This is a genomic window from Orbus hercynius, assembly GCF_003634275.1.
GTDB classification, from domain to species: domain Bacteria; phylum Pseudomonadota; class Gammaproteobacteria; order Enterobacterales; family Orbaceae; genus Orbus; species Orbus hercynius.
The window spans coordinates 173015-230685 of sequence record NZ_RBWY01000004.1; the positions used below are offsets into that span (position 1 = coordinate 173015).

A 57671-nucleotide genomic window follows, 5' to 3' on the forward strand; every position below is an offset into this window, starting at 1 on the left:
TCGTATTGACATCAAACGATACACTATTACCTGTACCTAACCAGTTTTCTTGTGAGATGCCAGCATTGAAGCTAAGGCCACTATCTGATCCAATACCAATACCAAATTTAATACTACCAGTATTTCGCTCTACAACTTTGTAAGTAATATCCACCTGGTCATCAACGCCAGAAACGCGTTCTGTTTCTGTTTCAACTGTATCAAAAAAACCTAATCGATTTAGTCGAGTTTTACCTAACTCGACTAAATTATTACTTAACCAAGCCCCTTCCATCTGACGTAGCTCACGACGAATTACACGTTCACTCGTTACCGTATTACCCACAATTTTGATGTTTCTGACATAATAACGTGGGCCAACATCGACATAGACGATCAATTTAACAGTATGATCCGTATCATTGAGTTCTGGATGTGTAATCACCCGTGGGAAGGCGTAGCCATAATCAGCTAACATTTTTTTAATTTGATCTTCAATCTGAGTAATCTTTTTACCATTGTAAAGCTCACCCAGTTTTAGTTGAGGAGCTGTAATAGCCTCGACTTTATCTTTGTGCCCTGCGTAGTTACCTTTAAGCTCAATCTCCGACAAATTATACTTATCACCTTCTTCAATATTAATTGTCACATAAATCCCTTTTTTATCGGGTGTTAAACTAACTTGTGTTGAATCAATATTAAATCGAGCATAACCTCGATCAAGATAAAAGCCTTGTAGCTCATCTAAATCGGCTGCTAATTTTTGTTTCTGATATTTTCGATCACCTAACATATTCCACCACGGCACTTCATCTCGCAGAGAAAAGCGTGAAATCAGCTCATCAGACGAGTAAGCTTTAGCGCCAACGATATTAATTTGCTCAATCAGCGCCGATACTCCTTCAGCAATATCAAGCTTGAGATCAACTCGGTTACGCGACAAGGGCGTTACAACCGCCTTCACTTTCGCGTTATATTTACCAATACTGTAATAGAAATCTTCAAGACCCTTCTCAATTGCGGATAAGGTGGTGCGATCTAAAGATTCACCAACACGTACGCCAGAACCATCAAGATTGGCTGTCAACATATCATCTTTAACTGACTTATTACCAGAAAAGGTGATACTTGCAATCGTTGGACGTTCTTCAACATTAATAATTAATGTATTCCCATCACGAGCAATAGAGATATTTTCAAAATTACCGCTGGTATATAATGACTTAATAATGTCACCCAAATCGGCTTCATTAACGTAATCGCCGACTTGTATAGGCATTTTCAATAATGCTGCACCAAGAGTTACCCGTTGTAATCCTTCAAACTTAATATCTTTAACCTCAAAACTATCCGCACTAAATACGGCAGGGCTATAAGTAAAAGTGCTAAAAAGCAAAGACGCTATGAGCAATTTATTAATTCTCATTGTTGAGACTCACATTCATTATATATTACTCCATTCAATCATCATGATAACCGTATAAAATCATTAAATAATGCGATACTCATTATCACTAACAATAACAAAAAACCTAAGCGGTAAAAAACACCTTGTATTGCACTCGATACTGGCGATCCTTTTATTTTTTCGATTAATAAAAAAACAAGATGCCCACCATCTAGCATTGGTAATGGCACCAGATTAATCACACCTAAACTAATGCTAATAAATGCTAAAAAAAACAAATAAGGCACAACACCATAACTTGCTGTTTGCCCTGCTCCCTGCGCAATTGACACCGGACCAGATAAATTTTTAAGTCCAATCACACCTGTAAGTAATTGGTAAAATGAACGCGCAACAAGTTTGATTGTTAATCCCGTTTGCTCAATCCCCTTAGAAAAGGCATTTACTATATCATACTGTTTTATAATTGTGTTATTACTCGGGTAAATTCCTGCTACCCCGATTTTCTCACCTTTACTGTTCACCTCAATATTAGGCAGCAAATCGAACGATACTCTTGCTCCGCCTCGATTAACAGCCAACATTATTGGTTGCCCTGCTTTGATTAACGTCGAAAAATTATTCCAATTATCATAAGGCTGACCATTATAGGCAATAATCGTATCACCAGCTTGTAAGCCAATTTTATCCGCAGCAGAATCAGGCACTACTTGACTAATAATGGGATAAATCGCTATAGGCGCTGGAACAAAGCCAAAGGCAGTGATAGATGACTCTTTTTCAATATCAAAGCGCCATCCTTTAATGCTAACCGATTGCTCATGTAATTTATGATCAGCTGTTTCATAGGAAATAGTGATGTTATCTTTTCCCATTTCACCCACCAATGCAACATTAACATCAGCCCAACTATCTACTTTGATACCTGCAATTGATTTTAGTTCCGCTTCTTGTACAATATTTATATTTGCAGCTGGCGTATTGGCCGTCACACTAGCGAATTTAACAGGATAAGAGACCACTCCAATTTGGAAAATGGCCCAATAAACAAAGAAAGCAAACAGAAAATTTGCAACAGGTCCTGCACACACAATCGCCACGCGTTTAAAGATAGTTTGATGATTAAATGCAAATCGCAGCTCATCAGCTTGTAATACTTTATTTGTTCCATCAAGCATCTTTACATAACCGCCCAATGGAATGATAGACAGTTTAAATTCAGTTCCCTTTTTTGTAGTATAAGAACACAGCTTTTTACCAAAACCAACTGAAAAACACTCAACTCTCACACCACATAATCTAGCAATAATAAAGTGACCAAACTCGTGCACAGTTACTAGTATACTAATTGTCACTAAAAATATTATTGTTGCCCAAATCACACTGGTTCCCTATAGTACATATAGAATAAGCGCAGCAAAAACAGGAATCGCAGCAGTTAAGCTATCGATACGATCTAAAATTCCGCCATGTCCCGGAATTAAGTGACCACTATCTTTAATATTCGCTTCACGCTTAAACATGCTTTCAGTTAAATCCCCTAACACCGATACTAAAATTGCACAGATTGAACTCAGCATTAAGGTATCAAATGAAATGAAAAAGTAACCACTCACATACACTAGCAAACTAATAAGCAGCGCAGCAATAACCCCTCCAATCAAGCCTTCAATAGTTTTTCCTGGAGAAACCCGTGGCGCTAATTTATGCTTACCCAGTGCACGACCAGCGAAATAAGCCCCGGAATCAGTAGCCCAAACCAGCACTAACACGTAAAGCAGCCAAAAAGCCCCTTGAAACGAGTTATCACTATAATTAACTTGTCTTAATGCAATCATACCAAGAACAAAAGGTAGTAACGTAACACAAGCAAATAAAGTTTTTACGACATTATGCCGCCAAAAACGTACTGAGTTTGGATAACTGACCACGAGCAATAACGCCAACAGCCACCATGCTAAAGATAATAATAGTACGACTTTAACAACCCCTATTTGCTGCGTTGAGACATAATAGATTGCAATGATAAATAGCGTAAAAATAAGCGTAAATACTGATTTATGCTGACGCGAATGAAGGTGTAAAAATTGTGACCATTCCCATGTGGCTAAGCCAGAAATAGCAATCATCACCGCAATAAATCCCGGTAATGGTAAAAAGAATAGACAGATAATAACCAAAGGGATTAACACTATCGCAGCTAAAAGACGTTGAATTAACATTACTTATCCTAATTATTAAGAATCAATAACCTGACCAAAACGACGTTCTCGTTTGTTAAACGCCAAAATAGCCTTATCTAATGAATCACGATCAAAATCAGGCCACAGTATATCAGTAAAATAGAGCTCAGAATAAGCAATTTGCCATAGCAGAAAATTACTGATCCGATGCTCACCGCCCGTTCTAATGACAAGATCAATTGCGGGTTGTTCATACAAGGAAATTTCATTATTGATAATGTCCTCATTAATTTCATCAATCGTCAGATCGTTACTTTCAACTTTTGCAATAATATTTTTAATCGCATGAGTGATATCCCATCGTCCACCATAATTAGCCGCAATATTAAGTATTAAGCCAGAATTACGACAAGTCATCGTTTGAATTTTATCAATCATGGCTTGTAATTGGATAGGGAAACGAGATGTATCACCAATAATATTCAGACGAATATTATGTTTATGTAAATCCTTCGCCTCTCGATTTAAAGCATAAACAAATAATGACATCAGTGAAGAGACTTCTTGTTCTGGTCTTTTCCAGTTTTCACTACTAAAAGCATACAGCGTTAGTGCCTTGACACCTATCATTCGTGCATGCTGTACCGTTTTTCTAACTGCCTTTAGTCCTGCGCGATGACCGACAGCGCGCAGTTGATTTCGATTTTTAGCCCATCGCCCATTTCCGTCCATAATAATTGCAATATGATGTGGAATGAGTGTTTGCTGTATCATTCTTTTTCCGTAACAAGTGAGTAGAGAATTGTTGTCATATTAGCATATTAAGCACAAGTAAAACATTTATTTTAGCGACCTTCCTAAACGAATATGATAAAAAACAACCACTATATAACCTATCGGGTACCGTACACAACAATCGTTTTACCATGTGCCGAAATTAAATGCTGCTCTTCTAACATTTTAAGAATACGGCCAACGGTTTCCCTTGAACACCCAACAATTTGCCCTATTTCCTGACGGGTTATCTTGATTTGCATACCATCTGGATGGGTCATCGCATCTGGCTGCTTAGCCAAGTTGAGTAGCGTCTGGGCAATTCTTCCTGCGACATCAAGGAAAGCTAGATTACTTACTTTTTCAGATGTAATTTGTAAACGACTTGCCATTTGAGCGGCTAACTTCATTAAGATATCGGGATTAACTTGAATTAATTGCTTAAATTTTTTATATGAGATTTCAGCTACTTCACAGCTCGTTCTTGCTTTAACCCAAGCGCTTCGTTCCATATTATCTTCGAATAAACCCAACTCTCCGATAAACTCCCCTTGGCTCAGATAAGAGAGAATCATCTCTTTACCTTCATCATCTTTAATTAAGACGGCCGCCGCACCTTTGACAATATAATAGAGTGTTTCGGCTTTTTCGCCTTGGTGAATCAAAGTGCTTTTAGCGGGGTATTTATGAATATGGCAATGGGACAAAAACCATTCTAACGTTGTATCGGATTGTTGTTTACTAATAATCATTAGGCCTTGCTCCCGTTATACAATATCAAGTCATGATATAACACTATATCAAACTTATCAGCTGAATAACATATCAAAAATAAATTTCTAGCGGCTTTGTATTACTTGAACTAAACATACTCATCAAGCATTTTCAGATCAACTGTTTCATGCAGTTCTGACCAGACAAGAACTATTTTTTTTTGTTGTAATTGTAAACGAACATCCGCTACTTTTTCAGCTAATGTTTTCTCTGTCGCACCATAGTCAGTGCCTTCACGCAAGACAAACATCTCTAAAATATTTGTTAACGTCTCAGGTTCAAGATTTTGCCAAGGGATAATCATAATATATATTCAGCTGTTGCGATAAGTAGTAGCTATTATAGGAATATAAATACAAATTGCACGCATAACGATTAAATGTTGCTTAAAAAATAAACGACTTGGTTCAATATTAATAATTCGCACCGTTTATAAACTTTTGTCGATTTGATTATTAATCGTTTATTCAATGTATTAATGATGCGTTATCAAAAAAAAACCACTCTTACGAGTGGTTTTTGATTATCGAATAACAACTTATGCATCATCCGCTGAATTGAGTAACTCGGCTAAATTAGCTGTTGCTTCCTCAGCAGTGATTATTGACTCAGTCGGTTCAATCGTATCAGTAATCGTTACACGTTTACGTTGACGCTCTTTATGATAAGCATAACCCGTACCCGCAGGAATTAATCGACCCACAATAACGTTCTCTTTCAAGCCGCGAAGCTCATCATTTTTACCTGCCACCGCTGCTTCTGTTAACACACGAGTGGTTTCTTGGAATGATGCCGCAGAAATAAACGATTCCGTTGTTAATGATGCTTTTGTAATTCCTAGCAAGTCATGCATATACGTTGCAATTTCTTTACCTTGCGCTTCAAGTTCACGATTAATAATCTTAATACGAGATACTTCTAACTGTTCACCCTCTAATAAACGCGAGTTACCATTATTCATAATGGTTGCCTTACGCAACATTTGACGGACAATAACTTCGATATGTTTATCGTTTATTTTTACGCCTTGCAAGCGATAAACTTCCTGAACTTCATTGACGATATAACGGGTTACCGCATTTACACCACGTAAACGTAAAATATCATGTGGAGACTCAGGCCCATCAGAAATCACATCACCACGTTCGACATGCTCACCTTCAAATACGTTAAGCTGACGCCATTTAGGAATCATCTCTTCGTAAGGCTCACTACCATCAGCAGGTGAAATAACTAAACGACGCTTACCTTTTGTTTCCTTACCAAACGACACAATACCATCAACTTCGGCAAGAATTGCGGGTTCTTTTGGTTTGCGAGCTTCAAATAGATCAGCAACACGCGGTAAACCACCGGTAATATCTTTGGTACCAACAGAAGCTTGTGGAATACGCGCTAACACATCACCAACATTAATCTCAGCGCCATCTTCTAATTGAACTAATGCTTTACCGGGTAAGAAATATTGTGCTGGCATTTCAGAACCCGTTACAAAAACATCTTTACCTTTAGCATTAACAATTTTAATTGCTGGTCGTAAATCTTTACCGACTGACGTTCTTTCAGCGACATCGAGCACAACAATCGAGGATAAGCCAGTAAGTTCATCGGTCTGACGGGTAATCGATTGGCCATCAACCATATCAACAAATTTAACAAAGCCTTTCACCTCAGAGACAACAGGCATTGTATGTGGATCCCAGTTAGCAACCGTTTCACCCGATTTAACCGCACTGCCGGTACCTTTGGTTAAGATCGCACCATAAGGAACTTTATAAGTCTCTTTCATGCGGCCTAATTCATCAACAACCGTTAATGCAGTATTACGTGAAGTAATAACTAATTTTTTATCTGGATTAATAACAAACTTCGCATTAGTGAGTTTAATGTTACCATTATTTTTAACTTGTACGCTTGATTCAGCCGCAGCTCGTGATGCCGCACCACCAATGTGGAATGTACGCATCGTTAACTGTGTACCTGGCTCACCGATTGATTGAGCTGCGATAACACCAATTGCCTCACCTTTGTTCACTAAGTGACCACGTGCTAAATCTCGACCATAACATTTCGCACACACACCAAAATCAGTATCACACGAAACCACAGAACGAACTTTTACGCTATCAATTGACTCTGCTTCTAATAAATCACAGAAGCTTTCATCCAATAAAGTATTACGAGGAATCAGAATATCTGCACTACCGGGTTTTAATACATCTTCGGCTGTCACACGACCGAGTACTCGCTCACGAAGCGGCTCTTTCACATCACCACCTTCAATAACCGGCGTCATTACAACACCTTCAAGCGTACCGCAATCGTCTTGAATAACAACCAAATCCTGCGCTACATCAACTAAACGTCGAGTCAAATAACCTGAGTTAGCTGTTTTCAATGCCGTATCGGCTAAACCTTTACGTGCACCATGGGTTGAAATAAAGTACTGAAGTACGTTCAAGCCTTCACGGAAGTTTGCCGTAATTGGTGTTTCAATAATTGAACCATCTGGTTTAGCCATCAAACCACGCATACCTGCAAGCTGACGGATCTGAGCGGCAGAACCACGAGCACCAGAGTCAGCCATCATATAGATACTATTAAAAGAGGCTTGTGTCTCTTCGACGCCATCTTTATTAAGTACTTTTTCGGTCGATAAATTATCCATCATCGCTTTGGCAACACGTTCATTAGCTGCCGCCCAAATATCGATAACTTTATTATATCGTTCACCTGCTGTTACCAAACCAGATTGAAATTGCTCTTGAATCTCAGCAACTTCACTTTCAGCTTCACTAATAATTTCGTATTTCTTAGCTGGAATAACCATATCGTCAATACCAACTGATACACCTGAACGCGCAGCATATGCGAAACCAGTATACATCACTTGGTCAGCCAATATTACCGTCTCTTTCATGCCCAATTGGCGATAACAAACATTCAAAATTTTAGAAATAGCTTTTTTACCTAATGGTTGATTGACCACAGAGTAAGGTAAGCCTTTAGGCATAATTAACCATAAAATAGCACGACCAACGGTTGTATCGACCAATGAGATCGATGACTCCCATTCATCGGCACTATTACGATGATATTCAGTAATACGGACTTTAACGCGCGCGTGAAGATCAGCTAAACCTAAACGATAAACTTTCTCCGCTTCCTTAGGTCCAGTTAACACCATGCCTTCACCTTTCGCGTTAACACAATCACGCGTCATATAGTAAAGACCTAAAACAACGTCTTGAGATGGAACAATAATCGGCTCACCACTTGCTGGTGATAAGATATTATTTGTTGACATCATCAATGCACGTGCTTCAATTTGCGCTTCAATAGTTAACGGAACATGAACCGCCATTTGGTCACCATCGAAGTCGGCATTAAATGCCGCACACACCAATGGGTGCAATTGAATTGCCTTACCTTCAATAAGAAGTGGTTCAAATGCCTGAATCCCTAATCTATGAAGTGTTGGTGCACGGTTTAGTAATACTGGATGTTCACGAATAACTTCGTCTAAAATATCCCAAACGATCGCATCTTCGCGCTCAACCATTTTCTTCGCTGCTTTAATGGTTGTTGCATAACCACGACGTTCTAATTTACCGTAAATAAATGGTTTAAATAATTCTAATGCCATTTTTTTCGGTAAACCACATTGATGAAGCCGTAAGTATGGACCTACTGTAATTACAGAGCGGCCTGAATAGTCAACTCGTTTACCAAGTAGGTTCTGACGGAAACGACCTTGTTTACCTTTAATCATATCAGCTAAAGATTTTAATGGGCGTTTATTCGAACCGGTAATGGCGCGGCCACGACGACCATTATCTAATAATGCATCAACAGATTCTTGTAACATTCGTTTTTCATTACGCACAATAATATCAGGTGCAGCCAAATCTAATAGGCGTTTTAAACGGTTGTTTCGGTTAATAACACGACGATATAAGTCATTTAGATCAGATGTCGCAAAACGACCTCCATCTAATGGCACTAATGGACGCAAATCAGGTGGAAGTACCGGTAATACATTGAGAATCATCCATTCTGGTTTATTTTCTGACAGAATAAATGCTTCTAAAATTTTAATACGCTTAGTTAATTTTTTACGTTTAGTTTCAGAATTCGTGGTCAGCAATTCATCACGTAGCGATTCACATTCACCATTTAAATCTAGATTACGTAATAATTCCTGAATCGCTTCCGCACCCATACGCGCGTCAAATTCGTCACCAAACTCTTCAAGCGCATCTAAGTACTGCTCTTCAGTTAAAACTTGACCACGATCTAAATTGGTCATTCCGCCATCAAGAACCATAAATGATTCAAAATAAAGTACGCGCTCGATATCACGCAATGGCATATCAAGTAATAAACCGATACGGGATGGTAATGATTTTAAAAACCAAATATGTGCAGTTGGCGATGCAAGCTCAATATGACCCATACGCTCACGACGTACTTTAGCCTGAGTGACTTCAACACCACATTTTTCACAGATCACACCTCGGTGTTTTAAACGTTTATATTTACCACATAAACATTCATAATCTTTTACTGGACCAAAAATTCTAGCGCAGAATAAACCATCACGTTCCGGTTTAAAGGTGCGGTAGTTGATGGTTTCTGGTTTTTTAACCTCACCAAATGACCATGAACGGATCATGTCTGGGGATGCTAACCCAATTTTAATAGCATCAAACTCTTCAGTTTTCGTTTGTGCTTTTAGAAACTTTAATAAGTCTTTCACGAATTGGCTCCTATGGAGTTAAACCAACTGGGTAATAGCCAAAATACTGACTATTACCCGTATAAATAGCAATCTTTTAATGAAACAAATTACTCTTCATCTAATTCAATATTGATACCAAGCGAGCGAATCTCTTTTAACAATACGTTAAATGATTCAGGGATCGCAGGTTCCATACTATGATCACCATCTACAATATTTTTATACATCTTCGTACGACCATTCACGTCATCCGATTTTACAGTCAACATTTCTTGTAACGTATATGCAGCACCATAAGCTTCAAGTGCCCACACTTCCATCTCACCAAAACGTTGCCCACCAAACTGAGCTTTACCGCCCAACGGTTGCTGAGTAACAAGGCTATATGAACCGGTTGAACGAGCATGCATCTTGTCATCAACAAGGTGATTTAGTTTCAACATATACATATAACCCACAGTTACTGGTCGTTCAAATTTCTCACCCGTACGGCCATCAAATAAGGTAATTTGTCCTGATGTTGGTAAATCACCTAATTGTAGTAATGATTTAATTTCCGCTTCTTTTGCACCATCAAATACTGGCGTTGCAAGCGGCATACCATTACGCAGATTTTGCGCCAGTGTCATCACTTCTTGATCGGTAAAATCAGCAACGTTAACTTCTTGTGCAGCACCAAGCCCAAGATCATACGCTTTTTGAATGAATTCACGTAATTTAGCAAGTTCTTGTTGCTCTTTTAACATAGTATCAATTTTAATACCAATACCTTTCGCTGCCATACCTAAATGCGTTTCTAAAATCTGACCAATATTCATACGCGATGGAACACCTAGTGGATTTAGCACTAAGTCAACAGGGCGGCCTTGTTCATCATATGGCATATCTTCAATTGGGTTAATTTTTGAAATTACCCCTTTATTACCATGACGACCAGCCATTTTATCACCTGGTTGAATTTGACGTTTAACCGCTAAATAAACTTTAACGATTTTTAAGACACCCGGTTGTAAGTCATCACCTTGAGTGATTTTCATACGTTTAGCTTCAAGTTTCTTATCAAAATCAACTTTGATTTCAGCGTACTGTGCTGCTAACTCTTCAATTTGACCTTGTTTATCTTCGTCAGTTAAACCAAGCGTTAACCATCTTTCACGAGATAAGGCATCTAATTTACTACCTTCAATACCACCGCTAATTAACACATCTTTAACTCGAGCAAATAAAGCAGCTTCTAAAATCTTAAACTCTTCAGTTAAATCTTTTTTCGCTTGTTTTAATTGCATGTCTTCAATTTCAAGTGCACGTTTGTCTTTAACAACACCATCACGAATGAAAACTTGAACATCAATAACGGTACCAGAAACACCATTTGGTACACGCAATGAAGTATCTTTAACATCAGAAGCTTTTTCACCAAAGATCGCACGAAGTAATTTTTCTTCAGGCGTTAGTTGCGTTTCACCTTTTGGTGTCACTTTACCAACTAAAATATCACCGCCTTTCACTTCTGCACCGATATAAACGATACCAGATTCATCAAGTTTAGATAATGCAGCTTCACCAACGTTTGGAATATCAGCCGTAATCTCTTCTGCACCCAATTTGGTGTCACGAGAGACACACGATAATTCTTGAATGTGAATCGAGGTAAAACGGTCATCTTGAACTACTTTTTCAGACACTAAAATGGAGTCTTCGAAGTTATAACCATTCCATGGCATAAATGCCACACGCATATTTTGACCAAGTGCTAATTCACCTAAGTCCGTTGACGGTCCGTCAGCCAATACATCACCAAGCTCAACTTTTTCACCTAAATCAACACAAGGAATTTGGTTGATACAAGTGTTTTGGTTAGAACGGGTATATTTAGTCAAGTTATAGATATCAATACCCGCTTCGCCAGAGTACATCTCATCTGGGTTAACATTGATAACGATACGTGACGCATCGACGTATTGAACCGTACCACCACGCTTAGCGACAACAGTTACACCTGAGTCAACCGCAACCGCACGTTCCATACCGGTACCAACAAATGGTTTTTCAGCCTTAAGGGTCGGCACTGCTTGACGTTGCATGTTTGCACCCATCAAAGCACGGTTCGCATCGTCGTGTTCAAGGAATGGAATTAACGACGCACCTACCGAAACGATCTGCTGCGTTGACACATCCATATAGTGAACTTGTTCTGGATTATATAAACCAGACTCACCATTTAAACGACAAGTTACTAAATCTTCAGCGAAACGGCCTGTTTCATCTAAGTTCGAGTTAGCCTGCGCGATAACAAATGTACTTTCATCAATCGCGGACAAATAATTAATTTCATCCGTCACAATACCATCAACAACTTTACGGTAAGGCGTTTCTAAGAAACCGTATTCATTGGTTCTTGCATAAACCGCTAAAGAGTTAATTAGACCGATATTTGGACCTTCCGGCGTTTCAATCGGACAAACACGTCCGTAATGCGTTGGATGCACGTCTCGCACTTCAAAGCCTGCACGCTCACGAGTTAACCCACCCGGCCCTAATGCAGAAATACGACGTTTATGCGTAATTTCAGATAATGGATTATTTTGATCCATAAATTGAGATAATTGACTTGAACCAAAGAACTCACGAATTGCTGCTGAAATCGGTTTCGCATTAATCATATCTTGTGGCATAAGCGCATCAAGATCACCTAAAGATAAACGCTCTTTAACTGCCCGCTCTACGCGCACTAAACCAATACGGAATTGGTTTTCAGCCATTTCGCCAACACTTCGAATACGGCGGTTACCTAAATGATCGATATCATCAACTTCACCATGACCATTTCGTATTGCGATGAGTTTCTTCATCACTTCAATGATGTCTTCGCTAGAGAGAACGCCACTACCTTCAATTTCATCACGATTTAATGAGCGGTTAAACTTCATTCGGCCAACGGCAGATAAATCATAGCGTTCTTCAGAAAAGAATAAGTTAGCAAACAATGATTCCGCAGCTTCTTTTGTTGGAGGCTCACCAGGACGCATCATCCGATAGATTTCAACCAATGCATCTAACTGATTATGTGATGGGTCAACATTTAATGTTTCTGATATAAATGCACCATGATCTAAATCATTAGTAAATAATGTTTCAATTTTCTTATGGCCGGCATTAGTTAATTCAGCAAGTAACTCAAGCGAAATTGGCGTATTAGCAGGCGCAATAATATTGCCTGTAACATCATGCACATAGTTTTTGGCCAACACTTTACCAATAATATACTCGACAGGTACATCTATTTTTGTAATGTTGTCTTTTTCGAGTTGTCGAATATGTTTGGCAGTGATTCGTCGACCTTTTTCTACATAAATTTGACCTTTTGATTCGATATCAAAAATCGCGGTGTCACCACGCAAACGCTCAGGTACAAGATCCATTTTCAATTTAGATTTTGCAACTTCAAACACAGTTTTCTCAAAGAAAAGATCTAAAATTTGCTCAGTTTCAAAACCTAAAGCTCTTAAAATAATCGTTGCAGGTAATTTACGACGTCGGTCAATACGAGCAAATAAATTATCTTTAGGATCAAACTCAAAATCTAGCCAAGAACCACGGTATGGAATAATTCTTGCGTTATATAAAACTTTACCTGACGAGTGAGTTTTACCTTTATCACTATCAAAGAACACACCCGGACTACGATGCAACTGAGAAACAATTACACGTTCAGTACCATTAATAACAAACGTTCCATTATCAGTCATTAATGGAATTTCACCCATATAGACATCTTGTTCTTTAATATCCTTTACTGTTCCTTCTGGAGCATCTTTGTCATATATGACTAAACGTAATTTAACACGGAGCGGAGCAGAATAAGTAATTCCTCGAATCTGACACTCTTTCACATCAAAAACAGGCTCACCCATTTTAAATGAGACATATTGGAGTTCTGCGCTACCGCTATAACTCTTTATAGGAAAGATTGAACGAAAAGCGGCTTCTAAACCATATTGACCTTCAGGATCTTGGTCAATAAACTTTTGGAACGAATCAAGTTGAATAGAAAGAAGATAGGGTATATCCAACACTTGTGGACGTTTACCAAAATTCTTACGAATTCGTTTTTTCTCGGTATAAGAGTAAACCATTAGTTCCTCAACTTGCTGATCAGCCATGATACATAATGTCATATCACATTGGCTTTATTAAATATTCATCAGATCCTTATCACTTGATAATTAAATCTGACACCTGCTCGAAATATTTATAAATATCAATTGATTAGGTTTTTAATTATAGACTATTTCATTTATAATTACAGATAACATCTTTTTCGCATCTATACAGACGCAAAAAGGCTGGAGGTATAAAACCTCCAGCCATCAGCCTTTTCAGGCTGCACATAATAAATCAAACTTACTTAAGTTCGACCACAGCACCAGACTCTTCAAGCGCTTTCTTAAGAGCATCTGCATCAGCTTTACTTGCTGCTTCTTTAACTGTTGCTGGAGCTGATTCAACAAGATCTTTAGCTTCTTTTAAGCCTAAACCAGTTGCACCACGAACGGCTTTGATAACAGCTACTTTATTAGCACCAACGTCTTTTAATACAACGTCAAATTCAGTTTTTTCTTCAACGGCTTCAGCTGGACCAGCTGCTGCCACAGCTACTGCTGCTGCCGCTGACACACCAAATTTTTCTTCCATCATTGATACTAGTTCAACAACGTCCATTACAGACATTTCAGCAACTGCATCTAAAATTTGTTCTTTAGTGATAGACATAATATAGTTTCCTAAATAAATAATTTTTTAAATTAGTAAAAATTCGCCAATAAATACAAGTCAGAATTAAGCTGCTTCTTGTTTTTGATCGCGAACCGCTGCAAGTGTACGAGCCAATTTGCCAGCCGCGGCTTCTTTCATGGTCGACATCAAGCGAGCTAATGCTTCTTCATAAGTTGGTAATGTTGCTAAGCGATCAATATTTGCCGCTGTAATTAACTCACCTTCAAAGGCTGCTGCTTTAATCTCAAATTTATCATTTTCTTTTGCAAACGCTTTAAAAATTCGCGCTGCTGCACCTGGGTGCTCGTTAGAAAATGCAATAAGAGTTGGACCAACAAACGTATCTTTCAAGCACTCATAAGGAGTACCTTCAACAACGCGACGTAATAGCGTGTTACGAACAACACGAACATAAACGCCAGCTTCGCGCGCTGATTTACGTAATGCAGTCATTTTTTCTACAGTAACGCCACGAGAATCCGCAACAACTGCAGAAAGCGCACCTTTGGCAACTTCGTTAACTTCAGTAACAATCGCTTGTTTATCTTGAAGATTTAATGCCATTAGTTTTGCTCCTGAATTAAACTAGGCTTTCACCTAGACTCACTATAACTAATTATTAATATTAATAATTAGCACATTTACGGTGAGCAGAAATCCTGTTAATTCAACTATATTTATCTAATTAAAATAACTGTCAGGTTCTGTCACCGTCTACGTAGGAAAATTAAGCAATGATATCAATAAAATACACATCACACCTACGGTCTTGGACGGGGTCTGGAATAAGGCCAGACACCAACCGATTCTTTTTACTTAATCTAAAGTCAAAAAATTAAACTGTTGCACTCAAACTAGTTTGATCAATTGCAACACCTGCTCCCATTGTAGTAGACAGGCTAACTTTTTTAACAAAAACACCCTTAGATGATGCTGGTTTTGCACGTTTCAATGCAACAAGTAGCGCCTCTAAGTTTTCTTTCAATTTGTCGCCATCAAAGTCAACTTTACCGATGGTAGTATGAATAATACCATTTTTATCGTTACGGTAACGGACTTGACCTGCTTTAGCATTTTTAACCGCTTCAGCAACGTTCGGGGTTACAGTACCCACTTTCGGGTTTGGCATTAAACCACGTGGTCCAAGGATTTGACCTAATTGACCAACGATACGCATTGCATCTGGAGAGGCAATAACAACATCAAAATTCATTTCACCTTTTTTGATTTGTTCTGCAAGATCTTCCATGCCAACTAATTCAGCACCTGCTGCTTTAGCTGCTTCAGCGTTTGCACCCTGAGTGAACACAGCAACTCGGACACTACGTCCAGTACCATTTGGAAGAACAATTGCACCACGTACGTTTTGATCGGATTTACGCGCATCAATACCTAGATTAACGGCAACATCAACACTTTCAACGAATTTAGCAGTTGCTAATTCTTTTAATAGTGTAATTGCTTCATTAATTTCGTATTGTTTAGTAGCATTAACTTTTTCGCGGATAAGTTTAGCTTTTTTAGATAGTTTAGCCATTGATTAACCCTCCACTTCCAGACCCATTGAGCGCGCAGTTCCTTCAATAGAACTCATCATTGACTCAATAGTTGCACCATTCATATCAGCGGCTTTTAATTCGGCGATTTCGCGAATCTGAGCGCTCGTAATTTTACCTACTTTTTTCTTGTTTGGTTCGCCTGAACCAGACTTGATTTTAGCTGCTTTTTTCAATAATACAGCTGCAGGAGGCGTTTTGGTGATGAAAGTGAATGAACGGTCAGAATAAACGGTAATTACAACCGGAGTTGGTAACCCTTTTTCCATACCTTCTGTTCTTGCGTTAAACGCTTTACAAAATTCCATGATATTCACACCATGTTGACCAAGTGCTGGACCAACTGGTGGACTAGGATTTGCTGCACCAGCTGCAACTTGCAACTTGATGTAAGCTTGGACTTTCTTTGCCATCTTAATGTTTCCTTATCTCGGGTACATACGCCTCTGTTAAACCGATAACAGACAGCTCCCCTAAGTTAAAATGAGGGCAGCATTTTGCAACAAATATCAAAAAATAGCAATAATTATTTTAAATGCAGCCGCTCATCGGCGTTTAGATTTGACTATTATATAATAAAATAACGACCATAACATCAACAACTACATAGAAATTGTTAATATTTAGCGCACATGGCATATGCACTATCAAATTCGACTATAACATTACCTTCAGCAGTACCAACACTATAATTCATACCTTTAGTCAGAGAAGGTTCATTGGTAAAATAGAAATCATAATTAAACAATCTACGCAAATTCTTCACATCTGCCATCATATCTCTGGCATTACCGTCACCTGGCGCATAATAAAATATTTTCCCCCACTCCGCCATCACCCCTTCGCCAATAGCTCGACTATAACCATTATTTTTTAAATACCAATTTCCATGACTTAAAGAATCCGCAAATTCAACAAAGGTATAATATGAGTTACTCAGCTCCTTGCGGCTCGGTAAACGATCACCATTATTAGCGCACAACGTTTTTGCATTATCAAGCGTGATCCATTGTCCTAGTTTCGAGACAACATAGACCCAAGTATTGAGAGAAAAACGGTAATAAGAGCGTGCCCCTGTCGTGTTATTCACTACCAAAAAAACATAATCTGCATTTTTTTCGGGAACAATATCACTGAATTTAAACTCCGCTTTTGAACTGGCATTGGATGCACGCGCATCATTAGCCACCGCGGAATTGGGGTTGCTAATAATACTATAAGTGTAATTTGATATAGTGCCAAACGGAATAATACGGAATCGAGCATCCGGAAATGCCGTGGTTGGAAAGCTTTGCCCATTGGCATTAGTTGCCCAAGCATTAAACCCCTTACTTCGGGTAAATTGTTCAGTATTATAAGCATCGTCACGATTCACCCAATCACTGCCTGCAGAGGCATTATTCCCCCCTTCAGGCCAACCGTTTGGAATATTCAAAGCCAACACGCCAGGTTGTAAGTAACAAATGCCGTCTTTAGCATTAACCTTAAAACTTTTAGATAATACTTTTTCTGCTGAAGATGGTAATCCATATTCAGTACGGACTTGTATAATAAATATCGTCGTAACAACCGAATCACCTTTATAGGTAGATTGGCAAATATTACCGCCTAACCAATCCGTTGAATCAGCTGAAATGACATTGCCATTTGCATCTTCCCATTCATAAATGACCTGTTTTACCGCAAAAGGATTATCTTTGGCCAGATAATCGCCATCATCATCCTCAATATCATTGGCGCCTAATACCGAGAGATCAACTGTCGCAAAAAATGCACTTGGTGTTGTTGAATAAGAGACATAAAGCGTGTTATCAATACCAGGGATTAGCTCATATGACTGACCAATTTCAGATACAATATTAAAGGTGATTGTATCTAAAATTTTTTGAGCGACTTCATCAAAAATGTTGGGAGCATTACCTTGTATATTGGCCGCTGTTGCTACAGATAAGGACGCTCTGGCGTTAAATGGTTGAATAATTAATATACCTATTACAAAAAACAGTAGAAACGGGATTAACTGAGAAAATTCTACTTTATAAGATACGGACGACACAAAATGGCGACGACAAATGGCAGCGTTTTTCATATGTTCCTTATTTCCTTATTTCCGTGCTACAAAGATTATTTTTATCACATCGAGGGACATTATAATATCGATAATAACGATCGGTCAAGTTTGATTGATAGTCAAAACAAATCATAAAAAGCTGTTTGATCGACCTTTCCAATCATCTCTATAGATTATTGGTTTTTGTTATCAATTTTGAATTTTCTGTTAATGCAAAATAAGGAACCAAGCCATTGATATTTAATTAACTAATTTTTATTTAGAGAAAACCAGCAAAAAGATTAAAATTGAGTTTTTTTATGAAAATTGATTAAAAAGAAGAGTAAAAATATAAAGATATAAGTTAAAAATCTTACGCGCTATAACCTCATGTCATTTGCATAACCAAAGTGCGAACATTAGGCACAATAACAGGCATTTTTAATTCATAAAAACCATTAAGAAACAAAAATGCCGAACATATCTAACATCATAAAATATTACTATATTAAATAACGTATAATTAACACCAGTATTAAATCCCGAGTTCATTCCAAATTGCATCGATATGGGCAACAACTTCAGGATCTTTTTCAATAATCCGTCCCCATTCACGCTGAGTTTCCCCCGGCCATTTAGAGGTGGCATCTAAACCGACTTTTGAACCAAGTCCGGATATTGGCGAGGCAAAATCCAGATAATCAATTGGCGTGCGCTCAACAAAAGTCATATCTCGCTGCGGATCCATACGCGTTGAAATCGCCCACATGACATCTTTCCAATCGCGCGCATTAATGTCATCATCACACACAATAACAAATTTGGTATACATAAATTGTCTTAGATAGGACCAGACTCCCATCATCACGCGCTTAGCATGTCCGGCATAGCGTTTTTTAATCGTGACAATCGCAATTCGGTATGAACACCCTTCCGGCGGTAAATAAAAATCAACAATTTCAGGGAACTGCTTTTGCAAAATAGGTATAAAGACTTCATTAAGTGCCAGCCCTAATACCGAAGGCTCATCGGGCGGACGTCCGGTATAGGTTGAATGATAGATAGCATCTTTACGGCGCGTTAAATGCGTCACGGTAAACACCGGGAAATGTTCCACTTCATTATAGTAGCCAGTATGATCACCATAAGGACCTTCTGGTGCCATTTCGCTTGGTTCAATATAGCCTTCCAGCACGATTTCAGCACTAGCTGGCACATCAAGATCACATGATAATGCTTTAACAACTTCCGTCCTAGAGCCGCGTAATAATCCCGAGAATGCATATTCAGACAACGTATCAGGCACCGGCGTCACCGCACCTAAAATCGTCGCAGGATCGGCGCCCAATACCACCACCACTGGAAATTTTTCTCCTGGGTGCTCTTTTTGCCACTCTTGAAAATCAATCGCGCCACCGCGATGTGATAACCAGCGCATAATGAGTTTATTCTTAGATAGACGTTGTAAACGGTACACGCCAATATTTTGCCGCTCTTTATAAGGGCCTTTGGTTATCGTTAATCCCCACGTTATGAGCGGGGCAACATCATCTGGCCAGCAGTGCATAATCGGAACTTGCATTAAATCGACGTCATCATCGTTTAATACGATATCTTGACACGGCGCCGATGAACGCTGCTTAACGGGCATATTTAACACTTGTTTATATTTTGGTAATTCAGCAAAAAAACCACGAATCCCTTTTGGCGGTTCTGGTTCGCGCAAAAATGCAAGCAAATGGCCAACCTCACGTAATGCAGATACATCCGTTTGCCCCATGCCCATCGCAACACGTTTAGGTGTACCAAATAAATTACACAAAACCGGCATCGCATAACCAATAGGATTTTCAAATAATAATGCGGGTCCCTCACGGCGCAAAACACGATCCGCAATCTCCGTCATTTCTAAATGAGGATCAACCGGATAGCGAATGCGTTTAAGCTCTCCTTGCCGCTCAAGTTGCTCAATAAAGTCTCTTAAATCAGTATATTTCACGTGCTATCTCAAATAAACATTACCTATTATTACTTTAAGTTATCTCACAATTAACATCAACTTATAAATAAAAACTATAAGCAGATATAAATAGATTGTGTAACCGTTTTTTCACAGAGTTATATTATAATGTCTAGCATGATACGCTAAAAAAATCTTTTACTTATGAAGCAGCTAGCTAATAGACTTAACTCTTTTTCAGATTCTGTCATTCGCCGTATGACACGAATTGCCAATCAATTTGACGCGATTAATTTATCGCAGGGCTTTCCTGATTTTGACCCGCCAGCGCAACTTATTGCCGCCTTAAAACAAACTGCCGATACCGGCCCACACCAATATGAGGTCACCTGGGGCTCAGCCGAGTTTCGTCAGTTGCTTGCCCAAAAACAGCAAAAACGGATGAACATCCCAATCAATTCTAATGAAAATGTGTTGGTCACATGTGGCAGCACAGAGGCAATGATGTGTGCAGTGATGACGGTGTGTAATCCTAAAGATAAAGTGATTATCTTCTCGCCCTTTTATGAAAACTATGGTGCGGACGCTATTTTATCCGATGCACAGCCAATTTACGTGCCTTTAATTCCGCCTTCTTTTGAGTTTGATAAACAACAATTACGCCATGCTTTTGAACAAGGTGCTAAAGCGCTTATTCTATGTAATCCAAGTAATCCATGCGGTAAAGTTTTTACCCATGAAGAGTTATCTTATATTAGCGAACTGGCTATCGAATTTGACGCTTATGTTATTACCGATGAAGTTTATGAACATTTGGTTTATGAGCCGCATCAGCATTTTTACTTAGCTAGCTTTCCTGGCATGAAAGAACGCACTATCACCTGTAGCTCATTATCAAAAACCTATTCCGTTACCGGTTGGCGCTTAGGCCATATTATTGCTGATAAAGCAATTATTGATGGCTGCAAAATGATTCATGACTTTTTAACCGTTGGTGCCGCCGCGCCATTACAAAAAGCAGCTTGTGCCGGGCTTGCTTTTGCCGATGAGTATTACCAACAATTAACACAAACATACACAGAAAAACGTAAACTGTTTTTGGATGGACTTGACCAAATCGGACTCTCTTATTATCCGCCACAAGGCGCTTATTATGTCTTGGTTGATATTTCGTCATTCAACCCATTTACCACCGATTTCGAATTTTGCGAATGGCTTATCAAGGCAGTTGGCGTAGCTGCAGTACCCGGTTCAGCATTTTTTAAAGAACCTGAATATCGTTATATTCGCTTTCATTTCGCTAAAAAACACGAAACCCTACTTGCCGCATTAACACGCTTATCAAAATTAAAGGAAAAATTATCATGTTCAACAAAATAATCAGTGCCAGTCTGGCCATACTATTAGCGGTCTTTACGCTAACTGGCTGTGATAACAGTAAAGATGAGAAAAAATTAGTCGTCGGCGTTGCTGCCGGTCCATATGGTGATATGTTTAAACAAGCTATCGCGCCGGGCTTAGAGCAAAAGGGTTATAAAATCGAAATCCGCGAATTTAGTGATTACGTGCAGCCCAATATTGCTTTAGCAAATAAAGATATTGATATTAATTTATTCCAGCATCTGAGTTATTTGAATAACTTTAAACAAGCACATAATTTGGATATCACCGCCGTTGCTTTTGTGCCGACCGCTGGCGCCGGCATCTTTTCTAATAAGATTACTAACTTTTCACAGCTTAAAGCAGGCGACCAAGTCACAATTGCAAATGATGTGACCAATGAAGCAAGGGCACTGCGAATTTTACAAGCAGCTGGTTTAATTACACTTAATCCATCTGCTAATCCCGCAGAGCTCAGCCCTAAAGATATTATTGACAATCCTCATGAACTAATGATTGTGCCAATCGAAGCCCCGCAAACACCTCGCTCACTTGATAGCGCAACACTAGCGGTAGTGAATGGTAATTACGCGATTGGCGCGGGCTTAGATTTATCTAAGGCGCTCTACAGCGAAGTATTAGATAAAGATCATAAAAATGTCATTGCAATTAGAACCAGCTCAGTTGATACACTGGGTAAAGACATTATCGACGTGGTCAGCTCTGAGCAGTTTAACCAAGTCATTAATGATAAAAATGGGATGTTTTATACCTTTCAAAAACCCAACTATCAATTATATTAATTTTATTGCCTAACTACTGCGACATAAGCAATACCGCCTAATCAGGCAGTAGTTAGCGCAAATTATTATCGTTTTCATTAATCAGCAAAAGAGTAATTATGAATAAACCGCTTATTCAAGTCAGCAACGTATCGGTCGCTTTCAAAGTAAAGGACCGCATTGTTAACGCCGTTAAAAATGCCTCCTTCAATGTGTATCAAGGGGATATTTTTGGTATTATCGGCTCAAGTGGGGCCGGCAAATCAACGTTGGTTAGAACGCTCAATCGACTTGCCTCCCCCACACAGGGGCAGATTTACGTCAATGGCACCAACATTGCGTCACTAAAAGGCAAAGATCTGCAGCAATTTCGTTTTGATGTCGGCATGATTTTCCAAAATTTTAATCTCGCGTCCTCCAAAACCGTTTACGACAATATTGCCTTTGTTTTAAAAGCAGCAGGTAAACGCGGTCTTGCTGTCGAGCAGCGGGTAAAAGAGCTACTTAAACTCGTTAGCTTAACCGATAAGGCAAATGCCTATCCAGCTGAATTAAGTGGCGGGCAAAAACAACGAGTGGGCATTGCCAGAGCGCTGGCAAATGATGCGAAGATTCTACTGTGTGATGAAGCAACCAGTGCGCTTGACCCACAAACCACAACCTCGATATTAGACTTATTAAAGCAACTTAATCGAGAGTTCAAATTAACGATTGTCCTCATCACCCATGAGATTGATGTCATCAAGAAAATTTGTAATCGCGTTGCTGTTATGTCACAAGGTGAAATCGTCGAACTCAACAATACCTTTGACTTATTTGCCTCACCACAGCAAGCCTTTACTCAGTCTTTCTTAAATATTGATGAGAATACTGCTTTACCGAGTAAAGTTAAAAAGAATGCTAAGGGGAAACTGGTTCGCTTACGATATATCAATGAAAATGCAACCGAGCCAGTACTATTTCAATCAGCAAAACAAACCAATGTCTCGTTTAATATCCTACATGGCTTTATTGAATATTTTAACGATCAAGCACTCGGTAATCTCGTGGTTGAACTTATTGGTGCCAACGACGATATCAGCAGCCTAATTCATCTTTTGAAAAGCTATCATGTTATTGTTGAGGAGGTAAAATAATGGGCAAATTAACCTATAGCGAGTTTGGCCAATTATTATGGACTGCGGCTCAAGAAACCTTCATTATGGTCAGTTGGTCGCTACTTGCTGCCATTATTTTTGGCACATTAATTGGACTATTTCTTTATCTTACCTCTAATCGGCTCTTTTTTAGCAATCAACTGGTTAATCAAATATCGGGGTTTATTATTAACGCTACACGTTCAATTCCATTCTTAATTTTGATGGTGGCAGTTCTTCCTGCAGGTGTTTATTTAGTCGGCACATCAATTGGACCGAAAGCCGTTATTTTCCCTCTCGCTGTTGCAGCGATTGCATTTTATGGTCGCTTGGCAGAAAACGCCTTTAGCCAGGTCGACAACGGTGTCATTGAGGCAGCCATCTCTAGCGGTGCGGCCTATTGGCGCATTATCGTGGGTATTTTGTTTCCTGAAGCTTTTCCGCAACTTATTCGTCATGCGACCGTAACTGTGATATCCCTTATTGGCTATAGCGCTATGGCAGGTATTGTCGGCGGAGGCGGCATTGGCGATTTGGCGATTCGTTACGGTTATCAGCGCTATTATACGGAAGTACTGGTCGCCTGCATTGTGATCTTAATTATTGTCGTGCAGTTATTACAATTTTTAGGTGATATGCTGGCTAATCGATTAGATAAACGTCATAAATAGTAAATAAAGTGCCGAAGAGTCCAAACTCCGGCACCGCCAAGCTTACCACCATTGATAAAAATGGTGCGTAGGCCCAATACCTTGACCAATCTTGAGCGTATCGGCATGCTCAATCGCGCCAAGCAAGTAATGTTTCGCTTGTTCAACCGCCTCGACTAGCGATGTTTGTGGCAATAACGCTGCAATCGCGGCTGATAATGTACAGCCAGTACCATGTGTATTATTAGTTACGATTCTTGGCGCAGCCAATCGAATTTCGCCCTCTGGCATAATCAGATAATCAACACTCTGTGATCCGGCTAGATGCCCCCCTTTCATCAACACCGCTTTACAGCCTAATTGCAATAATTCTCGTCCCTGCCGCCGCATATCACGCTCATCAATAGCTTGACTATCACTCAATAAAGCCGCCGCCTCCAATAAATTTGGCGTAATGATCGTCGCCAACGGTAAAAGCTGTTGCTTAATCGCCTTAATCGCCTCTAATTGCAATAGTCGGTGCCCACCTTTAGCAATCATCACGGTATCTAAGACAATATACGGCATCGGGTGCTCAAGTAATAGTTGGCTCACCGCAATGACAATCTCTTCATTCATCAACATACCGATTTTTAAACTATCGAGCTGGCTATCGTTAATAATCGAATAAAATTGTTGTTTGACAAAATCAGCCGAAATAGGTAGCACATCATCAACACCTAGCGTATTTTGTGCCGTTAATGCGGTAACAATCGACATCCCATATACACCTAACGCAGAAAAGGTCTTTAAATCAGCTTGAATGCCAGCGCCGCCGCTAGAATCAGATCCAGCAATAGTTAATGCAATCGTCACAATGTCATCCCCTTATTTTTCACCTGACCAATTTGCTTTACCAACTGCGCCGTCGCTTGTTGTATATTAACCTGTCCACAAATTGCCGACACGACAGCAACGCCGTTAATACCGGTTTGTATCACACCTTCAATATTCGTTTCGTTAATTCCGCCAATCGCCACCGCCGGGCATTGTCGCTGTGTCATGAGCTTAGCTAATTGCTCAATTCCCAACGCTGGGGCAGCATTTTTCTTCGATGTGGTGGGAAAAATAGGTCCAATACCAAGGTAGTCAATCACCGACCAAGGCACCTCATCTAATTGTTGCTGATTTGAAATGGACAACCCAAGCCATTTATCTGCGCCAATTAGCTGACGCACAACCTGGGCCGGCAGATCAGCTTGCCCAATATGCACGCCATCAGCATCAGCCGCTAATGCCACATCAACATAATCGTTAATAATAAGTGGCACGGGGGTATGACTTAAAGCCGCTTTTAATGCCAATGCGGCTTGATACCATTGCCGATGATGAAATTGATTTTCCGCTCGCAGCTGAACAACCGTTACACCATTTGCAACCACTATTTGAACTGTTTTCACCATGCCATCAATGCCATGGCATAAAACCGGATCAAGCACCAAATACAGTGATAAATCTAATGTTTTTGCCATGCTATTGCTCCAATAATCGTGCTGCATTCATCAAAGAGAGTTGGTCTAATAACGAAATCGCAAATGTGCCAAGTCCGTGATGTTTATCAGCCAGCTCACCTGCCTTTTTCATCATCAAGCAGCTAGAGGCCGCCGCAAGTAAATGATTAGTATTGCAACCGATCATTGCCGCAACCACAGCAGATAAAGCGCAGCCGACTCCGGTTACTTTCGTTAGCGCAATATCGCCGCCATCAATGACATAAGTTGTGTACCCATCGGTGATATAGTCGGTTTTGCCAGTCATGGCGACAACGGTTTGATATTGCAACGCAATCGTTTTTGCAACATTAAGAGCAGCATCGGTACTATCTTGACTATCCGGGCCCTTCCCTATTGATGTTTTATCAGCTAATGCTAATATTTCTGATGCATTGCAACGAATAACAGCGGGTTTAAACCGTAATAATTGTTTGGCAATATTTGAGCGAAAAGTTAACGCATTACCAACGGCAACCGGATCAAGCACCCAAGGTGTTTGCGTTACCATTGCGGCTTGTGCGGCAATAAGCATACTCTTTGATGACCACTGCGTTATCGTGCCAAGATTAATCAGTACACTATCGGCGATGTGAACAAAATCCGCGGTTTCTTCCTTTGCGATAACCATCGCAGGTATTGCGCCAATGGCCAGTAAAATATTGGCCGTAAAGTTTTGCACCACATCATTGGTCATACAATGAATTAATGGTTTGTCTCTATTGAGTTTTTGAAGATAAGACGAAGCAAATGCTGCTTCAAGTTGATTCGTACACATACTTATTCCTCTTTTAATTACAATAGCGCAAGGAAGTATGATCACGATTAAGGTGGTAGACTTTCCTACGCTGGTATGAGCCAGTTCAGGTTCAACGGGTAAATTCTCAGCCAACGCTTAAAGCCGCGCGACACCCCGAGTCAAAATAATATCGCAACTATTATGGATAATTTGTGTCAAATAAGCAATCAACACCGAATGTTTTACAGAATGTAAAAAATTGTTCTCCAACTTTACAAGCAAAAAAATATTTTCTACATTTTTAATTGATTACTTGATAAACTACTTGAGCTGTATCAGACAGATAGACTGATACACGTACTGTTGCTTAATACATACCCATCATTTATCGTAAGGCTGACAAATGGATATAACAAACCGCAATAAACTGCTGCAATATGGGCGCGAGGTACTTGAACTTGAACTTCAAGAGGCACAAAAACTCCCAGCCCGCCTTGGCGACGATTTTATTAAAGCGTGTGAATTAATCTTATCCACTAAAGGCAAAGTGGTCGTCTCGGGTATTGGTAAATCCGGTCATATTGGTAAAAAAATTGCGGCGTCCTTTGCCAGCACGGGAACACCGTCATTTTTTATGCACCCCTCAGAAGCACTGCACGGAGATCTGGGTATGGTGAGCGAAAACGATATTGTCGTGTTAATATCCTATTCAGGCAGAGCCAAAGAATTCAGCCTTATTTTACCCATTTTAAAAGAGATGAATATTGCGATTATTGCCATTACGGGGAGTTTATCCTCACCATTAGCAAAAGCGGCGGATGCGATTTTAGATATCAGTATCGAAAAAGAAGCTTGCCCAATGGGGCTTGCACCAACATCGAGTTCAACTAACACCTTATTAATGGGGGATGTGCTAGCAATTTCAATTATGCGCGCCAAAGGATTTAAAGAAGAAGATTTTGCCCGTTCTCATCCAGCAGGGAGTCTAGGCGCCAAACTGCTTAATCACGTTAAAGATGTCATGCGCACAGGTGAACAAGTGCCAAGTGTTGGGCATAGAGCAACAGTATTGGATGCAATGCTTGAACTGAGTAGAACAGGACTTGGTTTAGTTGCTGTGTGTGATGAACAACAGCATATTGCCGGCGTATTTACTGATGGCGATCTGCGCAGATTGCTATTAAAAGAGGGCACATTGCATGACCCAATCCATCAAGTCATGAGTAAACCAGGTTATCGCTTACCTGATGGATGGAAAGCCATTGAAGCACTAAAATCGTTCAATGATCACAATATTACCGCAGCGCCCGTTGTTGATGTTAATGGTCGATTAGTCGGTGCACTCAATATTCATGATTTACATCAAGCGGGCATCTCACTCAATACTTAATAATTGAAACTCAACATGAATATGATTGTAATATATTAGATGATTATTGATATAATCTATTGAAGAAAGCTGATATGATTAATAATTGAAAATGAATAATCACAAAATACCTATTGCAAAGTGGGGCTATCTCCTGCGATAATTGTCGCCCTAAATTTTTGTCGTTAGACGGAGAGTATGACTAACTATTACAGTTTACCTAAGCTATTTTTAGGCGTGAATTGTATATTTTTTAACTAATACAGATGATGAAATTACAATGGCAGAGAAGCGTAATATCTTTTTAATTGGCCCAATGGGTGCAGGTAAAAGCACAATTGGTAGACAGATCGCACAACAACTTGGTATGGATTTCTTTGATTCAGATCAAGAAATTGAGAAACGAACCGGTGCGGATATCGCTTGGATTTTTGACCTAGAAGGCGAAGATGGTTTCCGTTCTCGAGAAGAGAAAGTCATTAATGAGCTCACAGAAAAGCAAGGTGTTGTACTTGCAACTGGTGGTGGCTCAATTTTATCAAAAGAAACACGAAATCGTTTATCGGCTCGTGGTATTGTGGTTTATCTTGAAACAACTATCGAAAAACAAATGGCTCGCACCCAAAAGGACAAACGTCGTCCGTTACTTCAAGGTAGTAATACACCAAGAGAGCTTTATGAAGAGCTAGCTGGGGAGCGCGTTCCGCTCTACGAAGAAATCGCGGATATCACCATAAAGACAGATGAACAAAGTGCTAAAGGTGTAGCAAGCTACATTATTGAGAAAATAGAGCAAATATAAAAGTAATCACTATGTGATTACTTTTATTCAATACAGTCATTGGTAGAAAGGAGAGAACGTGAGTGAGTCAATTCGGCCTGATAAGGAGGATCGCTATATCTCGGAAAGCTCTCCTAAAAAAACGCAACTAAGCGGTTTCTTGTTGTCAAAAACTAAATGGATTATTCTTATATTAGCGCTATGTGTTTTATTGCTATGTATAAGTGTTGCCATATTTAAATCACAATCTCAATCACCACAAGCCCCAGAACAATCCGATTCAACTGAATTGGGGCTAAGTGAAGATAATCAAACATCAACATATCAGACATTGTCTCCTGCACCAATATCAACAACAGCAACCGTTACGCAACGAAACAGTGATCCTGAACAAGAGCGAATTGTCATCCCTGGTGATATTACCGATGTATTGACCAATGAAGCACAATCAGATGAACTGAAGCAAAAAAATACTTTATTGTTGAAAGGGCAAAATGACAGTACTAATAACTTGGTTAATGAACAACGTTTGCAAAATGCCATAGACAATACACATTTCACCATTCAGCTCAGCTCATCTTCATCCCTTGAAAATCTCATGGCATTTGTTAAACAGTACAAATTAACCAATTATCAAATTTATGAAACTCGCCGTGAACAAAAACCGTGGTTTGTGTTAATAAAAGGTAGCTATCTGACTCTAGATGATGCTAAGCAAGCCGTAAAATCTCTGACCCAAGAACTACAAAAAAGCAATCCATGGATCAAATCAGGGGAAATGGTCAACAAGGAGAAGTTATCTAAATGATGACTTATCCTCATACCAATAGGAGCATTGTTTGAAAAAGCAACGCGCTTTTCTAAAATGGGCTGGTGGCAAATACTCGCTTGTAGATCAAATTACGCAATATCTTCCAGAAGGTGACTTATTAATCGAACCTTTTGTTGGAGCCGGTTCTGTTTTTCTTAATACCAATTACAAGCGTTATATTCTTGCTGATATCAATCAAGACCTTATTTCACTGTTTAATATTATCAAAAAGCAACCTGAAAAATTTATTGAAGATGCAAAGTTATTATTCAATCAGCAAAATAAACAGACCGATGCATTTTACCAAATGCGAGATCTATTTAACCGTAGCAAAAATAACTATCAAAGAGCACTGCTATTTCTCTATTTAAATCGCCATTGTTATAACGGATTATGCCGCTATAACAGTAGCGGTGAATTTAATGTCCCATTTGGTCAACATAAAAATATCTATTTCCCTGAAAAAGAGATTATTGCTTTTTCTGAAAAGGCCAAGCACGCTGAATTTATCTGTGCACCTTATCATGAAGTAATGAAAAAAGCCAAAAAAGGCGCTGTAGTATATTGTGATCCCCCCTACGTACCACTCTCAGAAAGTTCTAACTTCACCGCTTACTATTCTGTCCACTTTGGTCAACAAGAACAACAGAATCTTGCCAAATTAGCAGAAAAGCTTTCGGCAAAAAATATTCCGGTTCTTATCTCTAACCACGACACAATGCAGACTCGAGATTGGTATCAACAAGCTAGCAATATTTATTCGGTTGAAACCAGGCGTTCTATTAGCTGTGATGGACTTGGTCGCAAAAAAATTCACGAATTGCTTGTACTTTATTCTTAGTGTTTCAAATAGATCAAGTGGTCGTACTAGCAAAGATACGATATAATTAGCTATCGATTACTGTTTCTTCAAAATAACACTGAAGAGGTTAGAAATGATGGAAAGATTTTTAATTGCACCTTCAATATTATCAGCAGACTTTGCTAGACTTGGTGAAGATACGCAAAAAGTATTAAATGCGGGTGCAAATGTTATCCATTTTGATGTTATGGATAATCACTATGTGCCTAATTTAACAATGGGTCCAATGTTTTGCCAAGGTTTAAGAAATTATGGAATTACCGCACCAATCGATGTACATTTAATGGTGTCTCCGGTTGATGAACTCATTACCGCTTTTGCTAAGTCAGGCGCAAACAATATCTCCATTCATCCTGATGCAACAAGGCATCTTGATCGTTCTATCCAACTGATCAAAGATCACGGTTGTACGGCAGGTATCGTACTCAATCCGGCTGTACCGCTTGATTGCCTAGAATATATCATTGATAAGATTGACCTAATTTTAATTATGGGTGTCAACCCCGGTTTTGGCGGCCAATCGTTTATTCCTTATATGCTGAAAAAAATCGCCCAAACTCGTGCGCTGATTAATCAATCTGGGCGAGAAATCCGCTTAGAAGTCGACGGCGGGGTTAAAGTTGACAATATAGCTGAAATAGCGAAAGCAGGAGCCGATATGTTTGTGGCAGGCTCCGCAATTTTTGGCCACCCAAACTACCATGAGGTTATCGATGCTATGCGCCGACAACTCGCTACTGTAGAGTAATAAAACATGAAAAAACTTACAGACATCCAAGCCATTGCATTCGATCTTGATGGTACGCTCGTTGATAGCGTTCCAGGCCTTGCTTTAGCCGCTCAGCGCATGTTGGCTGATTTATCGTTACCCACCGTCACCCACGAGCAAATTAAAATTTGGGTCGGCAATGGTATTGATGTGCTTATTGAACGCATTCTTGCATCAGTTAGTGCACCTGAATCAATATTTGATCAAGCTAAACCGCTGTTCAATCGTCACTATGACGAGACAATTGATGAAGGGACGCAAGTATTTCCGCACGTCATATCAACATTAGCGACCTTACAACAACAAGGCTATCGAATGGCACTAGTGACCAATAAACCGGCGCAGTTTTTACCAGCACTGTTGAAATCGCTCAAGCTAGACCCGTATTTTTCACTAGTACTCGGTGGCGGTGATGTCATCAAACTTAAACCACATCCTGCGCCGCTATATCAAGTCATGGCAAATTTTGGTCTATACCATGACCAATTACTCTTTGTCGGCGATTCGCGCAATGATATTAGCGCCGCTAAAAATGCCCTGTGCCCAACGGTTGGCTTAACTTACGGTTATAATTACGGTGAATCAATCACAAGTAGCAGTCCAGACTATGTGTTTGAAAACTTTGAGCAGCTATTAACGATATTGCCTCGCCCTCGTGCTGAAGCTAAAAAGTAATGCATTAAATTCGAAATAAAATAGGAAAAGATTATGAGTAAACCAATTGTATTTAGTGGCGCACAACCATCTGGCGAATTATCACTAGGCAATTATTTGGGTGCATTAAAAAATTGGGTCGACTTGCAAGATGCTTATGATTGTATTTACTGTATCGTCAATCAACATGCAATCACGGTGCGCCAGGATCCGGCAAAGCTCAAAAAAGCCACATTAGATACACTGGCTCTTTACCTTGCTTGTGGTATTGATCCCAACAAAAGTACAGTATTTGTGCAATCACAAGTACCTGCTCATGCCGAGCTAGGCTGGGTGCTCAATTGTTACACTTACTTTGGTGAATTAAGCAGAATGACCCAATTTAAGGATAAATCAGCCAGACACGCAGAAAACATTAATGCCGGCTTATTTGATTATCCAGTACTCATGGCAGCTGATATCTTAATTTATCAAACCAACTTAGTCCCGGTTGGTGAAGATCAAAAACAACATTTAGAACTTTCTCGTGATATTGCCGCACGTTTTAACGCGCTATACGGTGATATCTTTAAAGTGCCAGAGCCGTTTATTCCAAAAGCCGGCGCCAGAGTGATGTCGTTACAAGATCCGACTAAAAAAATGTCTAAATCAGATGATAACCGTAATAATGTGATTGGATTATTAGAAAATCCGAAAGATGCCGAGAAAAAAATTAAGCGGGCAATGACCGATTCTGATGAGCCACCGATGGTGCGTTACGATATTAAAAATAAAGCTGGCGTGTCAAATCTACTTGATATCTTAACGGGTATTACGGGTAAATCGATTCCAACTCTTGAGCAAGAATTTGCTGGAAAAATGTATGGTCACTTAAAAGGTGAGGTTGCCGCTCAAGTCTCGACCATGCTAGGTGCACTACAAGAACGATATTTCCATTATCGAGATAATGAAAAATTACTTCATGACATCATGCAAGACGGTGCGCAAAAAGCCAATGTCCGAGCTAAATTGACCTTAGATAAAGTCTACGATGCCATTGGCTTCGTCCGGTAAAAACGAAGTCTAATGAGAGTGATTACACAATGAAAATCATTATTCTAGGTGCCGGCCAAACTGGCAGTGCACTAGCTGAATATCTGGTGACTGAACATGAAAATGACGTCACCGTTGTTGATGAAGTGGCTGAACAGTTGCAATCGCTACAAGAGCGATTTGATTTACGCGTCATTCAAGGCAAAGTGTCTTATCCACAGGTGCTAGAAAGCGCTGGTGCTGAAAGTGCCGACATGCTCGTTGCCGTCACTAATTCAGACGAAGCAAATTTGCTGGCTTGCCAAATCGCCCATTCGCTCTTTAATATCCCGCAAAAAGTGGCACGTATTCGAGCAGTAGAATACAGTGATGATAAATATCAGCTCTTTTCTGTTGATGACGGCATTCCGATTAATCACATTATTTCGCCTGAAAAACTCATCACTCAACATATTAGCCAACTAATCCAATATCCCGGTGCACTCCAAATTGCTTCATTTTATGACAATAAAGTCTACTTGGTTGCGGTCACAGCCTATTACGGTGGCGCACTTGTTGGTAGTGAGTTATCTGAATTAAAAGAACATCTACCGCATGTCGATGTAAAAATCGTTGCGATTTATAGGCAAAACCGCTTCATTCGTCCGATCGATTCAACCATTATTGAAGCTGGTGATATGGTCTATTTTATTACCGAACCGTCAAATATCAAAGCCGTCACCAGTGAATTGCAACGACTGGAAAAACCCTATAAGCGCATTATGATTAGCGGCGGCGGCAGTGTTGCTGTCTCGCTTGCTAAAAAACTCGAAAATGACTATCAAGTCAAACTAATTGAGCGTAATGCACAAAAAGCAGAGCTTATCGCTGAAAAACTCACCAATACCACCGTCTTGCACGGTGAATCGGCAGACCAAGAACTGTTATCTCAAGAACAAGTCGAATTAACCGACCTTTTTATTGCCGTTACCAGCGATGACGAATCGAATATTATGTCATCGATGTTAGCCAAGCGGATGGGGGCTAAAAAAGTTATCGTCCTGATCCAGCGCCAAGCTTATCTTGAGCTCATTAACGAAAGCGTCATTGATATCGCAATTTCCCCACAGCTCGCCACCATCTCCGCGTTATTAAGCCATGTCAGACAATCAGGCATTGCTAAAGTCGTCTCATTGCGTCAAGGTACCTCAGAGGTGATTGAAATTGTGACTCATGGTGATAAAGAGACATCAAAACTCATTGGTCGAACTGTTGATAAAATAAAGCTGCCATCAGGGGCAACCATCGGGGCAATTGTCAGGGGAGACGATGTAATTATTACGCAAAATGACCTCATTATCGAAGATAACGACCACCTGATCATTTTTTTACCGGATAGAAAAGTGATCAATGATATCGAAAAATTACTGAGCACTTAATGAAGAAATAACCACATATTATGTTTTATAATCGATATATTTTGTTAATTCTATTTATGATATTACCAACGTGTGGCTTTGCTGACACGATTTGGGTGAAAAATGGTGATATTATTTCGGGCTCAATCAAACTGATTGATAGTAATAAACTGGTCTTGGAAACTAAGTATGCGGGCTCCTTGACCATTAAGGCAACAGACGTCAAAACATTCACCCTAAATCATCCTGCTGTCGTCAAAAATGATCTTTATGCCAAAAAGTTCTTCATCACCGAAATAAAACCATCTGAAGAAATAGGTGCAATTATTCTTGTTGATAAACGCGGTGAAGAACAAACCGTTTCTATTACCAATAACCTCATTTTATATAAACAAAATATCAATGAATTCGTTGATGAGTTAACTTTTAATGGTAGTGTTAAAGGTGGTTTTTTCTATGATAAAGGCACAAAAAAAACCGAACAATATATGCTAGACACCAATTTTACCGTAAAACATAATTTGTGGCGGCACAACATTGCGGCCAATTTTCGCCGCAGTTTTAAAAATGATACGGTGAGTACTTATTATTACAATACGCAATATAACTTAGATAAATTTATTACTCCAGCGTTTTTCTGGCAATCGAGTGCACAGTATCGACATGATTGGATTGAAAATATCAGCTCGAAAAAAAGCTTTGGTACAGGCCCTGGCTACCAATTATGGAATAATGAACTGAGTTCGTTTTCTCTCGCTATGTTATTAAACTATCAAGAAATGCACTATCAAGATCACGAAGAGTCTCGTCATCCACTAGGTACGATTCGCTGGAATTACCAACGATACTTTCTGGGAAGCGCAATTAATCTATTTACTAGCGGCTCCATTGGGCGAAGCTTTAATGATACCGTATCGCTTGATTTAAGCACGACAATAGGTACATCATATAAGCTTACCGATTGGCTTATCATTAGTACGACATTTAATAAAGATAAAGACAAAACCAAGGATGGTAATAGCAGTAATATTAATTATAACCTTGGCTTTGGGGTGATTTGGTAACTCGATAGGTAAATGCAGTCAAAAAATCATTAAGAGGTAAAATGCTCAATTTCAGCTTGAATATCAAACCACTGCATTTCGCTCTCGTCTAATTCGGCTTTTATTTTGCTCTGCTGTAATAATAATTGCGTGAGCTGCTCTTTTTGTGATTGCTCATAAATCATTGGATCGGCGAGCTCATTCTCGATATCACTGAGCTGCATTGACAATTTACTCATCGTCTCTTCTGCTTTTTGCAGGGCTTTTCTTAGTGGTTGTAGCTGTGTCCTTAATTCAGCTTCTCGACGTTTCTGCTCTTTTTTGTCCTGCGCCGACACATTAGCAACACTTTGTCCGATTTGCTCCGCCGTTTGGCTGGTTTTTTGCTCATCCGCTAACCATTTTTGATAATCATCGAGATCACCATCAAAAGACTCAACGCGCTTATCGTGCACTAAATAAAACTCATCAGTGGTCGAGCGCAATAGATGACGATCGTGCGATACCACAACTAATGCCCCTTCAAAATCAATTAATGCTTCAATTAATGCCTGACGCATATCTAAATCAAGGTGGTTGGTTGGTTCATCTAACAATAATAAATTAGGTCGTTGCCAAACAATTAGCGCTAACACTAATCGCGCTTTTTCTCCGCCGGAAAAGGTATTTACCGCTTCCGTGACTTTATCGCCATGAAAATCAAATCCCCCTAAATAATTACGCAGTATCTGCTCGGAATTTTTAGGATCAGCAATTTGCATTAAATGCCAAAGCGGTGACTCATCTGCGCACAAGTATTCCAGCTGATGCTGAGCAAAGTAGCCTAGCTGTATCCCTTTCGCCAAATGAATATCACCAGCAATAGGCTGTAGTTCCCCCGCCAGTAATTTGATTAACGTTGATTTACCTGCACCATTACGGCCAAGTAAACCAATGCGCGAGCCTGGCACCAAATTCAGTTTAATCTTATCTAAAATAATTTTATCGCCATAACCACCAACGACCTTTTCCATCATCAGTAAGGGACTGGGTAAAACATCCGATGGGCGAAATGAAAAATGAAAAGGGTTATCCACATGTGCAGGCGCAATCCTTTCCATACGCTCTAACATCTTAATACGGCTTTGCGCTTGCTTGGCTTTGGTCGCTTTGGCTCTAAAGCGATCAATATAACTTTGCAAATGTGCTACTTTTAGCTGCTGGTGTTCAAACAGCGCTTGATGCTGGGCCAATTTACTCGCTCGCTGAATTTCAAATGATGAGTAATTACCAGAATATTCAAATAACGACTGCTGCTCAATATGAATAATTTTATCGACTAAAGGATCTAAAAAATCACGGTCATGGGAAATCAATAACAAGGTACCCGTATAGCTTTTCAGCCATTTTTCTAGCCACATCACCGCATCAAGATCTAAATGGTTGGTCGGTTCATCGAGTAATAGCAAATCAGAACGACACATTAACGCCTGCGCTAAATTCAGCCGCATCCGCCACCCACCAGAAAACGATTTAACCGGCTGCGCAAGCTGTTCTTGTGAAAAGCCCAGACCATTTAATAACGATGCGGCTCTTGACTGAATCGTCCAGGCATCGATCGTATCAAGCTTACCATGGATTAAAGCGATTTGATTACCATCGTTTTTTTCATTCGCCACGATTAATTGTTGCTCTAACTTACGAAACTCTCGATCACCCTCAATCGCATATTCAATTGCGGTCATCTCAACCGCTGGTGTCTCTTGATTAACCCAGGCAAGTTGCCATTGTGTAGGTATCGACACTTCACCGGCATCTGCAACAATTTCACCTTTTAGTAAAGCAAAAAGCGTTGATTTACCGCAGCCATTTTTACCTACTAAGCCGACTTTTTGACCGGGATTAATTTTTGCCGACGCATTATCTAATAATAGATTAATACCGCGACGAATCTGTATGGAAGAGAGAACAATCATAATGCCTTTACAAAATTATCTTTTTAAGCGCCTATGCTAGCAAAAAAAAACGATAATAACGACTTTTATTCCATCTCGGTTGTTGATCAAAGCGGTAAAATGCCGACTAAGCCGCTTATCTTCGATAGTGACACCTATCGGCACAATCTAACCGAGAATATTGCAAAATAGAGGCAATTAGCATGAAATATAGGGACTAAAATTGCGATCCGAATCCTTGGTTTCAACACAAAAATAAGTAATGAATGTCTGATAAAATATTGCTATTTTGATGAATTTTAACAGCTTTTAAGCTGATAAAAGATTGAATGCAATAGCGCCTTGTGAGATACTTAATCTCATGCAACTTAAGATCAAGCCCCATCGGGTTTAATCAAAAAATGATACACCCCTTTAGTGTTTACTCTAAAAGACATCAAACGTATTGATAAGTAATAACATTTTAATTGATTAGAGGTTAGTATGAAAAATTGGAAAAGATCAGCAGAAGATATTCTATCCTTAGGCCCCGTTGTTCCCGTTATTGTCATTGAAGAGTTAAAAGATGCCGTTCCTCTTGCAAAAGCTTTAGTTGCCGGTGGCGTTAAAGTATTAGAAGTGACACTGCGTACGGCATGTAGCCTTGACGCCATTAAAAAAATTATCGCTGAAGTCCCTGAAGCAGTCGTCGGTGCAGGCACAGTAACCTCGGTCGAACAGCTCAAAGAAGTCACTAAAGCGGGCGTTGAATTTATCATTACTCCGGGCTTAACCCCATCAATATTAAAAGCTGCCATTGATGGTAATGTTCCAGTCATTCCTGGTATTGCAACCATTAGTGAATTACTTATGGCGAAAGAAGTAGGTTTAACGGCATTAAAATTCTTTCCAGCCGAAATTAATGGTGGCATCGCAGCATTAAAAGCATTCGCAGGCCCAATCCCTGACGTAAAATTCTGCCCAACAGGCGGAATTAATTTGAAAAACTACCGTGATTACTTAGCGCTTAAAAATGTGCTTTGTGTCGGTGGTTCTTGGTTTGTACCAACGGATGTGATTGCTAACGGTGACTTTGCTAAAATTACTGAGCTGGCTAAACAAGCAGTTGATGGCGCAAGATAATTAATAGCCAGATAAAATACGCTGTATCAACAGGGTATTTTATCTTCATACATCAACCATCATATTGGCCAATTATGATAATTGCATTATTTTAATATCAGTGGTTAAAATTAATAATTACCATTTTTATCGGCTGCAGTTCTACTTTAATAATCAATATATTCAATATATTCAATAACTACCTTTATAACGGCTGAATCTATGCCTAAATGCAATAATAGATTGTCAGCCTTTTTCCTGATCACTTCAGACTTAATATACTTTTAGCCATTACAGGGCATAGCGCATACACATAAAGAGCGCATAGTAAAATATGCAGCAAACTCAAGTTCCAAAAAATGCGGAAAAAATGCTATTGCCATTTTGGCACTCTTGTTTCGTCATACCAAAAGCGTAGAATGGCACTAAATATATAAATCGTGTAATAATAAGGAAAATTTCGATGAAAAAATTAATCAGATCGCTGCCACTTTTAGTCCTTGCGCTAGGTGTTACGCTTCCTGCTGTTGCTGGGGTTCACTGGGGATATGAAGGTGATGAGCTGCCTGAAAATTGGGCAAAATTATCGCCAGAATACCAAATGTGTGGATTAGGTAGAAATCAATCACCAGTCAATATTACCACGCCAATTCAAGCGCAAACTGCACCATTAGAAGTCCATTATGGTACCACATCAGGTAATATCGTTAATAATGGTCATACCGTGCAAATTAATGAAGGCAAACCAGATGATTATATTGTTGTCGATAATCAACAATACCATTTAGTGCAATTCCATTTTCATGCACCAAGTGAAAACCAAATCAACGGCAAATCGTACCCAATGGAAGGACACTTTGTCCACAGCAACGCGAACGGCGATCTAGTTGTCATGGCAATTATGTTTGAAGAAGGGCCAGAAAACACCGCGGCAGATCAATTGCTTGCGCGCCTCAATGCAAAAGAAAACTCGCCAGAAGCATTCGACAATATTGATATTAAATCATTATTGCCAGCTAACATGCAGTATTACCGTTTTTCCGGTTCATTAACTACACCACCATGTAGTGAAGGGGTAACTTGGATCGTGCTAAAACAGCCAATGACACTATCTAAAACGGAAATCGATAAATTTACACAAGCGTTTAAACACCACAATAATAGACCTATCCAGCCATTAAATGGCCGTCTAATTATCGAAAACTAACCTAACCATCCACAGCAAAATGACCTACTTATCTAGGCCATTTTGACTGATTATTATCTAATCACTAAACATTTTGCGATAAATTCGGTATACTACGATTCCAATTTAACCTTCAAAGTCAATTTGGAGAGAATTCTATGTCACAGCATCGCCCTATTCGTCGAGCTCTGCTTAGTGTGTCGGATAAGTCAGGAATCGTTGAATTTGCAAAAGCCTTATCCAATCGTCATGTTGAACTCTTATCAACCGGCGGAACCGCCAAACTGCTACAACAAAATCACATCCCAGTTATTGAAGTCTCTGATTATACCGGTTTTCCAGAAATGATGGATGGTCGCGTCAAAACACTTCACCCCAAAGTTCATGGTGGAATACTCGGACGACGAGATATTGATGATCATGTGATGGCAACACACAAGATTGCCCCGATTGATATGGTGGTTGTGAATCTGTATCCGTTTGCCCAGACCGTTGCCAAGCCAGGTTGTACGTTAGAAGATGCCGTTGAAAATATTGATATTGGCGGCCCAACAATGGTGCGATCAGCGGCAAAAAATCACAAAGATGTGGCTATTGTTGTTGATCATAATGATTATCAAACCATCATTGCTAGCATGGATGATAATCAAAACTCATTAACCCTCGCGTATCGGTTTAATTTGGCGATCAAAGCCTTTGAACATACCGCAAAATACGATGGTATGATTGCGAATTATTTTGGTCAGTTAGTGCCGCCTTATTTGGGCGAAACAGACCAGCCTTCAGGCCCATTTCCACGCACACTTAATTTACAGTATATTAAAAAACAAGGTATGCGCTATGGCGAAAATAGCCATCAAAATGCCGCCTTCTACATAGAAGCACAACCGGCAGAAGCCAGCGTTGCAACGGCGCAGCAATTACAGGGCAAAGCACTCTCTTACAATAATATTGCCGATACCGATGCCGCACTTGAATGCGTCAAAGAGTTTGACCAACCCGCTTGCGTGATTGTGAAACATGCCAATCCTTGTGGCGTGGCCGTCAGTGACTCAGTTCTTAACGCCTATCTACGGGCGTACCAAACTGATCCTACCTCCGCATTTGGTGGCATTATTGCCGTTAACCGCTCGCTTGATAAACAAACTGCACAAGCGATTATTAGCCGGCAATTTGTTGAGGTCATTATTGCCCCACACATTGATGCTGATGCCCTATCCATACTTGAAAGCAAAAAAAATATTCGCGTATTAACCTGCGGTCAATGGCAACAACGCGTTCAAGGCTTGGATTTTAAACGCGTTAATGGCGGATTATTAGTGCAAGATCGCGATCTTGGCATGATTACCACACATGATATGCAAATTGTCACCCAACGTGCGCCATCGGCAAGCGAACTTGCCGATGCGCTATTTTGTTGGAAAGTGGCAAAATTTGTTAAATCCAATGCGATTGTCTATGCCAAAGACAATATGACCATTGGGATTGGCGCAGGGCAAATGAGCCGCGTTTACTCGGCAAAAATTGCCGGCATCAAAGCACAAGACGAACAGTTGCAAGTTGCCGGTTCGGTCATGGCGTCCGATGCCTTTTTCCCCTTTAGAGATGGAATTGATGCCGCAGCCAGCGTTGGTATCACCTGTGTGATTCAACCGGGCGGTTCGATTCGTGATGAAGAGGTGATTGCCGCTGCCGATGAACATAATATCGCGATGATATTTACCGCAATGAGACATTTTCGTCATTGATCGTGAAATTGCGTGATTACAGTGAGGTTTTATCTGACATGAGGATAGAGGTATGAAAGTCTTAATTATTGGTAATGGTGGACGTGAACACGCATTAGCTTGGAAAGTCGTGCAATCACCATTAGTGACAAAAGTCTTTGTCGCCCCAGGTAATGCAGGAACAGCACTTGAACAAAATTTGCAAAATATTGATATTCAAACAACCGATATTGCCGGATTAATCGCGTTTGCCAAACAAGAAAATATCGGCCTGACCATTGTGGGTCCTGAAATACCACTAGTGCTTGGTATTGTCGATAAATTCCGTCAGGCGGGATTAACCATTTTTGGTCCCACCCAAGCCGCGGCACAATTAGAAGGTTCCAAAGCCTTCACCAAAGATTTTCTCGCGCGTCATAACATTCCAACGGCTGAATATCAAAACTTTACCGAAATCGCCCCGGCAATTACTTATTTACGCCAAAAAGGTGCGCCAATTGTGGTTAAAGCTGATGGCCTTGCTGCCGGTAAAGGCGTCATTGTCGCCATGACGTTACAAGAGGCCGAAGAAGCGGTACATGATATGCTAGCGGGTAATGCCTTTGGTGAAGCGGGACACCGAGTCGTCATCGAAGAGTATCTTGATGGCGAAGAAGCAAGCTTTATTGTCATGGTCGATGGTAAACATGTTGAGCCCATGGCAACTAGCCAAGATCATAAACGCATCGGTAATCAAGATACCGGACTCAATACCGGCGGCATGGGCGCTTATTCACCTGCTCCGGTTGTTAGCCAGCAAGTTTTTGATCGCGTGATGGAGCGGATTATTTACCCAACGGTCAAGGGTATGGCTGCCGAAGGCAATACCTATACCGGCTTTTTGTATGCAGGTCTGATGATCGATAAGCAAGGTAATCCAAAAGTCATCGAATTTAACTGTCGCTTTGGTGATCCTGAAACCCAGCCGATTATGATGCGCTTACAGTCAGATCTGGTGAAATTATGCTTAGCTGCGTTAAATGGAAAACTCAATTCCGTGCATGCAAACTGGGATGCCAGACCCGCCTTAGGCGTTGTGATGGCTGCGGGGGGTTATCCAGGCGAGTATAAAACAGACGATGAAATTCACGGTTTACCACAAGAAGATAAACACGATTGTAAAGTTTTTCATGCCGGTACGCAGCTTAAGGCAGGTAAAGTGTATACCCGTGGTGGGCGAGTGTTATGTGTAACAGCCTTAGGCCTCACGGTCGCTGATGCACAGCAGCATGCTTACGCACAGGTGAAAAAAATCGATTGGAATGGCTGTATCTATCGTGATGACATCGGCTATCGAGCCGTCGCACGAGAAAAGGCGCAATAAAACGCCTTTGCCGTATCACTGAAACATGTATTGAATTGACCAAAAGTGACGGACACTTTTGGTCAATTACCTGCAAAATTTACTTATCTTCGCTGGTGACTTTTACTAAGTGTTTCACATCAACTTCAATCGATTTCCAATCTTTATCAATTTTGCCTTGAATTTCGACTAAATCATTTGGTGTAATAATTTGACCACGCCAACGTTTATGATCAATCTCAAGTTGAATGGTGCCGGTATCGTCTTTGAATAAATAATCTTTATCACCTAGCGATTGAATAATATAGCCTTTTAATGAAACACGCTGATCATCGCTCATCTCTTTAGCTTGTGCTACCGTACTGATGGTCATTGATGGTCCACGAAAACCACCCTGATTGCCCATCATAGCGTTACCAAGACAATCAGCGTTAACATTACACTGCTGCTCCGCAACAGCATTATTACCTAAAAAACCGCCCGCATTTGGTGCAGGTTTAGCTATTGCAGATCCAACAAAAAGTAACACAGCAATCGTTGTCAATGGGATCATTTTTTTCATCTGTTTGCTCCTTTAGTCAATGAAATGTACCGGGTTATTAAACCGAAAAAAAATTAAGGAAAGATTAAGCTCCCCCAGATTATTACGATTATTTTCACTTACCATGAAAAAACGAGTTTACCCTGTTCAATATTCACTTTACTGGCACTACTAAAGATTAAATACTCCATCGTATTACGCTTATCTAACTGATAAATGGGATTATGTTCAAAATAAAGTTGTAGTGCCTGATTCAAATAAGGCAATAGCGTGCCGGAACTCAGACTACCCAGTGCAGAATTGATCTGATAATCGGCAATTTCAACTTGTTTTAAATAAATCGCTTCCTGCTGTTTATTCAGTTCAGGTAACGCCTTAAGACGTAACTTAATCGCGACATTTTGTTTACCAAGCGGTGTTTGCACTGATGCCATCGCATTACCATTCGCTACGATTTTATTCGGTTCAGTTTGACCAATATCCACACTCATATCATTAAAAGCTAAATCGATTTTCAGCAGGTCACTAGCATCAATACTTTGATTATACTGACTAAGCTGTTTTTGTAACGCACTGTTAATCACCTGCTGAGATAAACTGTATTGCGTCATTTTTTGACATCCCGATATCAGTGTCATTAAAACCAACAGCGGACATATCCATAATATTTTTTTCGAAAGCATTGTCATTACTCACTAAATTGTTCAGTCATAAACTTGACATTATACAAGTCTTGCTCAGCAGATCTAGCAATAAAACGATCAATGCATGCTGATAATCGCTGATCAGATCCCACACCCTTGTTACCGACACAATAAAAATTCTTGTTTAAATATTTCGAATTCAAAATTTTTTCGTTTAATTATTTTTTCGTTATGTTAGAATCGAAAATAAACTTTCGATTAATTTCGAAAATGAAACAAAGAGGTTAATATGATACTAACATTAACGATGAATCCCTCCCTCGATATCTCGTATCCACTCAAGCACTTAGTGATTAACAATGTCAACAGAATCGATGATGCGAAAAAAACAGCAGGAGGCAAGGGGCTCAATGTCGCAAGAGTGATACAAATGGCTCAAAAACCAGTGATTGCAACAGGTTTATTAGGGGGGCATATCGGTCAATATATCCAAGATGAGCTCGCCAAAGATAGTATTGCCCATCAATTTTTGTCGATTAACCAAGAATCACGCCACTGCATTGCCATCTTACATGATAGTGCTCAAACCGAGATTCTTGAAAGTGGACCGACGATTAACCAACAAGATCAACAGGCCTTTAAACAACACTTCGCCAACCTAATTGCACAAGCGGACGTTGTCACCATGTCGGGCAGTCTACCCAAAGGAATTGCAGCAAATTATTACGCGCAGTTAATCGACATCGCCAATAAACAACACAAAAAAGTCTTACTTGATTGCTCAGGCCAAGCACTGAAGGAGGCCTTACAGCACCACGAAAAACCCTATTTAATTAAACCGAACCATGAAGAGTTAGGTTTATTGGTGAATAAAACCATCGATGCCACAAATGTTGAGCAAATCAGCGATATCTTACTACATGCACCGGAATTGCAAGCGATCCCACTCATTATCGTGTCGTTAGGTCAATATGGTGCGCTAGCCAGATATCAACAGCAGATTTGGCGCGTCTCGATTCCACGCATCAACGTCATCAACCCAGTTGGCTCTGGCGATGCCACCTTAGCAGGCCTTGCTATTGCACTGAGTGAACAAAGTACGTTACCAACTTTATTAAAACGCGCCATGGTATTTGGCATGCTCAATGCGCTAGAAGCAAAAACTGGAGCCATTAATTTAGCTCACTATGACGCGTTATTTAAGCAAATTGAGGTCAATTTATACCCATCCCCTCATCACGTATCCGGTTAACAGGCTGTGATAGCAAAGCCTGTTATCTACCGTTGTATTGATGCTATCAAAAGCATGCTTAGCGCTTGTTTCGGTTTCATGAACACTACTCAGTTAATTTAGGAGAACGCCAATGACATTAAGTAATGAAAAAAACCAATTAATGAAAAATTTAATCAATGATCACGGTATCATAGCCTCATTAGCAATAGACCAACGTGGCGCACTGAAAAAAATGATCGCGAAATATAAGCCACAAGGTGCAACTGAACAAGACCTCATTGATTATAAACGACTTGTTTCTCAAACATTAACGGCTTATAGTTCATCGATTTTACTCGATCCAGAATACGGACTCCCGGCAGCAAAAGCACGGCACCCTAATGCTGGTTTATTGCTTGCCTATGAAAAAACCGGTTACGATGCCAGTATCAAAGGTCGCCTACCCGACTTATTAAGTCTTTGGTCAGTGAAACGCTTAAAAGCAGCCGGAGCCGATGCGATTAAGTTTTTGTTATATTATGATATCGATGAAGAAAAACAGATTAATGAACAAAAACATGCCTTTATTGAGCGATTAGGCGCCGAGTGTGACGATTATAATATGCCATTCTATTTAGAATTAGTCTCATATGATGCCAATATAAGTGATAGTGATAGCTTAGAATACGCCAAAGTCAAACCACATAAAGTCAATGACATGATGAAAGAGTTTTCAAAACCCGGCTACGGCGTTGATGTACTAAAAGTCGAAGTACCGGTCAATATGAAATACGTTGAGGGATTTACTGACGGTGACATGGCCTACTCCAAACAAGCCGCTGCGAGTCATTTTAAAGCCCAATCCCAATCGACCCATCTCCCTTTTATCTTTTTAAGCGCAGGCGTTAATGCCTCACTGTTCCAGCAAACGCTTTACTTCGCCAAAGCCTCCGGTTCTACGTTTAACGGCGTATTATGTGGACGAGCCACTTGGGCAAATGGCGTTGAGCAATTTGTATTGGGCGGTGAACAAGCAGCAATTACTTGGCTACAAACCCAAGGACGAGAAAATATCGATGCCTTAAATGCCGTGTTAGCCCAAACAGCCACTCCCATTAAACTCGATTAAGCACCTATCAGGCGGGTCTGCATGACCCGCTATTATAGTCAGCATATTGAAGACAAAGACGCAACAAAACGAAAGAAAATATATTTTTAATTTTCGCTTGAACCTGATCACAAAAATAATTATTTTCATTTGATTTCGAAAGTAAAAACGGATAAGTTACTAGCTAATCTCTGTCGACATATTTAATGTCTTAACAATGATCATTTTAATAAGAAGCGAGAGCAACATGAATAAAAGCAAACTACTTATTAGCGATGGGTTATCTTTTGATAATAATGAGCAGGTTTTAACACATATTAGTCAAACACTAATCGATAAACAAATTGTCGCAGCAAGTCATTTAAACGCATTACAAGATCGAGAGAAGATCTTTCCTACAGGCATTGCCTTTGCCGATTACGCCGTGGCCATTCCTCACTGCGAAGCAGAACACGCCTTAGCGCCGGCGATTTATCTGTTACGCTTAAAAAATTCCGTTGCTTTTAACCGTGCCGATGATGACAGCATGGTTGATGTTAATCTCGTGATGGGCTTAGTCGTTACCGATCCAGCGGATCAACTCACGCTACTTAGAACACTATTCACCCGCTTACAAGATAAAGTATTTTACGAATTCCTTTTAAATTCATCGAGTGATGAAATCCACGCACGTTTTAATCAAGACATTTTTTCGCAGGCTTAATAGGAGAGTATATGAAAAAGAAAATTATTGTTGCATGTGGTGGCGCAGTCGCAACCTCAACAATGGCAGCAGAAGAGATCAAAGAACTATGCGCAGAAAATAATATTACTCTTGAGCTCGTACAGTGTCGAATTAACGAAATTAATACCTTTATTGATGGTACCGACCTGATCTGTACTACCGCTAGAATGGACCAAACTTTTGGTGATATCCCCATCGTTCATGGTATGCCATTTGTCTCCGGTGTCGGCATTGATGCATTAAAAGAGAAAATTTTAACTATTTTAAAAGGGTAATGCTATGTTTGAGCAAATCATGAAGTACATCTTAGATCTAGGCCCTTCGGTAATGCTACCAATTGTTATTATCATTTTTTCCCTTATTTTACGCATGAAAGTTGGTGATGCCTTTAAAGCCGGTATCCATATTGGTATTGGCTTTGTCGGTATCGGCCTTGTGATTGGTCTATTAATTAGTTCTGTTGGCCCTGCCGCGCAAGCGATGGCCGAACGCTTTGATATTAGCTTAAATGTTGTTGATGTGGGCTGGCCAGGCACGGCGCCAATTACTTGGGCTTCACAAATTGCGCTAATAGCCATCCCAATTGCCATTATCACCAATATCATTATGCTGGTGCTGAAATTAACCAAGGTCGTTAACGTTGATATCTGGAATATTTGGCATATGACCTTTACTGGCGCGATCGTGCATATTGCAACGGGCTCATATTGGCTGGGCATTATCGGCGTGATTATGCATGCCATTGTCTCTTATAAACTCGGTGACTGGTTCGCGAAAGATACCCGAGACTATTTTGGTCTAGAAGGTATTGCCATTCCACACGGAACATCCGCATACTGCGCACCGATATCGGTATTTATCGATAACATTATTGAAAAAATTCCAGGATTAAACAAGATCAGTTTCAAGGCGGATGATTTACAAAAGCGTTTTGGTGCTTTTGGTGAACCCGTCGTCGTTGGCTTTTTCATGGGGGTCATTCTAGGCCTACTTGCCGGTTACGATCTCAAAGGTGTATTACAGTTGTCGATTCAAACTGCCGCAGTAATGTTACTGATGCCAAGAGTCATCAAACCAATCATGGACGGCTTAACACCGATTTCACGTCAGGCACGTAAACATTTGCAATCAAAATTTGGTGGACAAGCTTTTCTAATTGGTTTAGATCCCGCTTTATTACTCGGTCAATCAACGGTTGTTACCGCCAGTTTACTGTTTATTCCAATTTCAATTTTGATTGCCATTCTTCTACCTGGTAACCAAATTCTGCCTTTTGGCGACTTAGCCACAATCGGTTTCTTTGTTGCGATGGGCGTTGCCGTTCACCAAGGTAACTTATTTAGAATTATTATTTCAGGTTCAATCATTATGGCCATGACACTATGGATTGCCACACAAATGATTCCATTCACTACTGATCTTGCCATTAATGCTGGCGCTATCAACGCAGGCAGTGGTGATTTACTCGGTTCAATGGACCAAGGTGGCGCGCCATTAACTTACATTTTGACGCAACTCACTACGCTACAACAACCGATTGGTTTTACGATTATTGGTCTGTTCTATGCATTTTGTTTATTCCTCACATGGAAACGCGCCCGTCGTTTTGCCTTAGTTGAACAAGCGCAAGCAGACGATAAGCAATAATCATTTATCTCAACTAGAGTGCCTGCATTTTAGTTGAGATTGCGATGCTAAACACTTTATAGATTAGGTAACTATTATGAAAGCAATTATCGTTAATGAAGATAGTACATTACAGACGCAAGAGTTAGAGATGCCAGTCATTGAAAACCCACAGCAAATTATTGTTAAAATCGCCTATTCTGGTTTATGTGGCTCTGATATTCCGCGTATTTTCCACCACGGTGCTCACTTTTACCCCATAACGCTAGGTCATGAGTTTAGTGGTACCATTGTCGAAGTAGGTCAACACGTCGAACATTTAAAAGTCGGCGATAACATTGCCAGCGTTCCACTGCTACCCTGCTTTAAATGTGATGAGTGCCATCACCACTATTATTCATTATGTAAAAATTATACCTTTGTTGGCTCACGTAAAGCCGGCGGCTTTGCTGAATATGTGGTGATGGATCAAAAAAACGCCTTTAAACTGCCCAATAATGTTTCACTATTAGCGGGCGCCTTTTTCGAGCCCCTCACCGTTGGTATGCATGGAATTTTGCTAGCGGATGGCTGTCAGGATAAAAATGTGATTATTGTCGGTGCCGGCACAATTGGTTTGCTGGCAATGCAATGCGCAAAAGCAATGGGCGCAAGCTCAATTATCGTGATTGATATTAACCAAGAACGTCTGGCATTAGCAAAATCATTAGGCGCCGATCATGTTTATAATCCAAGTCATCTTACTGCCGAGCAAATATTAGACGCGATGAATGATTTGCGTTTCAACCAACTCGTCCTTGAAACAGCCGGTTCGCCGATTACGGTGAAACTATCGATCGATATTGCCGGACCGCGCGCCCAATTAGTGCTGATTGGCACCCTGCATCAAGATTTAGCTTTACCAGAAAAAACTTTTGGTTTAATTTTACGCAAAGAGCTGACTATTATGGGCAGTTGGATGAACTATTCCGCGCCTTGGCCGGGTAAAGAGTGGCAACTCATTAGTGATTACTTTGCACAAGGCAAAATTGAGCTTGAAAAACTCATTGCCGGTATCGGTGGTGCTGATGAATTTATTAAAATGGTGACCGATTTACACGGTAAATCGATGAGTGGCAAACTTTTGCTTCGCATGGAGAATTAATATAATATTGCGTCACTTTAACGACACGATATAATAAGGGCAGAGGATTGAAGTCCCTGCTCTTGATAAAAATAGCGTCAAAAATGGCTTAATCTGCTAAAATACACTTAGTAATATGATGATTTAGACATATATTATTTACGCCGATGATAAGTAACATGGCTGCAACACAAATTAATATCAATAATAAACATCCACGTAATTAACAAAGGGCCGGGAAATGAATTCACTTGAAAGACGCAATAAAATTATTGAATTGGCCCAAAAAACGGGCAGTGTATTAGTCAATGACTTATCCACGTCATTTGATGTGTCAGAAGTGACGATTCGAACCGACCTGCGCCTGTTAGAAAAGCAGGGATTACTGTTGCGCTTTCATGGTGGTGCGACTTTACACCATTACGATCATGATGAAAAAAACACCAATGAATTAAAACTTGAAGATCGTTACCAACGTTTTATTGATCCCAAAAAACGCATCGCATTAGCTGCCGCTAAATATGTCAAACCTGGTGACACCATTATTCTTGATAGTGGCAGCACGACCATGATGTTAGCGGAAGAGTTAGTCAAAGTTGACAATATCACCATTATTACCAACAACTTACCTGCCGCCTTTGTTTTATCCGATAACAGTAATATCATGCTTGCAGTTTGTGGTGGCACACTGCGACACAAAACTCGCTCTTTACACGGCACAATAGCGGAGCAATCGCTAATCGGTATTTCGTCCAATTATCTGTTTGTTGGCGCTGATGGTATCGACGCTGAGCGTGGCATTACGACCTTTAATGAAGGTTATGCCATCAGTCAATTTATGGCTAATGCCGCGCAAACCGTTGTGGCATTATTAGATTCATCAAAGTTTGGCAAACGCGGTTTTAATGTCGTGTTACCCATTGAGCAGCTTGATACGATTATCACCGATACCGGCGTTGACGCGCACGATGCCAATGATTTTATTAGTAAAGGCATCAATTTTATCACCGTTTAAATTCAGTCCTTTGCACTGACGAATAATTTAATCTCATTTAACCACAGCAATTACCCGCTGTGGCTTGATTGGCCAACGCCGGCTAAGAGCCATAAACTCATCAACATAATAATGACATTCAGTCATCGCCAATTGAGCCCGTTTAATGCCATAATAAATCACGATAAAAAGTGGTGTTAACGCATCATGCCGGATTAAGCAGACAAAGAATCATAAGAGGAACCAAAATGAAACATGTTGGAATCATTGGCGTTGGTCATTTAGGATCAGCCGTTTTAAAGGGTTTATTAACCAGTGGATATCTTAAAGCCGAGCACATCTCAATTAGCGGTGGCACGAGTGGTAAAGCACAAACACTCGCTAAGCAATTAAATTGCCACTTTTGCGCGAGTAATAGCGAGTTAGCCGCCCGATCAGGTATCGTGATTTTGGCCGTTATACCGCGAATCTTACCCGAAATACTGGAAGAGATAAAACCGCATCTTAAAGCAGGTACACTCGTCATCTCCCTCGCCGCGTCATTTACGTTAGCGCAATTTTATCAATACTTACCCGCTAACACACCAATCGTGCGCGCGATCCCAAATATTCCAAGCGCCGTTTGCCAAGGTATGACCGCCATCAGTGCCGCGCCAGTCGTGAGTGCTAACCAACTAACCGACGCTAAACAACTCTTTGAAGCAATTGGTAAAATCGCGATTGTCGATGAGAAAAAACTGGATATTAGCAGCACGGTCGCCGGTTGTTCCCCTGCTTATGTCGCCGTATTTATTGAAGCGTTAGCCGATGCCGGTGTTCTGGCAGGTCTATCTCGCGAAGAAGCTTACTTATTAACAACGCAAGCGGTAATGGGGACAGCAAGTTTATTACTGGCTGACAACATGCTCCCCGCTCAGCTCAAAGATCAGGTTTGTTCACCTGGCGGAACAACCATTCGTGGTGTTGCGCAGCTCGAAAAATGGGGGATGCGTAATGCGGTGATCGAGGCGGTGAAGGCCTCTGCAAAAATTAACGATTAAGCATGGCTTGCACTTCATTGATGACACTTAATCTATAGCATCACTAAGACTGAACGATGGCAAAGCGCACAATGCGCTTTGCTAATTAACACCAGTTGCTAGCACTTATTTTATAAATTCATCATCGTTTAAAACGCGCAATGGCTCCATATCACTCGCCCCTTTGATCACTAACGATGCATCGGAACGTAAACAGCTACCGCCGTAATGCCCGCCAACCGTAAAGGTACAAATTTGCACATATTTATTATCCACTTTGGGTAAACACCAAAGCTGCTGATAAATATTCTCCTGCTGATCAAAGCGGCCACTGGTTTTGTCTAATACCTGCTCATCGTGATTGACGAGCTCAATATTGTTACCGCAGCGTCCCGCAATCGGCTTAATCGCATACCCCTGCTGAATTAAATTGTCATTTAACTCAAATGTCGACTCTAACAGATAACGGTGATTTGGGAATAGTGACCATAACACCGGTAAAATCGCTTTATTACTTGGAATCACCGTCCAAAGTGGTTCAAAAACATTTACCTCTGGACGCAATAGCACATCAATTAAACGTACCTGATTTTCAGGATGACCCGTTCGAATTGGCGGTGCAGCGATTTGCGATTCGCTCTCTTCACGTAGCTGCTCAAGTACCGTTTCCCATGCCCATGTTTTCCACACACAATTCACCAATTGACCATCGCCGTCAACTAACTGACCGTGTTTATCCCAATGTAGCTCATCGAGGCCGTGTAAAATTTTACTAGCAAAACCCGCTTGTGATAATGCTTTTTGCATAAATAAAGCATGATAGTTTTCTTCATCATCATTATCTTGCATAATATGCACAAATGGCTTGGCATCACTGTGCTTCCAACTATCTGCAAGCGCATTAAGCAAATCTTTACCTGGATTTGAACCCGCCGTTAAACCACCTTGTTCAGCCCATTTTTGCAAGATTACCCCTGTCTCGGTATGGCAAGATGCGGAATCAGAATTATATTCATAAACTTTTAAACCACGCTCATCCATACAAAAGTCTAAACGACCGGTAATCATCTGATAACGGCGTTTTTGCCATGATAAACGCAATCTGGGCCACAAAATTTCCGGCACATTAAAATTACGTAACAAAGCATCATCCTTTAAGACTTTATCCGTTGCATGTAAGTACATCAAATGTAGCTCATTGGTTGCGCGAATCAATTCCTGGTGCGCACTTTCTGAAATCGTAAAATAATGATAGGGGGTATGATGATTAACGCCATGTCCGTTAGCTTGCACATAAGCATGCTCTAATGGATCAGATTCATTGAGCCACTGACCAGTAAATTGCCCTTTATCAATTAAACTAGCCGCATGAATCGGGCGATACTCAGCCGGAGTAACCGGCTGTGGCAAGCTATAAGTTGTATCATCAGTCTGAATCATCCAGCCTAAAATCACGGTATGATCAAATGTATCTTGCAGATGATATTCACCATTAATACATGTTAGTGGCAATTCACGCGTCCATTGTTGCCCAGCTGGCAAACGCTGGTGGATCACATTTTGTTCAACAATGCGGACTTTATCGGCAAACACCGCCGTGATAATGGCCACATGACCCGTGCGGTGAAACATGCCACCATCTTGCCAAATAAGCAGTGCACCAGCGGCTGGCGCTTTATTACTGCCGTTAGCAAACGCTTGTAGCGGTAATAATGCTTCATCAACCACGTGGCGTAAAATACGTAACGAGAATATCTCATATGCCATACCCACATCGGTAAATACCACGCCATAATTGAGGTATAAAAACCGCCTTGCAAACTCAACACATTGCCATTTATGGCCCATATATTCATGACCAATATAGCTACGAAAAGAAGATTCATCGGGAAAATCGTCTTTATTTATTGTACTGTAATCGGATGAATAAATCGCGACGCCGCCGGGCGCGAAACCGAGCAATGTGCCAAAGGGTTCATTTTGATTTTGCGCTGTAATTGACATAATGGTGCCTTCTCTTAGACCTGCTAACAATCAATAATGCATCATATGCCAATTTATAGCTGAACTCTAGTTATCTCGATAGAAATAGCACGATTTTCACCCCAACAAACTGCTTTGTTATGATTGTGTATAGTATGTAATGATAACGTAAAACCGTTAGGTAGATTGAGATAAATTAAGGGATGATAAAAACAATAATTGATAAAAATGACAACGACTTATCGCAACATAATCCTCCTAATAAAACGCGAATTCAGATCATTGGAAGTACAAGGAGCTTATTGATGAAATCAAAAATTGAAGAATATACAGGACCTGCTGGTGGCTGGGGTGCCCTTAAAGCCGTAGCACAAGCTATTCGGGGGCAAATGGAAATGGGTAAAGATATCATTGCCATGTTTGATATGAATAAGCCCACTGGTTTTGACTGCCCAGGATGTGCCTGGCCCGATCCCAAACATTCAGCCTCGTTTGATATGTGCGAAAATGGCGCGAAAGCCGTCTCTTGGGAAGCAACGGCAAAACGTGCTACGCCAGAGTTTTTTGCCGCCAATCCAGTGAGTGAATTACTTAAGTGGAATGATTACGATCTGGAAAATGAAGGTCGTTTAACCCACCCAATGAAATATGACGCCACCACCGATACCTATCGGGTCATTGAATGGCAAACGGCTTTCGATGAAATCGGGGCCATATTACGTCGTTATGACGACCACAATACCGTTGAATTTTATACCTCTGGCCGTACATCAAATGAAGCGGCATTTTTATACCAACTGTTTGCGCGTGAATATGGTACAAATAACTTTCCGGACTGCTCGAATATGTGTCATGAACCGACCAGTGTTGGTCTTGCTGCAGCAATCGGTTTAGGTAAAGGTACCGTCCTATTAGAGGATTTTGATCAAGCTGATTTAGTCATCTGTATTGGTCACAACCCGGGGACGAATCACCCAAGAATGTTGTCATCACTGAGGGCGGTTTCTAAACGCGGTGGTACGATTGTTGCTGTCAACCCACTTAAGGAGCGCGGACTCGAGCGTTTTACCTACCCTCAAGATCCCGTTGAAATGTTAACACTCAGTTCAACCAAGCTAGCCTCTCATTACTATCAAGTGCGCATTGGTGGTGATATCGCTCTACTAAAAGGTGTCATGCGTTTAGTGCTTGAGCAGCACAAAGCAGCCGTCGCAGCAGCTAAACCGGCAATTTTAGATCTCGATTTTATTGAGCAACACACCCACGGCTTTGCTGAGCTTGAACAAGACATTGTGAGTACAAAGTGGGATGAGATTATCAGCAAATCAGGCATTAGCCGCGAACAAATTGAAGAACTCGCTCAGCTTTATATTCAAGCTGAACGCACTATTATCTGTTATGGCATGGGAATTACTCAACATCAGCATGGAACACAAAATATTCAACAATTAGTCAATTTACTGTTATTAAAAGGCAATATAGGCAAAGAAGGCGCGGGGATTTGCCCATTACGTGGTCACTCAAATGTACAAGGTGATCGCACCGTTGGTATCACCGAAAAACCGAGCGCGACCATGTTAGCCAATATTGAAAAACGTTTCGGCTTTACGCCACCAAAAGAGTTTGGTCATGCAGCAGTTGCGACCATGCAAGCCCTGTTTGAAGGTACCTCTAAAGCCCTTATTTGTATGGGCGGTAATTTAGCCGTCGCAATGCCAGATCACGATGCGACTTATGCCGGAATGAAGAAACTTGAGTTAGCGGTGCACACCGCAACCAAGCTCAATCGTTCTCATTTATTAACCGCCAAAAATACCTACCTCATGCCGGTATTGGGTCGTACCGAAATTGATATGCAGCAATCAGGTGCGCAGTGTGTGACAGTCGAAGATTCTATGTCAATGGTTCATGCATCAAGAGGCATGCTCAAACCGGCAAGTCCACTACTCAAATCCGAATGTGCTATTGTCGCCGGGCTCGCTAAAGCAACGCTGCCTGATAGCAAAGTCGCATGGGATGAGTTAGTTAACGATTATGACCAAATCCGTGATGCCATTGAAGCCGTGTTCCCCGATTTTAAAGACTATAATGCCCGTATTCGTGTACCCGGTGGTTTTCATCTGGTCAACCCAGCTGCAGAGCGCCGATGGGTGACGGCATCAGGGAAAGCAAACTTTATCACTACCGATAGCTTAAACGAGGACCCGCAAGATACGCAAGATAGTGAGTTAGTACTAACAACTGTTCGCAGTCATGATCAATACAACACCACCATTTACAGTATGAATGATCGTTACCGTGGCGTATTTGGTCGCCGAGATGTCGTATTTATTAGTGCTGCAGAAGCTGAAAAGCAAGGTGTAAAAGCCGGTGATGTTGTCAATCTCATCGCACTTGGCAAGGATATGCAGCCAACCTACCGGCGTTTAGATAAGTTAACTATCGTCGTCCATGATATTGCTGATCGCTGCCTAGCAACCTATTTTCCGGAATCGAATAATTTGCTGCCGTTAGATCGCTTTGATGCGCAATCCGGTATTCCATCTTATAAAAATATTCCAATTAAGTTAGAAAAAGTGGCTTAATTAAAACACGCCCCAATCCACAAAAACCATTATTGTGTTAATGTGGATTGAGTTTTTGCATCTGCATTAAGTGGGTATAAAAACAGTAATCATCATCACGCTAAAATTAATTAGCCTGATGAGATGGCAATAGAAAGGGTTAATGACCGTTAATTATCTAATGTATATTTAATCATCCAAATCGCTTTTTCTAGATGAGCAATATTATCTTCAGCAAGGCCTACTGTCGTGAAATCATTAGCCGCATCTGCGTACTGGCGTAAAGTTAAAAATGCGTCTTTTAGGTATTTATAAGCGTCATCCATTGCCGTAATCACCTCTTTTGCGCTATAGCTTTCTTGTGAGATTTTGGGACATTTTGCCGTCTCTAATAATACTTTTTGGCAAGTCAATGCTTTGCCGCCAAGCTGCAATGCTCTTTCCGCTAATTCATCAAATAATTCAGCCATTTGATTATAGGCTTTTTCAGTATATTCATGTACACCAAAAAAGTGCATGCCACGTACATTCCAATGATAATCATGAAACTTAATAAATAAAGCATGAGAATCGGCCTGTAATTGATGTAATTGTTTGATAACCTGTGACATAATTTCTCCTCAATATAGCTAAGTTAAGTGTAATTTAGTTTTTCAATGCAAAAAATCATCATAAACTATCAATAATGATTAATTTGTTTATTGCTAATAAAAATGATGTTATTAACTTAAAGCATAACATTATTCAAAACAACACAAAGATAACTATCAATGCTATTACTATGTTTAATTTGACTTATTATAAATATGCATTCAATTTTGATAGGATATGAGAATTATTACATCACACATTAATTTGAATTACCTAATTTTAATGTTTCCACAAAATCCGTCACAAACAGATACATGTCAACGCAGGGAAACTGAAGATTGAATCGTGATATAAATCTGCTCAAAAGCCTTATCATCGAGCCATAGACTATTGGTAATTGTTAACATTCTTTGGGCGAAATCCTCAGCATGAGGCATTGAGATCGGCGGAATTATAGAGTTAAGATATGAGTATTGTGATAATGCATAAATAAATAACCGACTCACCCCTAATGAACTAGACCATAATTGACGCAAAATATTATCACAGATACTTTTTGATGGCAGTAAAACCATGATAAAAGGCCATGTGCCACGCCGTGCACTTTGATCTGTTATAACATGAATACCGGGTATCATCTGTAGTTGCTGAACGCGCTTTAATGCTTGCTGCGCTGTTGCGGCAAGAAAACTCGGTAAGCGACTAATCGCATTAGCGGCAACACGTTGCCTAAACTGACTAACACGGTGAAACGGCAACTCGTAAGTAAAATCATCACCAACCGCTTCAATCCATTTACCTTGTGCAAGTAAACGTCGTCGAGGCTGACCATAAACAAAATAAAGCCCAAAGGGGTGATATAATGCGGTATAACCAAGCAACGCGATAATCCGTCGCACCTCCCAACCAAAATGACGAGGAATACGCTTTGTCGCTTTTGTTAATTGCTGATTGAGATCAGGATCACTCGCACTTAATAATCCCCCTTCATAAAGCGTTAGTCCTTTACCCACTGCTAAACTAAAAAAAACAATATCACCATCTTGGCCAACATCCGCGCCAAGTGCTTGAGCTGCATCCTCAATAATGGCGATTTGATAAGGTTCAGTAAGCCGT

At 40.3% G+C, this 57671-nt stretch carries 49 protein-coding genes and 1 riboswitch (2 of these 50 running past the window's edge); of the genes, 26 read left to right on the top strand and 23 right to left on the bottom strand.

Going from position 1 to position 57671, the window contains the following annotated elements; all coding sequences use genetic code 11:
- From bamA to ubiD, 14 genes are all read right to left on the bottom strand, one after another.
- Positions 1–1405, bottom strand: partial view of an outer membrane protein assembly factor BamA gene (bamA, locus tag DES39_RS09760; protein ID WP_121145608.1) — the 5' portion only. It extends 1010 nt beyond the left edge of the window; the window shows 1405 of its 2415 coding nt (coding positions 1–1405); its start codon is at positions 1403–1405; its stop codon lies beyond the left edge, outside the window.
- Positions 1406–1446: 41 nt separating this feature from the next.
- Complete coding sequence (gene rseP / locus DES39_RS09765) at positions 1447–2769, bottom strand: RIP metalloprotease RseP (protein ID WP_121145610.1); 1323 nt, start codon at positions 2767–2769, stop codon at positions 1447–1449.
- A gap of 9 nt (positions 2770–2778) precedes the next feature.
- Complete coding sequence (locus DES39_RS09770; protein WP_121145612.1) at positions 2779–3609, bottom strand: phosphatidate cytidylyltransferase; 831 nt, start codon at positions 3607–3609, stop codon at positions 2779–2781.
- A gap of 15 nt (positions 3610–3624) precedes the next feature.
- The gene (locus DES39_RS09775; RefSeq protein WP_121145614.1) at positions 3625–4344 is read right to left on the bottom strand and encodes an undecaprenyl pyrophosphate synthase; all 720 of its coding nucleotides are present in this window, start codon (positions 4342–4344) and stop codon (positions 3625–3627) included.
- A gap of 119 nt (positions 4345–4463) precedes the next feature.
- On the bottom strand, positions 4464–5096 hold the full coding sequence (gene crp / locus DES39_RS09780) for a cAMP-activated global transcriptional regulator CRP (RefSeq protein WP_121145616.1): 633 nt from the start codon (positions 5094–5096) through the stop codon (positions 4464–4466).
- Positions 5097–5206: 110 nt separating this feature from the next.
- Positions 5207–5422: a YheU family protein gene (locus tag DES39_RS09785; protein ID WP_121145617.1), complete on the bottom strand. Its 216-nt coding sequence runs from the start codon at positions 5420–5422 to the stop codon at positions 5207–5209.
- A 234-nt stretch (positions 5423–5656) separates the two neighbouring features.
- On the bottom strand, positions 5657–9877 hold the full coding sequence (rpoC, locus tag DES39_RS09790; protein ID WP_121145619.1) for a DNA-directed RNA polymerase subunit beta': 4221 nt from the start codon (positions 9875–9877) through the stop codon (positions 5657–5659).
- Positions 9878–9966: 89 nt separating this feature from the next.
- Entirely contained in the window at positions 9967–13995 is a 4029-nt protein-coding gene (gene rpoB, locus DES39_RS09795; RefSeq protein WP_121145763.1) for a DNA-directed RNA polymerase subunit beta, read from the bottom strand.
- 268 nt (positions 13996–14263) lie between these two features.
- Positions 14264–14632: a 50S ribosomal protein L7/L12 gene (gene rplL / locus DES39_RS09800; protein ID WP_121145621.1), complete on the bottom strand. Its 369-nt coding sequence runs from the start codon at positions 14630–14632 to the stop codon at positions 14264–14266.
- Between the two features lie 66 nt (positions 14633–14698).
- Positions 14699–15199, bottom strand: a complete 501-nt coding sequence (rplJ, locus tag DES39_RS09805) for a 50S ribosomal protein L10 (RefSeq protein WP_121145623.1) — start codon at positions 15197–15199, stop codon at positions 14699–14701.
- A 271-nt stretch (positions 15200–15470) separates the two neighbouring features.
- Positions 15471–16172 carry a 50S ribosomal protein L1 gene (gene rplA / locus DES39_RS09810; RefSeq protein WP_121145625.1) on the bottom strand — a complete coding sequence of 234 codons (702 nt, stop codon included), beginning with the start codon at positions 16170–16172 and terminating at the stop codon, positions 15471–15473.
- Positions 16173–16175: 3 nt separating this feature from the next.
- Entirely contained in the window at positions 16176–16604 is a 429-nt protein-coding gene (gene rplK, locus DES39_RS09815; RefSeq protein ID WP_121145627.1) for a 50S ribosomal protein L11, read from the bottom strand.
- Between the two features lie 203 nt (positions 16605–16807).
- Positions 16808–18280, bottom strand: a complete 1473-nt coding sequence (locus DES39_RS09820; RefSeq protein ID WP_121145629.1) for a hypothetical protein — start codon at positions 18278–18280, stop codon at positions 16808–16810.
- A 496-nt stretch (positions 18281–18776) separates the two neighbouring features.
- Positions 18777–20240 carry a 4-hydroxy-3-polyprenylbenzoate decarboxylase gene (ubiD, locus tag DES39_RS09825; RefSeq protein WP_121145631.1) on the bottom strand — a complete coding sequence of 488 codons (1464 nt, stop codon included), beginning with the start codon at positions 20238–20240 and terminating at the stop codon, positions 18777–18779.
- A 165-nt stretch (positions 20241–20405) separates the two neighbouring features.
- Between ubiD and DES39_RS09830 the strand changes: the two genes are divergently transcribed.
- The 4 genes from DES39_RS09830 to DES39_RS09845 all read left to right on the top strand — a co-directional run bounded on the left by DES39_RS09830 (position 20406) and on the right by DES39_RS09845 (position 24170).
- Positions 20406–21581, top strand: coding sequence for a pyridoxal phosphate-dependent aminotransferase (locus DES39_RS09830; RefSeq protein WP_121145634.1), 1176 nt, complete (start codon positions 20406–20408; stop codon positions 21579–21581).
- Complete coding sequence (locus tag DES39_RS09835) at positions 21566–22384, top strand: MetQ/NlpA family ABC transporter substrate-binding protein (protein ID WP_211324687.1); 819 nt, start codon at positions 21566–21568, stop codon at positions 22382–22384. Before DES39_RS09830 ends, DES39_RS09835 begins: the two co-directional genes overlap by 16 nt.
- Positions 22385–22482: 98 nt before the next feature.
- Positions 22483–23499 (top strand): methionine ABC transporter ATP-binding protein, encoded by a 1017-nt coding sequence (locus DES39_RS09840; RefSeq protein WP_121145638.1) that lies wholly within the window; start codon positions 22483–22485, stop codon positions 23497–23499.
- Positions 23499–24170, top strand: a complete 672-nt coding sequence (locus tag DES39_RS09845; RefSeq protein ID WP_121145640.1) for a methionine ABC transporter permease — start codon at positions 23499–23501, stop codon at positions 24168–24170. Before DES39_RS09840 ends, DES39_RS09845 begins: the two co-directional genes overlap by 1 nt.
- Before the next feature lie 42 nt (positions 24171–24212).
- Here DES39_RS09845 and thiD read toward each other — a convergent pair whose 3' ends face one another.
- From thiD to thiM, 3 genes are read right to left on the bottom strand one after another with little or no spacing between them, the layout of a single operon-like run.
- The gene (thiD, locus tag DES39_RS09850) at positions 24213–25007 is read right to left on the bottom strand and encodes a bifunctional hydroxymethylpyrimidine kinase/phosphomethylpyrimidine kinase (RefSeq protein WP_121145642.1); all 795 of its coding nucleotides are present in this window, start codon (positions 25005–25007) and stop codon (positions 24213–24215) included.
- Positions 25001–25660 (bottom strand): thiamine phosphate synthase, encoded by a 660-nt coding sequence (thiE, locus tag DES39_RS09855; RefSeq protein WP_121145644.1) that lies wholly within the window; start codon positions 25658–25660, stop codon positions 25001–25003. Before thiE ends, thiD begins: the two co-directional genes overlap by 7 nt.
- A gap of 1 nt (position 25661) precedes the next feature.
- Positions 25662–26456 (bottom strand): hydroxyethylthiazole kinase, encoded by a 795-nt coding sequence (thiM, locus tag DES39_RS09860; RefSeq protein ID WP_121145645.1) that lies wholly within the window; start codon positions 26454–26456, stop codon positions 25662–25664.
- 45 nt (positions 26457–26501) lie between these two features.
- Positions 26502–26604, bottom strand: a riboswitch (TPP riboswitch).
- Between the two features lie 216 nt (positions 26605–26820).
- Between thiM and gutQ the strand changes: the two genes are divergently transcribed.
- The 9 genes from gutQ (at position 26821) to DES39_RS09905 (ending at position 35156) form a co-directional block, all read left to right on the top strand.
- Positions 26821–27807, top strand: coding sequence for an arabinose-5-phosphate isomerase GutQ (gutQ, locus tag DES39_RS09865; protein ID WP_121145647.1), 987 nt, complete (start codon positions 26821–26823; stop codon positions 27805–27807).
- 259 nt (positions 27808–28066) lie between these two features.
- Entirely contained in the window at positions 28067–28588 is a 522-nt protein-coding gene (gene aroK, locus DES39_RS09870) for a shikimate kinase AroK (RefSeq protein WP_121145649.1), read from the top strand.
- A 58-nt stretch (positions 28589–28646) separates the two neighbouring features.
- Positions 28647–29375, top strand: coding sequence for an SPOR domain-containing protein (locus DES39_RS09875; RefSeq protein WP_121145651.1), 729 nt, complete (start codon positions 28647–28649; stop codon positions 29373–29375).
- A gap of 31 nt (positions 29376–29406) precedes the next feature.
- Positions 29407–30219 carry a Dam family site-specific DNA-(adenine-N6)-methyltransferase gene (locus tag DES39_RS09880; protein ID WP_121145653.1) on the top strand — a complete coding sequence of 271 codons (813 nt, stop codon included), beginning with the start codon at positions 29407–29409 and terminating at the stop codon, positions 30217–30219.
- A gap of 97 nt (positions 30220–30316) precedes the next feature.
- On the top strand, positions 30317–30988 hold the full coding sequence (gene rpe, locus DES39_RS09885; RefSeq protein ID WP_121145655.1) for a ribulose-phosphate 3-epimerase: 672 nt from the start codon (positions 30317–30319) through the stop codon (positions 30986–30988).
- A gap of 6 nt (positions 30989–30994) precedes the next feature.
- Positions 30995–31684: a phosphoglycolate phosphatase gene (locus DES39_RS09890; protein WP_121145657.1), complete on the top strand. Its 690-nt coding sequence runs from the start codon at positions 30995–30997 to the stop codon at positions 31682–31684.
- Between the two features lie 33 nt (positions 31685–31717).
- Positions 31718–32716 (top strand): tryptophan--tRNA ligase, encoded by a 999-nt coding sequence (gene trpS / locus DES39_RS09895; protein WP_121145659.1) that lies wholly within the window; start codon positions 31718–31720, stop codon positions 32714–32716.
- A 29-nt stretch (positions 32717–32745) separates the two neighbouring features.
- The gene (gene trkA, locus DES39_RS09900; protein ID WP_121145661.1) at positions 32746–34113 is read left to right on the top strand and encodes a Trk system potassium transporter TrkA; all 1368 of its coding nucleotides are present in this window, start codon (positions 32746–32748) and stop codon (positions 34111–34113) included.
- Positions 34114–34133: 20 nt separating this feature from the next.
- Positions 34134–35156 (top strand): DUF481 domain-containing protein, encoded by a 1023-nt coding sequence (locus tag DES39_RS09905; protein WP_121145663.1) that lies wholly within the window; start codon positions 34134–34136, stop codon positions 35154–35156.
- A gap of 29 nt (positions 35157–35185) precedes the next feature.
- Here the strand turns inward: DES39_RS09905 and DES39_RS09910 are convergent, their stop codons facing one another.
- On the bottom strand, positions 35186–37090 hold the full coding sequence (locus tag DES39_RS09910) for an ABC transporter ATP-binding protein (RefSeq protein ID WP_121145665.1): 1905 nt from the start codon (positions 37088–37090) through the stop codon (positions 35186–35188).
- A gap of 462 nt (positions 37091–37552) precedes the next feature.
- On the opposite strand from DES39_RS09910, the gene DES39_RS09915 reads away from it, so the two are divergent.
- From DES39_RS09915 to purD, 4 genes are all read left to right on the top strand, one after another.
- A complete protein-coding gene (locus tag DES39_RS09915; RefSeq protein WP_121145667.1) occupies positions 37553–38191 on the top strand; it encodes a bifunctional 4-hydroxy-2-oxoglutarate aldolase/2-dehydro-3-deoxy-phosphogluconate aldolase in 639 nt (212 codons plus the stop codon).
- Between the two features lie 442 nt (positions 38192–38633).
- A complete protein-coding gene (locus DES39_RS09920) occupies positions 38634–39377 on the top strand; it encodes a carbonic anhydrase (protein WP_121145669.1) in 744 nt (247 codons plus the stop codon).
- A gap of 137 nt (positions 39378–39514) precedes the next feature.
- Positions 39515–41104, top strand: a complete 1590-nt coding sequence (gene purH, locus DES39_RS09925) for a bifunctional phosphoribosylaminoimidazolecarboxamide formyltransferase/IMP cyclohydrolase (protein ID WP_121145671.1) — start codon at positions 39515–39517, stop codon at positions 41102–41104.
- 52 nt (positions 41105–41156) lie between these two features.
- Positions 41157–42446 (top strand): phosphoribosylamine--glycine ligase, encoded by a 1290-nt coding sequence (purD, locus tag DES39_RS09930; RefSeq protein WP_121145673.1) that lies wholly within the window; start codon positions 41157–41159, stop codon positions 42444–42446.
- Positions 42447–42525: 79 nt separating this feature from the next.
- Here the strand turns inward: purD and DES39_RS09935 are convergent, their stop codons facing one another.
- A complete protein-coding gene (locus DES39_RS09935; protein WP_121145675.1) occupies positions 42526–42987 on the bottom strand; it encodes a YgiW/YdeI family stress tolerance OB fold protein in 462 nt (153 codons plus the stop codon).
- Between the two features lie 98 nt (positions 42988–43085).
- A complete protein-coding gene (locus tag DES39_RS09940) occupies positions 43086–43649 on the bottom strand; it encodes a DUF1439 domain-containing protein (RefSeq protein WP_170143391.1) in 564 nt (187 codons plus the stop codon).
- Between the two features lie 250 nt (positions 43650–43899).
- On the opposite strand from DES39_RS09940, the gene DES39_RS09945 reads away from it, so the two are divergent.
- The 8 genes from DES39_RS09945 to proC all read left to right on the top strand — a co-directional run bounded on the left by DES39_RS09945 (position 43900) and on the right by proC (position 51438).
- On the top strand, positions 43900–44862 hold the full coding sequence (locus tag DES39_RS09945) for a hexose kinase (protein WP_121145679.1): 963 nt from the start codon (positions 43900–43902) through the stop codon (positions 44860–44862).
- Positions 44863–44974: 112 nt separating this feature from the next.
- A complete protein-coding gene (gene lacD / locus DES39_RS09950) occupies positions 44975–45952 on the top strand; it encodes a tagatose-bisphosphate aldolase (protein ID WP_121145681.1) in 978 nt (325 codons plus the stop codon).
- A 226-nt stretch (positions 45953–46178) separates the two neighbouring features.
- The gene (gene gatA, locus DES39_RS09955; RefSeq protein WP_170143392.1) at positions 46179–46634 is read left to right on the top strand and encodes a PTS galactitol transporter subunit IIA; all 456 of its coding nucleotides are present in this window, start codon (positions 46179–46181) and stop codon (positions 46632–46634) included.
- Between the two features lie 11 nt (positions 46635–46645).
- Entirely contained in the window at positions 46646–46930 is a 285-nt protein-coding gene (gene gatB / locus DES39_RS09960) for a PTS galactitol transporter subunit IIB (RefSeq protein WP_121145686.1), read from the top strand.
- A gap of 4 nt (positions 46931–46934) precedes the next feature.
- On the top strand, positions 46935–48302 hold the full coding sequence (locus tag DES39_RS09965) for a PTS galactitol transporter subunit IIC (RefSeq protein WP_121145687.1): 1368 nt from the start codon (positions 46935–46937) through the stop codon (positions 48300–48302).
- 76 nt (positions 48303–48378) lie between these two features.
- The gene (locus tag DES39_RS09970) at positions 48379–49425 is read left to right on the top strand and encodes an alcohol dehydrogenase catalytic domain-containing protein (protein WP_121145689.1); all 1047 of its coding nucleotides are present in this window, start codon (positions 48379–48381) and stop codon (positions 49423–49425) included.
- Positions 49426–49645: 220 nt separating this feature from the next.
- Positions 49646–50419: a DeoR/GlpR family DNA-binding transcription regulator gene (locus tag DES39_RS09975; RefSeq protein WP_121145691.1), complete on the top strand. Its 774-nt coding sequence runs from the start codon at positions 49646–49648 to the stop codon at positions 50417–50419.
- A gap of 227 nt (positions 50420–50646) precedes the next feature.
- Positions 50647–51438: a pyrroline-5-carboxylate reductase gene (gene proC / locus DES39_RS09980; RefSeq protein WP_121145693.1), complete on the top strand. Its 792-nt coding sequence runs from the start codon at positions 50647–50649 to the stop codon at positions 51436–51438.
- Positions 51439–51543: 105 nt separating this feature from the next.
- On the opposite strand, the gene gss is transcribed toward proC, so the two are convergent.
- Complete coding sequence (gene gss / locus DES39_RS09985) at positions 51544–53421, bottom strand: bifunctional glutathionylspermidine amidase/synthase (RefSeq protein ID WP_121145695.1); 1878 nt, start codon at positions 53419–53421, stop codon at positions 51544–51546.
- A gap of 284 nt (positions 53422–53705) precedes the next feature.
- Here gss and DES39_RS09990 point away from each other — a divergent pair, with 284 nt between their 5' ends.
- Positions 53706–55985 carry an FdhF/YdeP family oxidoreductase gene (locus DES39_RS09990; RefSeq protein WP_121145697.1) on the top strand — a complete coding sequence of 760 codons (2280 nt, stop codon included), beginning with the start codon at positions 53706–53708 and terminating at the stop codon, positions 55983–55985.
- Between the two features lie 149 nt (positions 55986–56134).
- On the opposite strand, the gene DES39_RS09995 is transcribed toward DES39_RS09990, so the two are convergent.
- Positions 56135–56575: a Dps family protein gene (locus DES39_RS09995; protein WP_121145698.1), complete on the bottom strand. Its 441-nt coding sequence runs from the start codon at positions 56573–56575 to the stop codon at positions 56135–56137.
- 297 nt (positions 56576–56872) lie between these two features.
- Positions 56873–57671, bottom strand: partial view of a DegT/DnrJ/EryC1/StrS family aminotransferase gene (locus DES39_RS10000; protein ID WP_121145700.1) — the 3' portion only. 395 nt of this gene lie beyond the right edge of the window; the window shows 799 of its 1194 coding nt (coding positions 396–1194); its start codon lies off the right edge, out of view; its stop codon occupies positions 56873–56875.

Bases quoted from the DNA above. Each gene is read 5' to 3' on its own strand.
- DES39_RS09770 (WP_121145612.1), bottom strand. From the start codon at position 3,609: ATGTTAATTCAACGTCTTTTAGCTGCGATAGTGTTAATCCCTTTGGTT.
- DES39_RS09775 (WP_121145614.1), bottom strand. From the start codon at position 4,344: ATGATACAGCAAACACTCATTCCACATCATATTGCAATTATTATGGAC.
- crp (WP_121145616.1), bottom strand. From the start codon at position 5,096: ATGATTATTAGTAAACAACAATCCGATACAACGTTAGAATGGTTTTTG.
- DES39_RS09785 (WP_121145617.1), bottom strand. From the start codon at position 5,422: ATGATTATCCCTTGGCAAAATCTTGAACCTGAGACGTTAACAAATATT.
- rpoB (WP_121145763.1), bottom strand. From the start codon at position 13,995: ATGGTTTACTCTTATACCGAGAAAAAACGAATTCGTAAGAATTTTGGT.
- rplL (WP_121145621.1), bottom strand. From the start codon at position 14,632: ATGTCTATCACTAAAGAACAAATTTTAGATGCAGTTGCTGAAATGTCT.
- rplJ (WP_121145623.1), bottom strand. From the start codon at position 15,199: ATGGCATTAAATCTTCAAGATAAACAAGCGATTGTTACTGAAGTTAAC.
- rplA (WP_121145625.1), bottom strand. From the start codon at position 16,172: ATGGCTAAACTATCTAAAAAAGCTAAACTTATCCGCGAAAAAGTTAAT.
- rplK (WP_121145627.1), bottom strand. From the start codon at position 16,604: ATGGCAAAGAAAGTCCAAGCTTACATCAAGTTGCAAGTTGCAGCTGGT.
- DES39_RS09820 (WP_121145629.1), bottom strand. From the start codon at position 18,280: ATGAAAAACGCTGCCATTTGTCGTCGCCATTTTGTGTCGTCCGTATCT.
- DES39_RS09830 (WP_121145634.1), top strand. From the start codon at position 20,406: ATGAAGCAGCTAGCTAATAGACTTAACTCTTTTTCAGATTCTGTCATT.
- DES39_RS09835 (WP_211324687.1), top strand. From the start codon at position 21,566: ATGTTCAACAAAATAATCAGTGCCAGTCTGGCCATACTATTAGCGGTC.
- DES39_RS09840 (WP_121145638.1), top strand. From the start codon at position 22,483: ATGAATAAACCGCTTATTCAAGTCAGCAACGTATCGGTCGCTTTCAAA.
- DES39_RS09845 (WP_121145640.1), top strand. From the start codon at position 23,499: ATGGGCAAATTAACCTATAGCGAGTTTGGCCAATTATTATGGACTGCG.
- thiE (WP_121145644.1), bottom strand. From the start codon at position 25,660: ATGGCAAAAACATTAGATTTATCACTGTATTTGGTGCTTGATCCGGTT.
- thiM (WP_121145645.1), bottom strand. From the start codon at position 26,456: ATGTGTACGAATCAACTTGAAGCAGCATTTGCTTCGTCTTATCTTCAA.
- gutQ (WP_121145647.1), top strand. From the start codon at position 26,821: ATGGATATAACAAACCGCAATAAACTGCTGCAATATGGGCGCGAGGTA.
- aroK (WP_121145649.1), top strand. From the start codon at position 28,067: ATGGCAGAGAAGCGTAATATCTTTTTAATTGGCCCAATGGGTGCAGGT.
- rpe (WP_121145655.1), top strand. From the start codon at position 30,317: ATGGAAAGATTTTTAATTGCACCTTCAATATTATCAGCAGACTTTGCT.
- DES39_RS09890 (WP_121145657.1), top strand. From the start codon at position 30,995: ATGAAAAAACTTACAGACATCCAAGCCATTGCATTCGATCTTGATGGT.
- trpS (WP_121145659.1), top strand. From the start codon at position 31,718: ATGAGTAAACCAATTGTATTTAGTGGCGCACAACCATCTGGCGAATTA.
- trkA (WP_121145661.1), top strand. From the start codon at position 32,746: ATGAAAATCATTATTCTAGGTGCCGGCCAAACTGGCAGTGCACTAGCT.
- DES39_RS09905 (WP_121145663.1), top strand. From the start codon at position 34,134: ATGTTTTATAATCGATATATTTTGTTAATTCTATTTATGATATTACCA.
- DES39_RS09910 (WP_121145665.1), bottom strand. From the start codon at position 37,090: ATGATTGTTCTCTCTTCCATACAGATTCGTCGCGGTATTAATCTATTA.
- DES39_RS09915 (WP_121145667.1), top strand. From the start codon at position 37,553: ATGAAAAATTGGAAAAGATCAGCAGAAGATATTCTATCCTTAGGCCCC.
- DES39_RS09920 (WP_121145669.1), top strand. From the start codon at position 38,634: ATGAAAAAATTAATCAGATCGCTGCCACTTTTAGTCCTTGCGCTAGGT.
- purH (WP_121145671.1), top strand. From the start codon at position 39,515: ATGTCACAGCATCGCCCTATTCGTCGAGCTCTGCTTAGTGTGTCGGAT.
- purD (WP_121145673.1), top strand. From the start codon at position 41,157: ATGAAAGTCTTAATTATTGGTAATGGTGGACGTGAACACGCATTAGCT.
- DES39_RS09935 (WP_121145675.1), bottom strand. From the start codon at position 42,987: ATGAAAAAAATGATCCCATTGACAACGATTGCTGTGTTACTTTTTGTT.
- DES39_RS09940 (WP_170143391.1), bottom strand. From the start codon at position 43,649: ATGCTTTCGAAAAAAATATTATGGATATGTCCGCTGTTGGTTTTAATG.
- DES39_RS09945 (WP_121145679.1), top strand. From the start codon at position 43,900: ATGATACTAACATTAACGATGAATCCCTCCCTCGATATCTCGTATCCA.
- lacD (WP_121145681.1), top strand. From the start codon at position 44,975: ATGACATTAAGTAATGAAAAAAACCAATTAATGAAAAATTTAATCAAT.
- gatA (WP_170143392.1), top strand. From the start codon at position 46,179: ATGAATAAAAGCAAACTACTTATTAGCGATGGGTTATCTTTTGATAAT.
- gatB (WP_121145686.1), top strand. From the start codon at position 46,646: ATGAAAAAGAAAATTATTGTTGCATGTGGTGGCGCAGTCGCAACCTCA.
- DES39_RS09965 (WP_121145687.1), top strand. From the start codon at position 46,935: ATGTTTGAGCAAATCATGAAGTACATCTTAGATCTAGGCCCTTCGGTA.
- DES39_RS09970 (WP_121145689.1), top strand. From the start codon at position 48,379: ATGAAAGCAATTATCGTTAATGAAGATAGTACATTACAGACGCAAGAG.
- DES39_RS09975 (WP_121145691.1), top strand. From the start codon at position 49,646: ATGAATTCACTTGAAAGACGCAATAAAATTATTGAATTGGCCCAAAAA.
- proC (WP_121145693.1), top strand. From the start codon at position 50,647: ATGAAACATGTTGGAATCATTGGCGTTGGTCATTTAGGATCAGCCGTT.
- gss (WP_121145695.1), bottom strand. From the start codon at position 53,421: ATGTCAATTACAGCGCAAAATCAAAATGAACCCTTTGGCACATTGCTC.
- DES39_RS09990 (WP_121145697.1), top strand. From the start codon at position 53,706: ATGAAATCAAAAATTGAAGAATATACAGGACCTGCTGGTGGCTGGGGT.
- DES39_RS09995 (WP_121145698.1), bottom strand. From the start codon at position 56,575: ATGTCACAGGTTATCAAACAATTACATCAATTACAGGCCGATTCTCAT.